At 68.8% G+C, this 49,678-nt stretch carries 50 protein-coding genes and 1 pseudogene (1 of these 51 running past the window's edge); 32 read left to right on the forward strand and 19 right to left on the reverse strand.

Annotated elements, in window-relative coordinates:
• The 6 genes from K3888_RS14570 to K3888_RS14595 all read left to right on the forward strand — a co-directional run.
• A protein-coding gene (locus K3888_RS14570; protein ID WP_230931001.1) for an OB-fold nucleic acid binding domain-containing protein crosses the window boundary here: on the forward strand, positions 1–145 show its 3' portion. It extends 869 nt beyond the left edge of the window; 145 of the gene's 1,014 nt are visible here — the last part of the coding sequence; its start codon lies off the left edge, out of view; the stop codon is at positions 143–145.
• A 10-nt stretch (positions 146–155) separates the two neighbouring features.
• Positions 156–1,220, forward strand: coding sequence for a thiolase family protein (locus K3888_RS14575; RefSeq protein ID WP_230931002.1), 1,065 nt, complete (start codon positions 156–158; stop codon positions 1,218–1,220).
• On the forward strand, positions 1,217–2,398 hold the full coding sequence (locus K3888_RS14580) for a thiolase family protein (protein ID WP_230931003.1): 1,182 nt from the start codon (positions 1,217–1,219) through the stop codon (positions 2,396–2,398). Before K3888_RS14575 ends, K3888_RS14580 begins: the two co-directional genes overlap by 4 nt.
• Complete coding sequence (locus tag K3888_RS14585) at positions 2,398–2,916, forward strand: nuclear transport factor 2 family protein (RefSeq protein ID WP_230931004.1); 519 nt, start codon at positions 2,398–2,400, stop codon at positions 2,914–2,916. Before K3888_RS14580 ends, K3888_RS14585 begins: the two co-directional genes overlap by 1 nt.
• Position 2,917: 1 nt before the next feature.
• Positions 2,918–3,823: a TIGR03619 family F420-dependent LLM class oxidoreductase gene (locus K3888_RS14590; protein WP_230931005.1), complete on the forward strand. Its 906-nt coding sequence runs from the start codon at positions 2,918–2,920 to the stop codon at positions 3,821–3,823.
• A 247-nt stretch (positions 3,824–4,070) separates the two neighbouring features.
• Positions 4,071–5,018: a hypothetical protein gene (locus K3888_RS14595; RefSeq protein ID WP_230931006.1), complete on the forward strand. Its 948-nt coding sequence runs from the start codon at positions 4,071–4,073 to the stop codon at positions 5,016–5,018.
• A gap of 241 nt (positions 5,019–5,259) precedes the next feature.
• On the opposite strand, the gene K3888_RS14600 is transcribed toward K3888_RS14595, so the two are convergent.
• Together K3888_RS14600 and K3888_RS14605 are read right to left on the reverse strand one after the other, a co-directional pair.
• Positions 5,260–6,294 carry an alpha/beta hydrolase gene (locus K3888_RS14600; RefSeq protein WP_230931007.1) on the reverse strand — a complete coding sequence of 345 codons (1,035 nt, stop codon included), beginning with the start codon at positions 6,292–6,294 and terminating at the stop codon, positions 5,260–5,262.
• Between the two features lie 127 nt (positions 6,295–6,421).
• Positions 6,422–7,666 carry a cytochrome P450 gene (locus K3888_RS14605; RefSeq protein WP_230931008.1) on the reverse strand — a complete coding sequence of 415 codons (1,245 nt, stop codon included), beginning with the start codon at positions 7,664–7,666 and terminating at the stop codon, positions 6,422–6,424.
• Positions 7,667–7,832: 166 nt separating this feature from the next.
• Between K3888_RS14605 and K3888_RS14610 the strand changes: the two genes are divergently transcribed.
• From K3888_RS14610 to K3888_RS14625, 4 genes are all read left to right on the forward strand, one after another.
• Positions 7,833–8,999 (forward strand): steroid 3-ketoacyl-CoA thiolase, encoded by a 1,167-nt coding sequence (locus K3888_RS14610; protein ID WP_230931009.1) that lies wholly within the window; start codon positions 7,833–7,835, stop codon positions 8,997–8,999.
• Position 9,000: 1 nt separating this feature from the next.
• Positions 9,001–9,588, forward strand: a complete 588-nt coding sequence (locus K3888_RS14615) for a GNAT family N-acetyltransferase (RefSeq protein ID WP_230931010.1) — start codon at positions 9,001–9,003, stop codon at positions 9,586–9,588.
• Positions 9,585–10,082 (forward strand): nitroreductase family deazaflavin-dependent oxidoreductase, encoded by a 498-nt coding sequence (locus K3888_RS14620; RefSeq protein WP_308282003.1) that lies wholly within the window; start codon positions 9,585–9,587, stop codon positions 10,080–10,082. Before K3888_RS14615 ends, K3888_RS14620 begins: the two co-directional genes overlap by 4 nt.
• Before the next feature lie 178 nt (positions 10,083–10,260).
• A complete protein-coding gene (locus K3888_RS14625) occupies positions 10,261–11,601 on the forward strand; it encodes a beta strand repeat-containing protein (protein WP_230931011.1) in 1,341 nt (446 codons plus the stop codon).
• 385 nt (positions 11,602–11,986) lie between these two features.
• Here K3888_RS14625 and K3888_RS14630 read toward each other — a convergent pair whose 3' ends face one another.
• Complete coding sequence (locus tag K3888_RS14630; RefSeq protein WP_230931012.1) at positions 11,987–12,904, reverse strand: SDR family oxidoreductase; 918 nt, start codon at positions 12,902–12,904, stop codon at positions 11,987–11,989.
• Between the two features lie 42 nt (positions 12,905–12,946).
• A complete protein-coding gene (locus K3888_RS14635; protein WP_230931013.1) occupies positions 12,947–13,738 on the reverse strand; it encodes an SDR family oxidoreductase in 792 nt (263 codons plus the stop codon).
• A gap of 78 nt (positions 13,739–13,816) precedes the next feature.
• Here K3888_RS14635 and K3888_RS14640 point away from each other — a divergent pair, with 78 nt between their 5' ends.
• From K3888_RS14640 to K3888_RS14675, 8 genes are all read left to right on the forward strand, one after another.
• Entirely contained in the window at positions 13,817–14,611 is a 795-nt protein-coding gene (locus tag K3888_RS14640; protein WP_230931014.1) for an enoyl-CoA hydratase family protein, read from the forward strand.
• Between the two features lie 68 nt (positions 14,612–14,679).
• Positions 14,680–15,522: a CoA transferase subunit A gene (locus tag K3888_RS14645; protein WP_372459580.1), complete on the forward strand. Its 843-nt coding sequence runs from the start codon at positions 14,680–14,682 to the stop codon at positions 15,520–15,522.
• A 3-nt stretch (positions 15,523–15,525) separates the two neighbouring features.
• Positions 15,526–16,293 carry a CoA-transferase gene (locus tag K3888_RS14650; protein ID WP_230931016.1) on the forward strand — a complete coding sequence of 256 codons (768 nt, stop codon included), beginning with the start codon at positions 15,526–15,528 and terminating at the stop codon, positions 16,291–16,293.
• Positions 16,290–17,411 (forward strand): NAD(P)H-dependent flavin oxidoreductase, encoded by a 1,122-nt coding sequence (locus K3888_RS14655; protein WP_230931017.1) that lies wholly within the window; start codon positions 16,290–16,292, stop codon positions 17,409–17,411. The genes K3888_RS14650 and K3888_RS14655 overlap by 4 nt, the downstream gene beginning before the upstream one ends.
• 260 nt (positions 17,412–17,671) lie before the next feature.
• Positions 17,672–18,322, forward strand: coding sequence for a hypothetical protein (locus tag K3888_RS14660; protein WP_230931018.1), 651 nt, complete (start codon positions 17,672–17,674; stop codon positions 18,320–18,322).
• Between the two features lie 222 nt (positions 18,323–18,544).
• The gene (locus K3888_RS14665) at positions 18,545–19,105 is read left to right on the forward strand and encodes a hypothetical protein (RefSeq protein WP_230931019.1); all 561 of its coding nucleotides are present in this window, start codon (positions 18,545–18,547) and stop codon (positions 19,103–19,105) included.
• 196 nt (positions 19,106–19,301) lie between these two features.
• A complete protein-coding gene (locus tag K3888_RS14670) occupies positions 19,302–19,859 on the forward strand; it encodes a hypothetical protein (protein WP_230931020.1) in 558 nt (185 codons plus the stop codon).
• 195 nt (positions 19,860–20,054) lie between these two features.
• Entirely contained in the window at positions 20,055–20,975 is a 921-nt protein-coding gene (locus tag K3888_RS14675) for a hypothetical protein (protein ID WP_230931021.1), read from the forward strand.
• A gap of 88 nt (positions 20,976–21,063) precedes the next feature.
• Here K3888_RS14675 and K3888_RS14680 read toward each other — a convergent pair whose 3' ends face one another.
• Together K3888_RS14680 and K3888_RS14685 are read right to left on the reverse strand one after the other, a co-directional pair.
• Entirely contained in the window at positions 21,064–22,233 is a 1,170-nt protein-coding gene (locus K3888_RS14680; protein WP_230931022.1) for an acetyl-CoA C-acetyltransferase, read from the reverse strand.
• A gap of 32 nt (positions 22,234–22,265) precedes the next feature.
• Complete coding sequence (locus tag K3888_RS14685) at positions 22,266–22,853, reverse strand: TetR/AcrR family transcriptional regulator (RefSeq protein ID WP_230931023.1); 588 nt, start codon at positions 22,851–22,853, stop codon at positions 22,266–22,268.
• 102 nt (positions 22,854–22,955) lie between these two features.
• Here K3888_RS14685 and K3888_RS14690 point away from each other — a divergent pair, with 102 nt between their 5' ends.
• Positions 22,956–23,780: a hypothetical protein gene (locus K3888_RS14690; protein WP_230931024.1), complete on the forward strand. Its 825-nt coding sequence runs from the start codon at positions 22,956–22,958 to the stop codon at positions 23,778–23,780.
• A 33-nt stretch (positions 23,781–23,813) separates the two neighbouring features.
• Here the strand turns inward: K3888_RS14690 and K3888_RS14695 are convergent, their stop codons facing one another.
• A complete protein-coding gene (locus K3888_RS14695) occupies positions 23,814–24,620 on the reverse strand; it encodes an SDR family oxidoreductase (RefSeq protein ID WP_230931025.1) in 807 nt (268 codons plus the stop codon).
• Positions 24,617–25,849 carry an acyl-CoA dehydrogenase family protein gene (locus K3888_RS14700; RefSeq protein ID WP_230931026.1) on the reverse strand — a complete coding sequence of 411 codons (1,233 nt, stop codon included), beginning with the start codon at positions 25,847–25,849 and terminating at the stop codon, positions 24,617–24,619. Before K3888_RS14700 ends, K3888_RS14695 begins: the two co-directional genes overlap by 4 nt.
• Before the next feature lie 431 nt (positions 25,850–26,280).
• Between K3888_RS14700 and K3888_RS14705 the strand changes: the two genes are divergently transcribed.
• The 7 genes from K3888_RS14705 (at position 26,281) to K3888_RS14735 (ending at position 33,898) form a co-directional block, all read left to right on the forward strand.
• Positions 26,281–27,876, forward strand: a complete 1,596-nt coding sequence (locus K3888_RS14705; protein WP_230931027.1) for a FadD3 family acyl-CoA ligase — start codon at positions 26,281–26,283, stop codon at positions 27,874–27,876.
• Positions 27,873–28,682 carry an SDR family NAD(P)-dependent oxidoreductase gene (locus tag K3888_RS14710; RefSeq protein WP_230931028.1) on the forward strand — a complete coding sequence of 270 codons (810 nt, stop codon included), beginning with the start codon at positions 27,873–27,875 and terminating at the stop codon, positions 28,680–28,682. Before K3888_RS14705 ends, K3888_RS14710 begins: the two co-directional genes overlap by 4 nt.
• Positions 28,683–28,765: 83 nt before the next feature.
• Positions 28,766–29,698 carry an enoyl-CoA hydratase gene (locus K3888_RS14715; protein WP_230931029.1) on the forward strand — a complete coding sequence of 311 codons (933 nt, stop codon included), beginning with the start codon at positions 28,766–28,768 and terminating at the stop codon, positions 29,696–29,698.
• 3 nt (positions 29,699–29,701) lie between these two features.
• A complete protein-coding gene (locus tag K3888_RS14720; RefSeq protein ID WP_230931030.1) occupies positions 29,702–30,871 on the forward strand; it encodes an acyl-CoA dehydrogenase family protein in 1,170 nt (389 codons plus the stop codon).
• 11 nt (positions 30,872–30,882) lie between these two features.
• Positions 30,883–31,875, forward strand: coding sequence for an acyl-CoA dehydrogenase family protein (locus tag K3888_RS14725; RefSeq protein WP_230931031.1), 993 nt, complete (start codon positions 30,883–30,885; stop codon positions 31,873–31,875).
• Positions 31,872–33,053: an acyl-CoA dehydrogenase family protein gene (locus K3888_RS14730; protein WP_230931032.1), complete on the forward strand. Its 1,182-nt coding sequence runs from the start codon at positions 31,872–31,874 to the stop codon at positions 33,051–33,053. The genes K3888_RS14725 and K3888_RS14730 overlap by 4 nt, the downstream gene beginning before the upstream one ends.
• Positions 33,054–33,076: 23 nt before the next feature.
• Entirely contained in the window at positions 33,077–33,898 is an 822-nt protein-coding gene (locus tag K3888_RS14735) for an inositol monophosphatase family protein (RefSeq protein ID WP_230931033.1), read from the forward strand.
• 264 nt (positions 33,899–34,162) lie between these two features.
• Here the strand turns inward: K3888_RS14735 and K3888_RS14740 are convergent, their stop codons facing one another.
• From K3888_RS14740 to hsaA, 5 genes are all read right to left on the reverse strand, one after another.
• On the reverse strand, positions 34,163–35,347 hold the full coding sequence (locus tag K3888_RS14740; protein WP_230931034.1) for a sulfotransferase family protein: 1,185 nt from the start codon (positions 35,345–35,347) through the stop codon (positions 34,163–34,165).
• 12 nt (positions 35,348–35,359) lie between these two features.
• Entirely contained in the window at positions 35,360–36,547 is a 1,188-nt protein-coding gene (locus K3888_RS14745; protein ID WP_230931035.1) for a hypothetical protein, read from the reverse strand.
• 11 nt (positions 36,548–36,558) lie between these two features.
• Entirely contained in the window at positions 36,559–37,143 is a 585-nt protein-coding gene (gene hsaB, locus K3888_RS14750; RefSeq protein ID WP_230931036.1) for a 3-hydroxy-9,10-secoandrosta-1,3,5(10)-triene-9,17-dione monooxygenase reductase subunit, read from the reverse strand.
• A 111-nt stretch (positions 37,144–37,254) separates the two neighbouring features.
• On the reverse strand, positions 37,255–38,157 hold the full coding sequence (hsaC, locus tag K3888_RS14755) for an iron-dependent extradiol dioxygenase HsaC (protein ID WP_230931037.1): 903 nt from the start codon (positions 38,155–38,157) through the stop codon (positions 37,255–37,257).
• A 32-nt stretch (positions 38,158–38,189) separates the two neighbouring features.
• Positions 38,190–39,365: a 3-hydroxy-9,10-secoandrosta-1,3,5(10)-triene-9,17-dione monooxygenase oxygenase subunit gene (hsaA, locus tag K3888_RS14760; RefSeq protein WP_230931038.1), complete on the reverse strand. Its 1,176-nt coding sequence runs from the start codon at positions 39,363–39,365 to the stop codon at positions 38,190–38,192.
• A gap of 186 nt (positions 39,366–39,551) precedes the next feature.
• Between hsaA and K3888_RS14765 the strand changes: the two genes are divergently transcribed.
• The 4 genes from K3888_RS14765 to K3888_RS14780 all read left to right on the forward strand — a co-directional run bounded on the left by K3888_RS14765 (position 39,552) and on the right by K3888_RS14780 (position 42,869).
• Positions 39,552–40,772: a 3-ketosteroid-9-alpha-monooxygenase, oxygenase component gene (locus tag K3888_RS14765; protein ID WP_230931039.1), complete on the forward strand. Its 1,221-nt coding sequence runs from the start codon at positions 39,552–39,554 to the stop codon at positions 40,770–40,772.
• Positions 40,769–41,167 carry a hypothetical protein gene (locus K3888_RS14770; protein WP_230931040.1) on the forward strand — a complete coding sequence of 133 codons (399 nt, stop codon included), beginning with the start codon at positions 40,769–40,771 and terminating at the stop codon, positions 41,165–41,167. Before K3888_RS14765 ends, K3888_RS14770 begins: the two co-directional genes overlap by 4 nt.
• Positions 41,168–41,258: 91 nt before the next feature.
• Positions 41,259–42,320, forward strand: a complete 1,062-nt coding sequence (locus K3888_RS14775) for a ferredoxin--NADP reductase (RefSeq protein ID WP_230931041.1) — start codon at positions 41,259–41,261, stop codon at positions 42,318–42,320.
• A gap of 27 nt (positions 42,321–42,347) precedes the next feature.
• Positions 42,348–42,869 (forward strand): flavodoxin domain-containing protein, encoded by a 522-nt coding sequence (locus tag K3888_RS14780; RefSeq protein ID WP_230931042.1) that lies wholly within the window; start codon positions 42,348–42,350, stop codon positions 42,867–42,869.
• A gap of 92 nt (positions 42,870–42,961) precedes the next feature.
• On the opposite strand, the gene dmpG is transcribed toward K3888_RS14780, so the two are convergent.
• The 3 genes from dmpG to K3888_RS14795 form a co-directional block, all read right to left on the reverse strand.
• Positions 42,962–44,026 (reverse strand): 4-hydroxy-2-oxovalerate aldolase, encoded by a 1,065-nt coding sequence (dmpG, locus tag K3888_RS14785; protein ID WP_230931043.1) that lies wholly within the window; start codon positions 44,024–44,026, stop codon positions 42,962–42,964.
• A 5-nt stretch (positions 44,027–44,031) separates the two neighbouring features.
• Positions 44,032–44,949: an acetaldehyde dehydrogenase (acetylating) gene (locus tag K3888_RS14790; RefSeq protein WP_230931044.1), complete on the reverse strand. Its 918-nt coding sequence runs from the start codon at positions 44,947–44,949 to the stop codon at positions 44,032–44,034.
• Between the two features lie 76 nt (positions 44,950–45,025).
• On the reverse strand, positions 45,026–45,289 hold the full coding sequence (locus tag K3888_RS14795) for a hypothetical protein (RefSeq protein ID WP_308282004.1): 264 nt from the start codon (positions 45,287–45,289) through the stop codon (positions 45,026–45,028).
• Positions 45,290–45,308: 19 nt separating this feature from the next.
• Here K3888_RS14795 and K3888_RS14800 point away from each other — a divergent pair.
• Positions 45,309–45,716, forward strand: a pseudogene (locus tag K3888_RS14800) (recombinase family protein); the annotation flags it as partial.
• 178 nt (positions 45,717–45,894) lie between these two features.
• The gene (locus K3888_RS14805) at positions 45,895–46,734 is read left to right on the forward strand and encodes a recombinase family protein (protein ID WP_230931045.1); all 840 of its coding nucleotides are present in this window, start codon (positions 45,895–45,897) and stop codon (positions 46,732–46,734) included.
• A 51-nt stretch (positions 46,735–46,785) separates the two neighbouring features.
• On the opposite strand, the gene K3888_RS14810 is transcribed toward K3888_RS14805, so the two are convergent.
• The 3 genes from K3888_RS14810 to K3888_RS14820 all read right to left on the reverse strand — a co-directional run bounded on the left by K3888_RS14810 (position 46,786) and on the right by K3888_RS14820 (position 49,497).
• Positions 46,786–46,929 (reverse strand): hypothetical protein, encoded by a 144-nt coding sequence (locus tag K3888_RS14810; RefSeq protein WP_230931046.1) that lies wholly within the window; start codon positions 46,927–46,929, stop codon positions 46,786–46,788.
• On the reverse strand, positions 46,920–47,693 hold the full coding sequence (locus K3888_RS14815; protein ID WP_230931047.1) for a rolling circle replication-associated protein: 774 nt from the start codon (positions 47,691–47,693) through the stop codon (positions 46,920–46,922). Before K3888_RS14815 ends, K3888_RS14810 begins: the two co-directional genes overlap by 10 nt.
• 364 nt (positions 47,694–48,057) lie before the next feature.
• Entirely contained in the window at positions 48,058–49,497 is a 1,440-nt protein-coding gene (locus K3888_RS14820; protein ID WP_230931048.1) for a P-loop ATPase, Sll1717 family, read from the reverse strand.
• Between the last annotated feature and the right edge of the window lie 181 nt (positions 49,498–49,678).

Below are 49,678 nucleotides of genomic sequence, written 5' to 3' on the forward strand. Positions count from 1 at the left end.
GGCCTCCGAGGTGCGGATCGGGATGCGCGTGCGCGCCGTGTGGACGCCGGAGTCCGAGCGGCCCGCGTCCATGAAGGCCATCACGCACTTCGAGCCCAGCGGTGAGCCCGACACCGATCCGGCCACCGCCGCCACACACCTGTAGAGGACACCTCGTGACCCACACTGCTCCCCGGGACGTGGCCGTCATCGGTTTCGCCCACGCCCGCCATTCCGAGTCCACGTTCGGCACCACCAACGGTGTCGAGATGCTCGCCCCCGTCTTCGCCGAGTGCTACCGGCAGACCGGCCTCGACCGCACCGACATCGAGTTCTGGTGCTCGGGCTCGTCCGACTACCTGGCCGGCCGCGCCTTCTCCTTCATCTCCGCCGTCGACTCGATCGGCGCCGTGCCGCCGATCTCCGAGTCGCACGTCGAGATGGACGCCGCCTGGGCGCTGTTCGAGGCCTACCTCAAGATCGCCGCCGGTCACGCCGACACCGCGCTGGTCTACGGCTTCGGCAAGGCCTCGGCCAGCACCGACCTCGACACCGCGCTCGCGCTGCAGCTCGACCCCTACACCGTGGCCCCGCTGTGGCCGGGCCGCCACCACGTGGCCGCACTACAGGCCCGGTCCGGCATCGACGCCGGACGCTGGTCGGAGGCCGAGATGGCCGCCGTCGCCGCCCGCGCACACGGCCGGGACGCCGCCGGACTGCTGGACGAGCCGTACGTCGCCGACCCGCTACGGCGCCACGACTGCCCGCCCGTCACCGACGGCGCCGGCGCGATCATCCTCGCCTCCGGCGACCGCGCCCGTGAGCTGGTCGACAACCCCGCCTACATCTCGGGGATCGAGCACATCGCCGACTCCGCCGAGTTCGGGGCGCGCGATCTCACCGACTCGCCCTCGACCCGAGCCGCCGCGGCCCGAGCGACGGGCTCGTCGTCGTCGGACCGTCCCGACCTGGGCGGCGTCGGCGTCGCCGAGCTGCACACCCAGTACACGCACCAGGAACTGCTCCTACGCGCGGCGCTGGGCCTGGCCGACGACGTCGCGGTGACCCCGTCGGGCGGCTCGCTGGTCGCCGACCCGCTGTTCTCTGCGGGGCTCGAGCGCATCGGCTACGCCGCCGAGGCCATCTGGTCCGGCCGCACCGAGCGCGCGCTGGCCCACGCGACCAGCGGCCATCTGTTGCAGCAGAACCTCATCTGCCTCCTGGAAGGACGCACCGCATGAGCGCCCACAGCTCCGGCCTGCCCGCCGCCGTGCTCGGCACCGGTCAGACCCACCACGTCTCCCGCCGCACCGACGTCTCCATGGCCGGCCTCTGCCGCGAGGCCATCGACGCCGCCATGCTCGACGCCGGGGTGAGCTGGGACGACATCGACGCGGTGATCGTCGGCAAGGCCCCCGACCTGTTCGAAGGCGTCATGATGCCCGAACTGATGATGGCCGACGCCCTGGGCGCCGTGGGCAAGCCGCTGCTTCGCGTGCACACCGCCGGCTCCGTCGGTGGATCCACCGCGATCGTGGCCGCGTCCCACGTCCAGTCGGGTCGGTACCGCCGGGTGCTGGCCGTGGCGTGGGAGAAGCAGTCCGAGTCCAACGCCATGTGGGCCCTGTCGCTGCCCGTGCCGTTCACCGCGCCGGTCGGCGCCGGCGCTGGCGGCTACTTCGCCCCGCACGTGCGCTCCTACATCCGTGGCACCGGCGCCCCCGAGCACGTGGGCGCCATGGTCGCGGTCAAGGACCGGCTCAACGGCTCCATCAACCCGTACGCGCACCTCAAGCAGCCCGACATCACCGTGGACAAGGTGCTCGAAGGCCAGATGCTGTGGGACCCGATCCGCTTCGACGAGACTTGCCCGTCCTCCGACGGCGCGTGCGCGATCGTGATCGGCGACGCCGACGCCGCCGAGGCCGTGGAATCCGAGGGCCGCCAGGTCGCCTGGATCCACGCCACCGCCCTGCGCACCGAGCCGGGCACCTTCGCCGGGCGCGACTACGCCAACCCTCAGGCCAGCCGCGACGCCGCGGCCGCACTGTGGGCCGAGGCCGGGATCACCAACCCGGCCGAGGAGATCGACGCCGCCGAGATCTACGTCCCGTTCTCGTGGTTCGAGCCCATGTGGCTGGAGAGTCTCGGGTTCGCGGCCCCCGGCGAGGGCTGGCGCATGACCGAGTCCGGCGCCACCGCGCGCGACGGCTCGCTGCCGGTCAACCCGTCCGGCGGCGTCCTGTGCTCCAACCCGATCGGCGCCTCTGGCATGCTGCGGTTCGCCGAGGCGGCCCGCCAGGTGATGAATCGCGCCGACGAGCACCAGATCCCCGACGCCCGGAAGGCCCTCGGGCACGCCTACGGTGGGGGTTCGCAGTACTTCTCGATGTGGGTCGTGGGAACGGAGCGAAAGTGATGAGCAATCCCTACCTGGACGAGTCCGGCCAGTACCGGCCACTCGAGTTGAGCGCGGCCGCCCTGGCGAGCCCCGCCTACGCCGCCGCCCGCCGATCGTGGGCCGCGACCAATGCCGGTGACCGTGACGCCTGGATCGCCGGCTGGTCGCCCGAGGGATGCATCGAAGACCCCGTGGGCCCGTCGATGTTCGATTCCGAGGGCGTCGGCCACCGCGGTACCGAGCGGCTGCTGGAGTTCTGGGAGAAGGCCGTGGCCACCCCGGACCACATCGAGTTCCGCTTCGACCGCGGGATCGCCGTCGGTGACGAAATACTGTGCATCGGCACCATGCGCACCCATATGGGCGAGAACATCATGGAGATCGACATCGCCGTGGACTACCGCGTCGATTCCGACGGCCGCCTGGTCTCCCTCCGCGCCTTCTGGGAGCAGGACGTCGCCATGGCATCGGGCCTGCGTCCGCTGACCGACGATGACAGGGCGGCCATCGCCGGCGCCCTCCGGAAGGACACCTGACATGGCACGCGTGGTGGACGTCGAGTTCTCCGTCCCCGTCTCCTTCTCCCCCGTCGACCAGTACATCTCGATCGCCCGCGGCGCCGAGGCCGCCGGTTTCGACCGGGTCGTGCTGCCGGATTCGCTGTTCCATCCGCGTCGACAGGACAAGGACTACCCGTACACGCCGGACGGCTCGCGGATGTGGGACGAGAACACGCAGTGGGTCGAGCCGCTGATCGCCTCCGCCGCCATGGGCGGGGCCACCTCGACCATCCGGTTCTCCCCGCAGGTCCTCAAGGTCGGGCCGCGTAACCCGCTGCTGCTGACCCGCCAGGTCGCCTCGGTCGCGCTGCTCACCGGCAACCGGCTCGATCTGGGCGTGGGGATCGGTTGGGATCCCAACGAGTTCGAGTGGTGCGGCGCCCCGTTCAAGGGCCGCGGCAAGCGCACCGACGAGTCTCTGGCCATCATGCGCGAGGCGCTGAAGGGCGAGTGGATGGAGTTCCACGGCGACCACTTCGACTTCGACGAGCTCATCTTCACCCCGGCCCCGTCCGAGCAGGTGCCGTTCTACGTGGGGGGCCACACCGAGATCGCCCTCAAGCGGGCGGCGCGGATCGGCCAGGGCTGGACCAGCGCGATGATGAAGTTCGACGAGATCGCGGCCACCGTCACACGCCTGGGCGAGTTGCTCGAGGCCAGCGGCCGCTCGCTCGCCGACCGCGGCGACGGCAAGCCCTTCGCCATCCAGGTGGTCTGCCTGGACAAGTTCGGCACGCGCGGCTTCACCGAGCTGGCCGAGGCCGGGGTCACGGACATCATCGTGATGCCCTGGATGGTCGAGGGACACGGCTTCGACTGTTCCACCGAGCAGAAGCTCGAGTCCATCGCGAACTTCGGCGCGAAGTACGGCCTGACCGGCTAACAGTTCCCCGGTTGCAAGACATCACCCCGCAGCTGCAAGACATCTAGTGCGATTACTGAGCTGTTTCTCGCACCGCTGGTCTTGCAGCTGCGGGGTGATGTCTTGCAACCGCGGGGTTGTTGTGGGCGGTACCGGCTTGGGAGCGCGGGATATGGCGACCCGCAGCTCCTGTGGATAGTCGTCGACTCCATCCACAGTGGCCGCTTTCTGCCTGTTCCGAGACGTCGCCGCCATTCACGATTGCCTCATGGCACGCACTCGCTGGGGCGGAGACACCCGCCCACCCGTCCCGGTCCCCGCATCATTGGCGGATGCGGTGTCGACCGGCAAACCGTTCGCAGGCGCCGATGCTCTGGCCGCCGGGCTCGTCACCCGCTACGCACTCCGTGCCAAATTCCACGCAATCTTCCCCGGTGTCTACGTCGCGAAGGGCGAACCGCTGACCAACTGGGACATCATCCGCGCAGTCGGCATGTGGGCTCCGTCGGACGCGATCATCGGAGGCTGGGCTGCCGCCTACCTTCACGGCGAGACGTCGTACTCCGGGGAAAGGGTCCGTGGCGGAATCGATGTGTTCACTGCAGCCGAACCGCGGCCTCCGCGCGGGATCCGGAAACGCTCACTTCGCCGCCCGGTGCCGAGCGAGGACATCTGCGAGATCGGTGGGCTACGCGTCACCGCCCCTGCTCGCACAGCCGTGGACACGGCCAGATGGATCCGCGGAGGCGACCTGCGCATCTGCGTGATCGATTCGCTCTGCTTCACCACCGGCACTTCTCTGGTCGCCGTCGCCGCGGCCGCGGGACGCATGCATGGCCTGCATGGCGCATCGACCGTCGCAAGACTCCTGGACGCATGCGATGCCGGTGCGCAGTCACCGCAGGAGACATTGCTGCGACTCCGCATCGAACGGTCGCCGCTCCCCCGGCCGACTTCTCAACTCGAGATCTTTGAGCCCACAGGTGAGCGGATCACGATCGCCGACCTCGCCTACGCCTCGGACAAGGTCGCCATCTTCTACGACGGCAGGCACCACGGTGACGAGGACCAGTGGCGGCGGGACCTACGCATCACCGCCAGGCTGACCGATCTCGGGTGGCAGGTCGTGCGGATCGTCAAGGACATGAAGCCTGACGAGGCGATGCGCCACATCACGAACGCGTACACCCGCGCTCAGAACCGCCCTCGCACCTGAAACCGCCAATCCCGCAGCGGTTGCAAGACATCCCCCATCGTTTGCACGACAGCTGGTGCGAAAAGCCGCGTCTGAAACGCAACTGGCGTCGTGCAACCGCGTACTCGTGTCTTGCAACCGCGGCGAGGGGCCGCTTGGCGGAGGCGAGGGCGGCCTAGCGATGGCAAAGGGCGGCCTGGCGGCGAGGGCGGCCCAGCGGTGGCAAAAGGCGCTGGCGATGGCGAGGTGGCGGCCTCGACGATTACACCGGGATGTTCGCTCCGATGTCGTCGAGGCAGGCAAGGATCTCGCGGTGGGTGTCCTCGGTGGCCTCGAGATGCATGAGGTGTCCGGCCCGCGGCACGCTGCGGACCTGGCGGACGTCGTCGTGATAACGGTCGAGCTTCTTCAGCGGCTCGCGGCCGTGGAATCCCTCGAGGTCGGGGTCGTGCTCCGAGTAGACGAAGTAGTACGGCACGGGGTTGGTCTGGCGCTCGAACTCCTTCCGGGCGTACCAGGACACGTCCATCGCGCGGTACCACTGCAGCGGACCGGCGAACCCGGTGCGGACGTACTCGGTCTCGTAGCGGTCCAGCTCCTCCGCGGTGAGCCAGCGCCACGGCAGCTCCGGCGCCTCGGGCAGCGCATCGAGGTAGGTCGAGCCCGACGGGTGCTGCCACACATCGAGGTAGTGGTAGTCGGCGGACAGGGCCCAGAACACGCGGGCGAGGAAGTCGCGCTCGTGGCCCTCGAGATCGGCCTCGGCGACGCCCGGCTGTGCAAAGTAGTGCAGGTGCAGGAAGTGCTTCTCGGCAATCATCGCCGAGCCCTCCAGAGGCGAGACCGACCCGGCGGTACCCATGAAGGGGTTCTCCATACCGATCACCGCGCGCACCCGCCCCGGCTCCAGGTGGCAGGCGTCGTAGACCACGCCCGCGCCGAAGTCGAAGCCCACCAGCACGACCTTTTCCGACTCCGGGAGTGCATCGTCGAGTACCGCGATCAGGTCGTCGACCACCTCGCGCGGCGCGTAGTCCTCGACATTCGTGGGCGCGTCGGAGCCGCCCATCCCCCTCAGATCCGGCGCGATGACCCGCCACCCGGCGTCCACGAGGACGGGGATCATGCGGTGCCACGTGAACCAGAAGTGAGGGAAACCGTGAACCAGTGCGACGGTGCCCGGGCGCTGGTCTGCGGACGCGCTCGGTTCGGCGACCACGAAATGGATGCCCACGCCGTCGCGGTCGATGTGGCGGTGCTCGAGGAAGGACGGGTCGTCGATTCGGGGGTCGATCATGGTGTCACCCTGCCTGGTTCTGTCGGGGATTCGGCGCGATTGTCGAAGGAGACGCCGACGGCCCCGGCGCTCCGCCCGGGTGGGCGGTGCGCCGGGGCCGTCACCGTGCGTGCTGTGGGTTAGTCGATCAGGCCCGGACCGGGCACTTGAAGTCGACCTTCCAGTCCTGGATGGCGTTGAGCCAGCCCGAACGCAGGCGGGTCGCGTCGCCCATCGAGGTGATGTCGGGCATGTGGTCCGCGATCGCGTTGAAGATCAGCTCGATCTGCAGCTTCGCCAGGTTGGCGCCGATGCAGTAGTGCGGGCCGTTCCCGCCGAACGTCAGGTGCGGGTTCGGGTCGCGCAGGATGTTGAAGCTGAACGGGTCCTCGAACACCTCCTCGTCGAAGTTCGCCGAGCCGTACATGATCGCGGCACGGTCGCCCTTCTTCATGGTCACGCCGCCGATCTCGACATCCTCGGTGGCGGTGCGCTGGAACGAGGAGATCGGCGAGGCCCAGCGGAGGATCTCGTCGTAGGTGGTCTCCGGGCGCTCGGCCTTGAACAGCTCCCACTGGTCCGGGTTCTCCAGGAACGCGATCATGCCGTGGGTTGTCGCGTTACGGGTGGTCTCGTTGCCGGCCACCGCGAGCAGCACCACGAACCAGCCGAACTCGTCCGCGGTGAGCTGCTCGCCGTCGACGTCGGCCTGGACCAGCTTGGTCACCAGGTCGTCCCGCGGGTCGACCTCGCGCTTGGCGGCCAACTCCATGGCGTAGCCGAGGATCTCGGCGTTGGCGGCGTTGGACTCGTCCGCCAGCTCCGGGATGTCGTAGCTGGTCATCTTGTTGGACCACTCAAAGATCTGGTGGCGGTCCTCCTGCGGGATACCGATGAGCTCGGCGATGGCCTGCAGCGGGAGCTCGGAGGCCACCTCGGTGATGAAGTCTCCCCCGCCCTTGGCGGCAGCGGTCTCCACGATGCTCCGCGCCTTCTCGGCCAGGTTCTCACGCATCTTCTCGATGTTCCGCGGGGTGAACCCCTTCGAGATGATGCGGCGGTACTTCTTGTGCTCGTCGCCGTCCTGGTTGATGAACAGGAAGCGCGTCATCTCGACGATCTCGCGCTCGGTCCCGGGCGCGAAGCGCGGGATAGCGGTGTTCTCCCAGGTGGAGAAGACCTCGTTGGTGCGCCGGGAGATCTCCTTGACGTCCGCGTGCTTGGTGACGACCCAGTAGCCGTCGTCGTCGTACCCGTCCGCACCCGGCTCGTTGGCGCACCACCAGATCGGCTCGGTCTGCCGCAGGTGCATCCACTCCGGATGCGGAAGGCGCTTCTGGTAGAGCTCCGGGTCGGTGAAGTCGAACCCCTCGGGAATGGTGACTGGCTGCACTGGCACTCCTTGGCCGCGTCGGTTTGCGTCAGGTGTTCACTCCCACAACCCGGATACTGCGAACCCCTCGCCCGGGCTGTAATCTAGAACACGTTCCACGCACCATACTAGAACACGTTCAGTTCCGGCCAGGTCTACCTCCGGCCGGATTCCCGGAAGGAAAACCATGGGAAATCCCGTCATCGTCGAGGCCGTACGTACCCCGATCGGCAAGGCACGCGGCGCGCTGTCGGGCCTCCACCCCGCGCACCTGCTGGGCGCCTCCCAGAAGGAGGTCATCCGCCGCGCAGGCATCGACGCCGCCCTGGTCGAGCAGGTCGTCGGCGGCTGCGTGACCCAGGCCGGCGCACAGGGCAACAACGTCACCCGCGGCGCCTGGCTCGCCTCCGGCCTGCCCTGGCAGACCGCGTGCACGACCATCGACTGCCAGTGCTCGTCCGCGCAGCAGGCCAACCACTTCATCGCCAACCTCATCCACGCGGGCGCAATGGACGTCGGCATCGCCTGTGGCGTCGAGTCGATGAGCTGGATCGCGCTCCGCGCGGCCGTCGGGAACGGTGAGAACGGCATGCCCCGCCCCGATGACTGGAGCATCGACCTCCCCGACCAGTTCACGGCTGCCGACCGGATCGCCGAGCGTCGCGGACTCAGCCGCGCCGACCTCGAGGAGCTGGGCGTCCGGTCCCAGGCCAATGCGAAGCGCGCGTGGGACGAAGGCCGATTCGATCGCGAGACCTTCGCCGTCGACGCCCCTGAGCGCCTCAAGGACGGCACCTACACCGGCGAGACGGTGACCGTCACCCGCGACCAGGGCCTGCGGGAGACCACCGCCGAGGCGCTCGCCGGCCTCAAGCCGGTCCTCGAGGGCGGCATGCACACCGCCGGCACCTCGAGCCAGATGTCCGACGGCTCGGCCGCGGTCCTGCTCATGGACGAGGACGTCGCGAAGGCGCACGGCCTCAAGCCCCGCGCGCGCATCGTCCACCAGGCGCTGGTGGGTGGCGAGCCCGAGTACCACCTCGACGGCCCGGTCCAGGCCACGCAGCGCGTCCTCGACCGCTCCGGTATGTCGATCTCCGACTTCGATCTCTTCGAATGCAACGAGGCGTTCGCCTCGGTCCTCCTAAGCTGGGCGCAGGTGCACGGGCCCGACATGGACAAGGTCAACGTCAACGGGGGCGCCATCGCGATCGGCCACCCCGTCGGCAGCACCGGGTCGCGGCTCATCACCACCGCCCTGCACGAGCTCGAGCGCACGGACGGCGAGCGCGCGCTCATCACGATGTGCGCGGGAGGCGCCCAGGCCTCGGCCAGCATCATCGAGAGGATCTGACATGAGCAGCAACGTCATCGAGGCGGCCGCGGGACGTCGGCAGGAGATCTTTGCCGCCATCTCGTCCGCCACCGGCACGGACGACGCGGTCAAGGCCGTGTCCCACCTCCTGGCGGTCTCGGCGGACGAGGCGCGCGAGGTCCTGCGCGCCCCACTCGAGTCGTTCGTCGGCGCGACCACCGAGCAGCCGGAAGCCTCGAGTCCGTCGAGCTTCGCCCTGCACCCGTTCCGCGACTCGGACGAGCACAATGCGCTGTACAAGGCGCGCTCGACCGACGCCTCGTCGGCGACGGGCGGCACGTGGGACGAGAGCCGCACGGAGCAGGAGCGCCGCGAGGGCCTGAAGCGGATCGACTCGGAGTCCGCGATGTGGTTCGTCGCCGTCGACGGCGCGCGGGGCACCCAGGTGGGACTCGTGTTCGGCGAGCAGGTCAACGACGGCGACGTTGACGTTGCGATCTGGATCCACCCGGAAGAGCGGAAGAAGGGCTACGGCCTGCTGTCGCTCAAGGAGAGCCGCCGTGAGCTCGCGGCGTTCTTCCCCGGCAAGCACGTGATCGTCCGCGCGCCGATGGCCGGCGGCAAGTGACGGATCAGCAGCCCGAGACCGGCACCGACGACCCGCGGCGTGGCGCGCCGTGGGTCGTCGGCGTGATCAAGGTGATGTCGCGGGCCAACACGTGGCTGTACCAGCGCACGGGCGGCCGGATCGGTGGGACCTGGCGTGTGGGATCGGCGCTGCGGGCGCCGGTACCGGTGTGTTTGGTGACGACGACGGGCCGTAAATCCGGCGAACCACGCACGGTCCCGTTGCTGCACCTCCCGGACGGCGACAGCGTCCTGTTGGTCGCGTCGCAGGGCGGGCTGCCCTCTCATCCGCAGTGGTACCGCAACGTCCTGGTGGACCCGGCCGTCACCGTTCAGGTGGGTCGCCGGGTCAGATCGATGACGGCGAGGGAGGCCTCTCCGGCCGAGCGGGCGGAGTTGTGGCCTCGGCTCGTCGAGCGTTACGCGGATTTCGCTGAGTATCAGGCAAACACCAGCCGCGTCATACCCGTGGTGATCTGCGAACCCGCGCGCTAGCCGAGCGCTCGCCGAATGGCTGATTTGCGATATCGCCCACGTCAACAGTGATGTACAGCGTGAACACTGATTGCTCCGACCATCTCGCGTGGCGGCATTGACAAAAGTTCATATTCAGGGGATTCTCATGTCTCAAAGGGCACATTGGTGCCGCGATTCGCCGAGAGGATCCACTTTTATGAAGAAGATGACCAGGGCCGCCGCGGCCGCCGCCACGGCGGCCCTCGCGATGTCCGGCGCCACGGGAGTCGCTAATGCCCAGCTCTTGCCGGGCATCGAACTGCCCGGCTCGTCTGACGGACTCATCCCAGGCTCGAGCGAAGGCCTTATCCCCGGTTCTGCCGACGTGATCCCCTCCGGTTCGACCGAAGGCATCGGCGCCGGTTCCGAAGCCCTCGGCGGCTCCGCGGATATCAGTGGTTCTGCAGACACGATCGCTGACGGAATCGCCGGGTCTGTCGGGGGCGGATCCCTATCCGGGATTCTCACCAACGCCGCTGGCTCGGTCAATGACATCACCGGGTCAGTGACGGGCGCTAGCGACTCCGTCGGTGGCTCCACGGGCGACTTCACCGAAGCCCTCACCGGTTCCATCGACAACACCGGCTCCGCTACCGCGATCACCGGGGCCATCGCGGATGCCATCGGCACCGGCGGTTCGCTCTCAGGAGTCCTCGGCGCCATCTCCGGTTCCGTCACCACCGGCGGCTCGGCGGGCGACATCACTCAGGCCCTCGGTGGCTCCCTGACCGACATCGGCGGGGGCATCACCGGCTCGCTCGGTTCGTCCGGTGACATCACAGACCCCGTTGGTGGCTCGCTCGGAGACATCGGCGGCGCGATCTCCGGCTCGATCGAGGGCGGCGGCTCTCTCGAAGCCATCACCAATGAGACTGCTGGCTCAATCGGCGATGCCTCGGGGTCTCTCACCGACCCGACCACCGGCGTCCTCGGTTCTCTCACCGGCGGCCTGATCACGCAGAACATTTCGGGTTCTATCGGCATGGTCTCGAATTCGGTCGCCGGCCCGGACACCGGCCTGCTCGGCTCGCTAACCGGTAACGGTGGCTCGACCGGCCAGAGCTCGGACGCGATCACCACGATCGCCAGCGACAGCGCTAATACGGTTGTCGGTTCTTCTCGGGACCTGACCGCGGTCAACGGTTCGCTTACCGCGTTCACCGGGTCGCTCGAGAACGGCTCCCTGAACGGCACCGCCTCCGCCGACAACGGCTCGCTGCGAGCCACGGCGTCGACGAACGCCGGCTCCGACGTCGCCTTCGATGCCTCGATGGAATCGGTTACCAGTGTCGAGACGAGCGTCGGCGGCGGCCTGCTGCCGATCCTGTCGCTGGGCGGCGCTGTTGCCCTCGGCGGCGCGGCTGTCGGTGCCGTCGCCGGCGCCAATGTCCAGCTTCCGCCGCTGCCGGGCTTCCCGCTGTGCGATCTGCCGCAGGCGCAGATCGACCAGCTCGCCGGCCTCGGCTCGGTCGACGCCCAGAACTGCCCGCGCCCCTGACCTGATCCGGTCGGCCGGTAACTGACGGAGCCCCGCACCTCGAAAGGTGCGGGGCTCCGTCTTGTTCGCTCACGGTGTGCCTTCATGACCTCCGCACGCCGCGCGCACCAGTAGCAACTGGTAGGCGCCGGCGCAGCGCGCGGCCCCAACCAGATCCACGCCGCTCGCCCAACGCCACCCGAACCCCGGTTGCAAGACAGCGCTCACCACCTGCACGACGTCAGATGCGTTTCCAGACCGGATTTCCGACCAATCTGTCGTGCAAGCGGACGGCGATGTCTTGCAACCGCGCGAGGCGGGCCGGGTGTCCGGGCCGGAGCTCGGACTGGGCACGAACGTCAGCGGGCCAGGCCTGGCGGGCCCGGCACTGGGGCCCGGCGTCAGATCAGCGGGCGCCGTAGACCGGGACCGGCGTCGGGGACTCGGACAGCAGACGCGGGACCACGGAGCCGAGCTCGGCCGGATCCCACTTGGCGCCCTTGTCCTCGGAGGCGGCACGCTGCCAGCCGTCGCACACGGTGACCTTGCCACCCTCGACCTCGAAGACGCGGCCGGAGACGTCGCCGGACTCCTCGGAGCCCAGCCACACGACCAGCGGGGAGACGTTGGCCGGGTCCATCACGTCGAACGAACCGTCCTCGGGGGCGGCCATCTGCGCGGCCATGGCGTCACCGGCGGAGGTGGTCATGCGGGTGCGGGCGGACGGGGCGATCGCGTTGGCGGTGACGCCGTAGCCCTTCATCTCGGCCGCGGTCTGGATGGTCAGCAGCGCGATGCCGGCCTTGGCGGTGGCGTAGTTGCCCTGGCCGACCGAGCCGAACAGCCCGGCGCCCGAGGAGGTGTTGATGACGCGCGCGGCCCGCGGGCGCCCGGCCTTGGACTCGGCGCGCCAGTACTCGGCGGCGTGACGCAGCGGCGCGAAGTGGCCCTTGAGGTGCACGCCTGTGACCTTGTCCCACTCCTCCTCGGACATGCCGACGAGCATCTTGTCGCGCAGGAAGCCGGCGTTGTTGACCAGCACGTCGAGCCCGCCGAAGGTGTCGATGGCCTGCTGGACGAGCTCGCGCGCGCCCTCCCACGAGGAGATGTCGTTACCGTTGATCACGGCCTCGCCGCCGGCGGCCTTGATCTCCGCGACGACCTGCTCGGCGGGGTGCTCCCCCACGTCGGTGCCGTCGATGCCGGCGCCGAGGTCGTTCACGACGACCTTCGCCCCCTCGGCGGCGAAGGCCAGCGCGTGCTCACGGCCGATTCCGCGGCCGGCGCCGGTGACGATGACGACGCGTCCGTCGCAGATTCCCATTGATATCTCCTTGGTTGAGGTGAGCTGTGCGGGTGTTCTCGGTCAGTGCTTGTTCTCGGCGGTGGAGGCCGAGAGGAACGCGGGCTTCTCGCCGCCGCCGTGGACCAGCAGCTCGGCGCCGGTGATGTAGGCGGCCAGTGGCGAGGCGAGGAACGCGGCGGCCCGGCCGACGTCGGCGGGCTCGGCCATGCGCCCCATGGGGATGGTGGCGTCGACGGCGGCCACGCCCTCGGCATCGCCGTAGTGCAACTCGGCGAGCTCGGTCTTCACGGGGCCGACGACGACGGAGTTCACGCGCACCGCGGGAGCCCATTCGACGGCCAGCGACTGGGTGAGCGAGTCGATGCCGGCCTTCGCGGCGCCGTAGGAGGCAGTGCCGGGAGAGGGGCGGTGGCCGGAGACGGACGAGATGTTGACGATCACGCCGCCGATCTGGCCGTCGGGCCCGTCGGCGGTCATCGCCCGGTGTGCTTCCTGCGCGACGGTCAGCGCGGACAGCAGGTTGAGCGCGACGATCTTGGCGTGGAAGTTCGCGCTGGCGTCGGCGGCCAGCGCGAACGGGGCGCCGCCGGCGTTGTTGACCACCACGTCGAGGCGGCCGTGTTTGGCGACGATCGCGTCGATCATCGCGCGGACCGCGTCGGGGTCGCGGAGGTCGGCCGGGTGGAACTCGAGGTCCGCGACATCGGAGCCCTCGTCGGCGGGTCGCCGGGCGCAGGTGACGACGACGGCGCCGGCATCTCTGAATACCCGACTGATGCCGGCGCCGACGCCTCGGACGCCTCCGGTGACGAGGACTACCTTCCCCGCCAGACCAAGATCGATGTTCGTCATGCGTGCTAGCCTACCAAGCAAGCGTTTGGTTAGTCACCGGACCGTCTCAGGCGGCGGTGGCGTGCGAAGGGAGCACCAATGGGCATCAGCGTCGACAAGGGCGCAGACGGCATCGCGACCGTCACCGTCGACTATCCCCCCGTCAACGCCATCCCGTCCGCGGGCTGGTTCGAACTCGGCGAGCAGATCCTGGCCGCCGGCCGGGACCCCGAGGTCCACGTCGTAATCCTGCGTGCCGAGGGCCGCGGGTTCAACGCCGGCGTCGACATCAAGGAGATGCAGGACTTCGAGGGCTTCGACCACCTGCTGGCCGCCAACCGCGGCTGCTACGTGGCCTTCAACGCCGTCTACGAGTGCGCGGTCCCCGTGATCGCCGTCGTGAACGGTTTCTGCGTGGGCGGCGGCATCGGGCTCGTCGGCAACGCGGACTGCATCATCGCCTCCGACGACGCAGTGTTCGGGCTTCCCGAGGTGGACCGTGGCGCCCTCGGCGCGGCCACCCACCTCGCGCGCATGGTGCCGCCGCACATGATGCGCACGCTGTACTTCACCTCCCGCAACGTCACCGCCCAGCAGTTGCACAACTGGGGAACGGTGTACGAGGTGGTCCCCCGCGACCAGCTCGACGCCGCGGCCCGCGAGCTGGCGGAGGCGATCGCCGCCAAGGACACCCGCGTGATCCGGGCGGCCAAGGAGGCCATCAACCACATCGACCCGGTCGACGTGAAGTCCTCGTACCGCATGGAGCAGGGCTTCACCTTCGAACTCAACCTCGCCGGCGTGGCCGATGAGCACCGGGACGAGTTCGTCAAGAGCGGTACGAACCTGGATAAACGAGTCAAGCAATCCGAGAGGACGGGCGAGAACAAGTGACGACGACCCCCACCCCGCGCGACAAGCGCACGAGCCTCGACGAGGCCGTCGCACGCCTCGAGAGCGGTATGACCATCGGTATCGGCGGCTGGGGCTCGCGGCGCAAGCCGATGGCCCTGGTCCGCGCGATCCTCCGCCGCGAGGATCTCACCGACCTGACCGTCATCACCTACGGTGGCCCGGACCTCGGCTTGCTCTGCTCGGCGGGCAAGGTCTCGAAGGCGTACTACGGCTTCGTCACCCTGGACTCGGCGCCGTTCTACGACCCGTGGTTCGCCAAGCGCCGCACCGAGGGCTCGATCATCTCCCGCGAGATGGACGAGGGCATGGTCCGCGCCGGCCTCACCGCCGCCGCGCAACGCCTGCCGTTCCTGCCCACGCGCGCCGGCCTGGGCTCGGACGTCTTCCGCTTCTGGGGTGACGAGCTCAAGACCGTCGACTCCCCGTACGACTTCGAGGGCAAGACCGAGACCCTGGTCGCGATGCCCGCGCTGCGCATGGACGCCGCGCTCATCCACCTGGACAAGGCCGACAAGCACGGCAACGCCGCGTTCACCGGAGCCGACGGCTACTTCGACGACCTGTACGCCATGGCCGCCGACACGGTCCTGCTCGAGACCGACGAGATCGTCGACTCGGCGGATGCGCTGATGAACGAGGTCGGCCCGCAGCGCATGTTGATCAGCCGCATGTTCGTCGACACCGTCTCCGAGGCCCCGAACGGCGCGCACTTCACGTTCGCCGGCGGCTACGGCCGCGACGAGGCGTTCCAGAAGCACTACGCGGCCGCCGCCAAGGACGAGCAGTCCTGGGCCGCGTTCACCGAAGAGTTCCTGTCCGGCGACGAGGCCGCGTACCAGGAGGCCGTAACCAAGTTCGCCGCCAAGGTCGCGGCCGAGAAGGAGGGCTGACACGTGAGCGAGAACATCACGCGCGCCGAGTACTGCGCGATCGCCTGCGCCGAGATCTTCGCCGGCGCCGGGGAGATCTTCGCCTCCCCCATGACCCCGATGGCCACCCTGGGCGCCCGCCTCGCGCGGATGACCACCGAGCCGGACCTGCTCATCACCGATGGCGAGTACCGCTTCCTCGGCCAGACCCCGCCGCTGGGCAAGCTCATCGACTTCGAGGGCTACATCCCGTTCCCGCGCGTCTTCGACGTGCTGCAGGCCGGTACCCGCCACGTGGTGATGGGCGCCAACCAGATCGACAAGTACGGCAACCAGAACCTGTCGGCATTCGGCGACGACGTCCAGAAGCCGACGCGCCAGATGTTCGGCCTGCGAGGCGCGCCGGGCAACACGATCGCCCACGCCACCAGCTACTGGGTGGGCAAACACAGCACCCGCGTCTTCGCCGAGAAGGTCGACATCGTGTGCGGCATCGGCTACGACCGCTACACCGAGGGCGACCCGGCCTTCCGCTTCCACCACATCCCGAAGGTCGTCACCAACCTCGGTGTGTTCGACTTCGGCGGCCCCGGCCGCACGATGCGCGCCGTCACCCTGCACCCGGGTGTCACGGCCGAGGAGGTCGCGCAGAACACGGGCTTCGAGGTTGCCGGTCTGGCCGAGGCGGGCGTCACGCGCGACCCGTCCGCGGAGGAGCTGCGTCTGATCCGCGAGGTGATCGACCCGCGCGGCTTCCGTAACCGTGAGGTCCCCGCGGAGGAGAAGAAGTGAGCGACGACGACGCCGCCACTGGCACCTCCGCCACCGCTCGCGCCGCCACACTGTCGACGGACTTCACCCGTCTCGTCGGCGTGGAGTACCCGATCGTCCAGACGGGCATGGGTTGGGTCTCCGGTCCCGAGCTAACGGCCGCCACCGCCAACGCCGGCGGCCTGGGCATCATCGCGTCCGCGACCATGACGTACTCGGAGCTCGAGGCCGCCATCATCCGGACCAAGGAACTCACCTCCAAGCCCTTCGGTGTCAACCTCCGGGCCGATGCCGAGGACGCCGCCGAGCGCTGCGAGTTGATGATCCGCCACGGGGTGAAGGTGGCGTCGTTCGCGCTCGCACCGAAGCCCGAGCTGATCGCCCGTTTGAAGGAGAACGGCCTCGTCGTCGTCCCCTCGATCGGGGCGGCGAAGCACGCCGTGAAGGTCGCGTCCTGGGGCGCGGACGCGGTGATCGTGCAGGGCGGTGAGGGCGGTGGTCACACCGGCCAGGTCGCCACCACGCTGCTCCTCCCCAGCGTCATCGACGCCCTGGGCGGGGCCGGCAACACGTCGATCCCCGTGGTGGCGGGCGGCGGCTTCTTCGACGGCCGCGGCCTGGTCGCGGCGCTGTCCTACGGCGCCGCGGGCGTCGCGATGGGCACGCGCTTCCTGCTGACCAGCGACTCGCAGGTGCCGAACGCGGTCAAGCAGCAGTACCTCGAGCGGGGCCTGCAGGACACGGTCGTCTCGACCCGCGTCGACGGGATGCCGCACCGCGTGCTGCGCACCGGGCTGGTCAACGCGCTCGAGTCCGGCAGCCCTGTCAAGGGCATGGTCGCGGCCGTGCAGAACGCCAACAAGTTCAAGGCCATGACCGGCATGAAGTGGCAGCAGCTGGCCAAGGACGGCCTCAACATGAAGAAGTCGTCCGAGCGCACGTGGCAGCAGATCGTCATGGCCGCCAACACACCGATGCTGCTCAAGGCCGGCCTGGTCGAGGGCAACACCGAGGCCGGTGTGCTGGCCTCCGGGCAGGTGGTCGGCATGATCGAGGACCTGCCCAGCTGTGACGAGCTCATCCAGCGCATCATGACGCAGGCGCACGGCCGCCTGGGCGCGCTGCGCGAGCTGGGCTGAGCCGGCCAGGCGCACCACTCCGCGTCCCGGAACCTCCGCGTCCAGGACCTACGCGCCCGGATCGCGCGCTAACGACGAGGGTGCGCGCCCAGAATGGACCATTCTGGGCGCGCACCCTTCTGTCTTGTCGACCTCGGCCCTGACCGGCGCACGGAGATAAAGCGTATTGCGAGTTATTCATCGAATCCTCAGTTAACGTGAGCACAGCCTTATCGCCAGCGGCGGGGACCGTCTCGCCTGCCACTCCCCGGAGGACCCCCTTGACTGTCACCCGTACCTTCGCCCGTTCGGCCGCCGTGCTCGGCGCCGCCACCGCCCTCACCGTCGCCGGAGCAGGCGCCGCAATGGCCACGACCTCTGAGAACACCGTCGACGGCAACGACGTCAGCGTGACGTTCGAGCTCGATGGCGGATTGCTCGACGGGGACGCCTGCGGTGCCGCTCTCATTCCGCCCACCGCGATCGCCGGGCTGGCCGGGACCATAGGCGAGATCGCCAACGGCAACCCCGCGACCGCGATCCCTGCGATCTTCTCGGCCCTCGACGCCACGGACGGGGTCATCGCGCTGAAGGACGGGATTTCTCCCGTGGTCGCGCTGGCTCCAGTCTTGAACCCGTCGGGCACCGTCTCCGCCGAGGACGTTCCCTCCAACCTGTACATGCTCGTCACCATCTGCGGGTCCGACCTTCTCGACGAGGATTTCGCACCCAACATCGAGCCCATGCTCGTGGGCAACCCCCTCGACGCGCTCAACACGATGAGCTCAGACGGCATCCTTGAGACCGGCTCGGCCCTCCTCCAGGGCGACGACGATAGCGGCCTGGGCGGCATCCTGTCGTCTGCCATCGGCGGCGGCGAGGGGGGCGACCTCCTCGGAACCTTGTCGTCCGCTACGGACGACGCCGAGTAACTCTTCCTTGCACGTCGATCACGCCCAGCCGGTCGGACCGGCTGGGCGTCGTCGTATCCACAGGTACTTGGCGCGCAGCCGGCCACCCCCGTCGAGTCTTCTTGGCCGCGAACCCTTTTCAGGAGGCTGAGAGTCCAGTTAAGATTGATCAGCGAACGAGCGCTGGCCAGATCTGGCCTTCATTCGCGCATCTCCTCCCCTCATCTCCGATCGGAGCCCTTCATGTCGAAGTCCCGTACCGCCCTTCGTAGCCTCGGCGTCCTCGCCGCCGCGTCCGGACTCGCCTTCGCCGGCGCCGGCGTCGCCTCGGCAACCACCTTCGACCACGATGTCGACGCCAACACCGTCTCCGCCACCTTCACCCTTGAGGACGGTCAGCTTGGAGACACCTGCGGCGCTGCCCTCATCCCGCCGAACGCACTGGCCGAGATTCTCTCCAAGCTCGGGGGCGGCGACCTCGGGAACGCGTTCGAGACGATCGACGCGATCCAGGGCGTGACCGTCTTGAAGAACGGCAACGCGGCCGCGGTCCGCCTCGGCGAGGACGCCACGACCCGCACCGTGACGGCGACAGACGTGCCCAGCGGCGCGTACATGCTGGTCTCCGTCTGCCTGTCCGACCTGTCCGAGCCGGGCACCGACCTCGTCACGGTCGGCAACCCGCTCGACATCATCAGCGGGCTGAGCTCGGACGGCCTGCTCGACACCGCGTCCTCGCTCCTGCAGGGCGGCGACGAGAGCGGCCTCGGCGCCATCCTGTCCTCCGCAGTCGGCGGCGAGTGACGGCCAGACCCACTGCTCTCCAACTGAGACTGAGACGCCCGGTCCGCTTCTGCGGGCCGGGCGTTGTCGTGTGGGTCGAGAAAGGCGATCGGTCAATTTGCCGATACGGAGCCTCCGCTGATGTAACACTTACAGTCCGCTGAGCGACTCAGTGAGGGAGACCACTGTTTTCAAGGCACCCTTTAAGGAGCTTCCCATGACCAACCTGAAGAAGGCAGCCGCGGGCTTCGCTGTCGCCGCCACCGCCGCCGCGGGCATTTCGGTCGCCGGCGCCGGCGCCGCCAACGCCGCGACGCCGTTCGTCCACATCGCGGGCAACACGGTGAACGTGCACGTCACCGCCCCGCTGCCCAACCAGACCTGCATGGGCATGCTCGTCCCGCCGTACGCTGCGGCCGACATCGCCGGCGCCGCCGTCGCCGGGGGCGGCAACCTCATGCCCATCATCGCGGCACTCGGCAACAACCCCGACGTAATCGCTCTCAACGGCCCCGGGATCCCCGGGATCTTCCAGCTTCCGATGACGATCCCCGGCCAGGACGGCTGGCTGTCCGCCCAGAACGTGCCCTCGAACATCTACGCGCTCGCCGTGATCTGCATGGGCCATGCCGGCCCGATGGAGCCCCACCTGTTCCCGGCCGTGGTCGGCAACCCGATGGAGGCCTTCGCCGGCAGCGCCTCCGGCAGCACCGGCATCGGCGGCCCCGCCGCACCCACCGACAACGGCACCGGATCGAGCAGCTCCGGCTCCTGATCGATCCTCTCGTCAGCACGCTGACGCGCTGAACCCCGCGAGCCCCGCACCCCCTGCCGAGGTGCGGGGCTCGCGTCGTCGTTCCGAGTCCCCGATCCGGCAACTCGCAGCGTGCTCCCCGAACAGCCATTCATGCCACGACGACCACGGTTATGCGTATCTTCACGAGGCAAGGGCCAAGCCTCGGGAGAACAGATGCGCACAGTCAGAAGAATCACTTACCTGTCGGCGTCAGTGGCCATCGTGGTCGGCATGGCTCTCGCCGGAAGCGGCGCAGCACTCGCCGCGGACATATCCCTTCCGGCGGTGGAGGACAACCGGGTATCCGTCCGAATCGAGAACCCGATTCCGGGCAAGCTCGGCTGGCCCCCTGTACTCGGCCAGTCCTGTGCTGGCGCACTCGTCCCGCTGTATGCCATCCCCGATGTCGCCCGAGATGTCATCCCGCTGCTCGACGGAGACATCACGAACATCATCGCCGCCCTCGGCGACCTGAATGACCAGGTGACCATCCTGCTCCTGGCCAATACTCTCTCCCCAGTCACGCTCCCGGGAGTCGCGGGCACCCTGGAAGTAGAACACGTACGGGACGATTTCTATGCCGCCCCCGTGGTCTGCGTAGGCGGCAGGGACGACGCACCGATGGAGATCAACCTCTTCCTCACCCAGGTCGGCAACCCGCTGGGGGCGTTCGAGGGCAGCGTCACCGGAAGCGTCGGAAGCTCCGGTAGCGCCGAGGGCAGCAGCATCGGCCTCGGGAGCGCCGAGCTAGGCGTGGGCTCGGCGGACGGGATGATCGAACTGGGCAGCGCCTCGGGATCAGACCAGGGCAGCACCGTCGACATCGGGTTCCACGGCAGCATCGCCGACGTCACGAGCGGAAGCCTCGGCGTGAACGCCGATGCAGGCAGCTCGGGAAGCGAGGCCGCTGCAGGGTCGGGTCAAGGCATCATCGACGGCGCCAGCACCGGAGCGCTCGACACCAGCAGCGTGACCGGCAGTGCCGAGCTCCCCGAGGGCTCGAGCAACGGCAGCAGCATCGACGTCGGCAGCATCATCCCGCTGGCCGACGGCCTCAGTGACAGTGTCGGCGACATGAGCTTCCCCGGCTCCTGACAGGTGGGCCTCGAACGCGCGAGACGCGAGAGCCCCGCGCCAGAAATCCGGCGCGGGGCTCAGGGCTGGGCTCAGAAGGCCCTGTAGATCAGCGGTCGAGGCGCTCGATGATCGTCACGTTGGCAGTACCGCCGCCCTCACACATGGTCTGCAGGCCGTAACGGCCGCCGGTGCGCTCGAGTTCGTTCAGCAGGGTGGCGAACAGCTTGGCACCCGTGGCGCCGAGGGGATGGCCCAGGGCGATGCCGCCGCCGTTGGGGTTGACGCGGGCCGGGTCGGCACCGGTCTCCTTGATCCACGCGAGCACGACGGGGGCGAACGCCTCGTTGATCTCCACCACGTCGATGTCGTCGATCGTCAGGCCGGTCTTGGCCAGCGCATGCTTGGTGGCCGGGATGGGCGCGGACAGCATCATCACCGGATCGTCGCCGCGGACGGTCATGTGGTGGATGCGGGCGCGCGGGGTGAGTCCGTACTTCTCGACGGCCTCGGCGGAGGCCAGCAGGCCGGCGGAGGCGCCGTCGCAGATCTGCGACGCGACGGCCGCGGTGAGCGAACCCCCCTCGGCGAGCACGGGCAGCGAGGCCATCTTCTCGAGCGTCGTCTCGCGGGTGGTCTCGTCGGCCTCGAGGCCGGCCATCGGCACGTACTCGGATCCGAAGCGGCCCTCGGCGATCGCGGCACGCGCGCGGTTGTGGGACTGCAGCGCCCACTCCTCCATCTCGCGGCGGGAGATGTCCCACTTGTCGGCCATCATCTGGGCGCCGTTGAACTGCGAGATCTCCTGCGTGCCGAAGCGCTCGGTCCAGCCGGTGGAGCCGGAGAACGGGTCGTCGAAGCCGTACTCGCGGCCGGCGAGCATGGCCGAGGAGATGGGCAGGGCGCTCATGTTCTGGACGCCACCGAACAGGATCACGTCCTGGGTGCCGGACATGATGGCTTGGGCGCCGAAGTGGATGGCCTGCTGGCTGGAGCCACACTGGCGGTCGACGGTGGTGCCGGGGACACCGAGCGGCATGCCGGCGGCGAGCCAGGACGAACGGGCGATGTTGCCGGCCTGCGGGCCGATGGTGTCGACACAGCCGAAGATCACGTCGTCGACGACCTCCGGGTCGATGCCGGTGCGCTCGACGACGGCCTTGATCACGTGGGCACCGAGGTCGGCGGGGTGCTGTGCGGCCAGGCTGCCGCCGCGCTTGCCCACCGGCGTCCGGACGGCGTCGATCACGTAGGCCTCGCGGCCGGTCACTTCTGTCATGGCTGGTGTCTCCTCGGTGGTGCTGGGGCTCTTCAGTTGACGGCGAGTCCGTCGAGCACGATGTTCAGGTACTGGTTGGCGATCGCGCCGTGGTCGTCGTCCCCCTCGGGGCGGTACCACCGCACCGCGACCCAGACGGTGTCGCGCAGGAAGCGGTAGGTCAGGCGCACGTCGAGGTCGTCGCGGAAGTCGCCGGATTCCATGCCGCGTCGCAGCACCCCGGTCCACATCTCGCGGAACTCGGTGTTGCGCTCGCCCAGGTAGTCGAACCGCGCGTTGCCGCGCAGGTGCTTGACCTCGTCCTGGTAGATCGCCACTTCGTCGCGGTGCTCGTGGATGGCCTCGAACGACGCCTCCACCAGCGCCTCCAGCGTCTCGCGCGGGCCCAGTCCGGACGCCGAGTCCACGATGCGCCGGTAGTCGCCGAACAGCGCGTCGAGGAAGCCGCGGAGGATCTCGTCGACGATGGCTTCCTTGGACTTGAAGTGGTGGTAGAGGCTGCCCGAGAGGATGCCGGCGGCGTCGGCGATGTCGCGCACGGTCGTCGCGCGCAGGCCGCGTTCCGCGAAGAGTCCGGCCGCGATCGACAGGAGCTCGTCGCGTCTGTTCGTGGCGGTCATACCGGACACAATACCAACCAAGCACTTGTTTGGGCAGTTGACCGCGCCTGACGCGCCACCGCCACCGCCCGCCGGGCGGCCGCCCTGCTTAGACTCTGCTCCATGACTTCCTCCGCCACCACCCTGCCCCGCCGGCGGGGCCGCCGCCTCCTCGCCGCGTCCGCAGCGCTCGGCCTGGCCCTGGGCCTGTCCGCCTGCACGATCGGGGAGGTCGACGACGACACCGCGGCCACCGACACCTCCGCCACCCAGCAGAGCTCGGCCACCGAGTCGGCCGAGCCCACGGAGTCGACGAAGGCGGAAGCGGATTCCCAGGCCGCCCCCGCCACGGCGCTCGACCAGCTGATCCTCACCGCGGCGGACGCTCCCGACCTGGGTTTGCAGCCGGTGTCCCCGGAGGAGATCGCCGGCGGGATGGACATGATCGGCGGCCTCACGGAGGGGCTGAAGGTCGAGCCGCCGCACTGCGCGGAGTTCAGCCAGGACACCCTGATGGCGCAGTCCGAGCCGGGGACGATGGCCATCCAGGCCGGGCAGAAGGACGACATCGCCTACGCGGTGGCCGTCACCACGGTGATCGACGGCCTGCCCGATCGCGCCGCGGCGATCGAGGACTGCCCGGTCATGACCGTCAGCTTCCCGCTCGGCGAAGGCGGCCAGGATCTGGTCACCGAGACCGCCAACACGGTGCTGGACGTGGAGGCCCCCGCCGGGGTCGAGAACTTCGTCGCAGTCCAGCAGGACAGCTCGATGGACATGATGGGCCAGAACGTCACCAGCGGGAATCTCATCGTCACCGGCACGGTCCGCGGGATCGGTGTGTCCGTCACCGCGACCATCCCCGCCAGCGAGGTCTCGCCGGAGGCCCAGGCCACGGCGATGGACACGTTCGTCAAGCAGGCGGAGAAGGTCCGCGCCGCGGACTGATCGCCCCTGCCGCGACGCGGAGTCCCGCGGAGGTCAGGCGCGCTGCGAAGAGATCGAGACGACCTCGCCGGTGAGGTAGGTGGTGTAGTCGCTGGCGAGCATCGCGATGGTCGCGGCGACCTCCCACACGTCGGCGGCGCGGCCGAAGGCCTCCTTCGAGGCCAGCTCGTCGAGCAGATCCGAGGAGGCGGACTTCTCGAGGAACTTGTGCCGGGCGATCGACGGCGCCACGGCGTTGATCCGCACCCCGTAGTCCGCCCCCTCGATGGCCGAGCACCGGGTCAGCGCCATGACGCCGGCCTTGGCGGCGGCGTAGTGGGCCTGCGCCCGCTGCGCGCGCCAGCCGAGCACGGAGGCGTTGTTGACGATCACGCCGTTATGCGGCACGTCGCGGAAGTAGCGCAGCGCGGCGCGGGTCGCGCGGAACGTGCCGTTCAGCGTGATGTCCAGGACGCGGTCCCAGTCCTCGTCGGTCATGTCGACGAGCTCGGCCTCGCCGCCGAACCCGGCGTTGTTGATCAGCACGTCGATCCGGCCGAGCTTCTCCGCGGCGCCGGTGATGAGCGCGTCCACGTCGGAGGTGGACTGCACGTTGCAGGTGATCGCCTCGAACTGCTGGCCCGGGAACTCGGCGGCCAGCGCGTCGCGGGCCTCGTTCATGCGCCGCTCGTGGAAGTCGGAGACCAGCACGTCGGCGCCCTCGAGCGCGGCGCGGCGGGCGGACGAGAAGCCGATGCCGGTACCGGCCGCGGCGGTCACCACGACCTTCTTACCCTTGAGCAGGCCGTGGCCCGGGGTTTCCTCGGGAACGACGGCGAGGGGGGACTTCTGCTCGGTCATGACGGCCTGGCCTCTCGGGGTAGTCCGAGCACGCGCTCGGAGATGATGTTGAGCTGGATCTCGTTGGATCCGCCGTAGATGGTGTCGGAGCGGGTGAACAGGAACAGCCGCTGCCACAGCGCCAGCTCCACGTTCTCGGGGTCACGCAGGTCGTTGGGTGCACCCTCGGACGTCTCGGTGGGCCCGGTGAGCGACTCCGCACCCTGGACGAGCATCGCGAGCTCGCCGAGGTCGCGGTGCCAGTTGGCCCACAGCAGCTTGGCCGCCGAGGCGGTGCCGCCGGTGGGGTCGCGGTCGGCCAGCGTGCGCAGGGCGTGGGCGCGGATGACCTTCAGGCCGATCCAGGCGCGGGTGATGCGCTCGCGCACTGCCGGGTCCTGCGCGCTGCCGTTCGCGTGCGCCATCCGGGTGATCTCGTCGAGCTCGCGGGCGAACCCGACCTGCTGGCCGAGCGTGGACACCCCGCGCTCGAACTCGAGCAGCGTCATGGCGACCTTCCAGCCCTCGCCGCGCTCCCCCACGATCATCGACGCGTCGGTGACCGCGTCGTCGAAGAACACCTCGTTGAACTCGGAGGTGCCGGTGAGCTGCTGGATGGGACGGATCTCGACGCCCGGCTGGTCGAGCGGCACCAGCAGGAAACTCAGTCCCTTGTGGCGGCTCGTGCCCTCCTCGGTCCGGGCCACGACGAACGCCCACTGGCTCAGGTGCGCGAGCGAGGTCCACACCTTCTGGCCGTCGATGTGCCATTTGCCGTCCTCGCCCAGCCGGGCGGTGGTGGCGACGTTGGCCAGGTCGGAGCCGGCGCCCGGCTCGGAGTAGCCCTGGGCCCACAGCTCGGCGATGTCGACGATCTTCGGCAGGAAGCGGTCCTTCTGCTCCTGCGTACCGTGCGCGATGAGTGTCGGTCCGAGCAGCGTCTCGCCCAGGTGGGACACGCGCGCCGGGGCGTCGGCCTTGGCGTACTCCTCGTGGAAGCGCACCTGCTGACTCAGGCTCGCGCCGCGGCCGCCGTACTCGACCGGCCAGCCGACACAGGTCCAGCCCGCGGCGGCCATGTGTCGCTCCCAGGCCAGTCGCTGGGGGAAGAACTCGTGCTCGCTGCCCGGCCCGCCGACGCCCTTGATCTCGGCGAATTCGCCGACGAGGTTGGCGTCCAGCCAGGCGCGGAACTGGCCGGCGAACTCGTCGTCGGACATCTCCGACGCAGGCCTGGTGTTCTCGGTCATGCCGACACACTACCAAGCACTTGCTTGGTTGCGCATCGGGCCGCCCAACCCGGCAGTCGCGACACTCTCCCCGTCCGCCGCATGCCGCTCACGGACCGCCGGACGCACCCACCACCCGGCTGCAAGACACGCCTCCCCACTCGCAAGACCTCCGGTGCGATTCCGGGGCCAGATCCCGCCCCGATTGCCTTGCAGACGCGAGCACATGTCTTGCAACCGGGGCCGGGTGGGCAGCGAGGCGACATTCGGCGAGCGGGACCGACGGTAGCGGCGAGGCTGCGGAACAGCGGGACGGCGAGGCGACGGGACGGCGAGGCGGCGAGGCGGCGAGGCGGCGGAACGACAGACACAGTCGCCCACGGTCCCGGCACCACCAAGCATTTGCTTGGTAGGGTTGCCTCCGCCACACCCGCAGCCCTGAGGAGCCCGCGATGACCGCACCAGCCGACCGCCAGCCCGTGGACACCACCCCCGCCGCGCTGCGACGAGCAGCGACCCTGTGGGCGGACCGCGAGGCGATCATCGACGTCCAACCCGGCCAGGACACCCGCTGGACCTGGGCCGAACTCCTCGACGAGGTCCGCCACTTCGCCGCCGGCCTGCTCGACCGCGGGGTCGAGGCCGGCGACCGGGTCGTCATCTGGGCACCCAACACGCACCACTGGGTGGTGGCCGCACTCGGCGCGCAGTACGTCGGCGCCACCGTAGTGCCGGCAAACACCCGCTACACCGGCAGCGAGACGCTCGAGCTGATCCAGCGCACGGGCGCGGTCGCCGCGGTCGTGGCCGGGGCCTTCCTCGGCGCCGAGCGGATCGCGGACCTCACGGCCGCGGCCGGCGGCTCGTTGGCCCAGTCAACGCAGCTGAAGACCGTGGTGCGGGTCCCCCTCGACGGTGGCGACACGGTGACCACCGACGGGGCGGGCGTGGACGTCGTCGACTACTCCGACCTCCGAGCCCGCGCCACCGACGAACTCCTCGCCCACGCCGACGTCCGCGCCGACGCGGTGACGGGCGACGACGTGGCCGACATCCTCTTCACGTCCGGCACGACCGGCAAGAGCAAGGGCGTCGTGGCGCTACACCGGCAGACCGTCGCCGGAGCCCACGCGTGGGGCAGCAACGGCGAGCTCACCGAGACCGACCGCTACCTCATCGTCAACCCGTTCTTCCACAGCTTCGGCTACAAGGCCGGCTTCCTGGTGTGCGTGCTGTTCGGCGCGCCGATTATGCCACTGGCCGTGTACTCCACCGCCGAGACGCTGCGACTGATTCAGGACGAGCGCGCCACCGTCCTACCCGGCGCGCCGACGATCTTCCAGACCCTCCTCGACGAGCCGACGCGCGGCCAGTACGACCTGTCGTCGCTGCGGCTGGCCGTGACCGGCGCCGCCGTGGTGCCGGTCGTGCTGGTCGAGCGGATGCAGTGCGACCTGGGCCTGGAGACCGTCATCACCGCCTACGGGCAGACCGAGACGATGGGCTTCATCACCACCTGCCGCCCCACCGACGACGCCGTCACCGTGGCCACCACCTGCGGCCGCGCGTACCCCGGCATGGAGATCCGCATCGGCGAGAAGGGCGAGATCCTCACCCGCGGCCCCATGGTCATGCAGGGCTACCTCGACGACCCCGAGAACACGGCCACAACGCTCGACGCCGACGGCTGGCTCCACACCGGCGACGTGGGCGAGATCGACGCCGACGGCAACCTGCGCATCACCGACCGGCTCAAGGACATGTACATCACCGGCGGCTTCAACGTGTACCCCGCCGAGATCGAGCAGACGCTCGCGCGCCTGGACGGCGTGGTGGAGTCCGCGGTGATCGGCGTGCCGGACGAGCGGATGGGCGAGGTCGGCAAGGCGTTCGTCGTGCGCCGCGAGGGCTCGGAGCTCACCGAGCAGGACGTGATGGACTTCGCCGCCGAGCACCTGGCGAACTTCAAGCGTCCGCGGACGGTGGAGTTCCTCGACGCGTTCCCGCGCAACCCCTCCGGCAAGATCCTCAAGACGGACCTGCGATGAGCAGCGCAGCAGATGCGGACGTCCCCACCGTCGGCGCCGTGGTGGTGACCGGCGCCTCGGGCGGGATCGGGGCCGCCGTCGCGCGCCGCCTGGCCGCCGAGTTCCCGGGCGCGCCGATGGTGCTGGGGTACCGCTCGACCGAGCCGGTCGACCTGGCGCGCGAGCTGGGCGGGGACGGGCGCACCGTGGAGTGCGAACGACTCGCGGTCCTCAACGACCCCGACGACGACAACGACGACGCAGACGCCGCGCTCGCGGCCACGGTCGACCGGATCGGCACCCGCTTCGGCGGCATCCGCGTCCTCGCCCACTGCGCCGGCCCGCACGTGCCCATGGTCCACCTGTCGCGCGTATCGCCGGCCGGGTTCCGGCGCCAGCTGGACGAGGACGCCGCCGGGTTCTTCGCACTGGTGCACCCGGCGCTGGCGCATCTTCGTGCGGTGGCGGGCAACGTCGTCGTCGTCACCACCGCCGCCACCACCCGCTACCCGGTACGCGACGGGCTGTCGGCCGGCCCCAAGGGCGCGGTCGAGCAGCTCGTGCGCGGCCTCGCGGCCGAGGAGGGGCGGTACGGGGTGCGCCTGAACTGCGTGGGGCCGGGGATGCTGACCGACGGCATGGCGTCGCGACTGATCGCCTCGGGCGACCTCGACGAGCGGGCGCTGGAGATCACGCGCGGCAACATCCCGCTGCGGCGGTTCGGCTCGGCCGACGACATAGCGGAGGCCGTGGCGTTCCTCGCCTCCGACCGGGCCGGGTTCATCTCGGGCCAGAAGCTCGACGTCGACGGCGGCTACGGCGTCTGACGCGAGCCGTCTGAATCGGGCCCGCACGCGAAGTCCGGTACAGTACCAACCAAGCACTTGCTAGGTAAGGAGAGTCCCAGCTCATGACCGACGCATCCATCCCCCCGGTCCTCGAGGTAGACGACCTCGGCCCGGACACGCAGCCCGTGGCGTATGAGGTCACCGACGGCACCGCGTACGTCACCCTCAACCGGCCGGACTTCCGCAACGCGCAGAACTCGGTCATGACGTACTCGCTGGACAACGCGTTCATCAAGGCGGTCGAGGACCCGGACGTGCGCGTGATCGTCCTGCGCGCGAACGGCAAGCACTTCTCGGCCGGCCACGACATCGGCACGACCGAGCGCGACCACCACGTGCAGTACACCAACCGCGCCTCGATCTGGTGGGACCACACCACCCGCGGCGGCGGCGACCGGCGGCTCGCGCGCGAGACCGAGGTCTACGTGCAGATGTGCCGCCGCTGGCGCGAGATCCCCAAGCCGATGATCGCCCAGGTGCACGGCGCGTGCATCGCCGGCGGACTCATGCTGGCGTGGGTCTGCGACTTCATCGTGGCCTCCGACGACGCGTTCTTCTCCGACCCGGTGGTGAAGATGGGCATTCCGGGCGTCGAGTACTTCGCGCACGCCTTCGTGCTGGGGCCGCGGCGCGCCAAGGAGATCCTCTACACCGGTCGCAGGTTCGGCGCCGCCGAGGCGCTGGACTGGGGGATGCTCAACCACGTCGTGCCGCGCGACGAACTGCAGGCGAAGGTCGACGAGATCGCCGGTGAGATCAAGGGCATGCCGCCGTTCGGGCTGACGCTGGCCAAGAAGGTCATCAACTCGAATGAGGACCAGATGGGGCTGCAGACCTCGCTGGACACCGCGTTCGGGTGGCACATGTTCTCCCACTCGGCCAACGCCGAGCCGGACGACACCGACTCGTTCTCCGCCTCCCTCGGCGGTATGGACGCCCGCTCGATGCGCGACAGCGCCAACAAGGGCAACACCGACACGAACAAGGAGAGCTGAGGCGTGGACCTGGATCTGGACGCCGCGACCGAGGAGTTCCGCCTCGAGGTCCGGCAGTGGCTGGCCGAGAACGTGCCTGCCGAGCCCCTTCCCCACATGGACACCGCCGAGGGCTTCGAGGCCCACCGCGCGTGGGAGGCGAAGATGGCCGACGCCCGCATGTCGGTCGTGTCCTGGCCCGCCGAGTACGGCGGGCGCGACTGCGGCCTGGTCAACTGGGTGGTGTTCGAGGAGGAGTACTTCCGCGCCGGCGCGCCGCTGCGCGTGAGCCAGAACGGCATCTTCCTGCTGGCCCCGACGCTGTTCGACCACGCCTCCCCCGAGCAGCTCGAGCGGATCATGCCGCGCATGGCCCGCGCCGACGACATCTGGGCGCAGGCCTGGTCCGAGCCGGAGGCCGGGTCCGACCTGGCCTCGCTGCGCTCGACCGCCAAGCGCGTCGACGGCGGCTGGGTCCTGAACGGCCAGAAGGTGTGGTCGACCCGCGCCTCTTTCGCCGACAAGGGCTTCGGCCTGTTCCGTACCGACCCGGACGAGCCGCGCCACAAGGGCCTGACCTACTTCATGTTCGACCTGCGGGCCGACGGCGTCACCGTGCGCCCGATCGACCAGCTGGACGGACTGCCCGGCTTCGCCGAGTTGTTCCTCGAGGACGTGTTCGTCCCCGATGACCCGTCGGACCCGGCCTCCTCCGGCGTGATCGGCGAGGTCAACCAGGGCTGGAAGGTGGCCATGTCCACCGCCAACAACGAGCGCGGCCTGTCGCTGCGCTCGCCCGGGCGGTTCCTGGCCACCACGGACCGGCTGCTGGAGCTGTGGTCCAGCGCCGAGTCCGAGCTGGACGAGCGCAACCGTGGCGCGCTGGCGGACCGCGTGGTCGACGCCTGGATCGGCTCCCGCGCCTACGAGCTGAGCACCTGGAACACGGTCACCAAGCTCACCGGCGGGGCCAACCTGGGCTTCGAGTCCTCCATCAACAAGGTCTTCTGGTCGAAGTGGGACATCGCCACCCACGAGACGGCGCTGGACATCCAGGGCACCGCGGGCGAGCTCGCCGGTGAGCAGTGGATGGACGGCTACCTGTTCGCCCTCTCCGGGCCCATCTACGCGGGCACCAACGAGGTCCAGAAGAACATCATCGCCGAGCGCCTTCTCGGCCTTCCGCGCGGATAACGGGGGACACCATGGATTTCGCACTCGATCCCGACATCACCGACTTCGCCGCGAGCATCGACTCTCTGCTGGCCAAGTCCGACATGCCGTCGGTCATCCGCGCCTGGGCCGACGGTGACACCGCGCCCGGCACCGCCGTGTGGGGCCGCGTCGCCGAGACCGGTGCCGCCGCGCTTCTCGTGCCCGAGGAGGCCGGCGGGGCTGGCGCTACGGCCGTAGAGGCCGTCACGGCGCTCGAGGTCCTGGGCCGCCACGCGGTGCCCGGCCCGGTCGTGGAGTCGGTCATGGTCGCGCCGCGCATCGCCGCCGCGCTCGGCGGCGACTCCGAGTTCGGCGACGTCGCCGGCGAGCTCGCCACTGGCACGCTCGCCTCGGTGGCCGCGCCGGGGGTCTCCCCGTTCGCACCCGACACCCACGCCGCGCAGTACCTGTGGGTTGTCGACGACGACGAGGTCTTCACCGGCACCGCCGACGAGTCCCGCCGGTCGGTCGACCGGGCCCGCACCATCACCACCCCGACCCGCGGCGGCCGGGTGGCCGCCCACAGCACGGTCGACCTGATCAACCACGGCGCGATCGGCACCGCCGCCCAGCTCATGGGACTGGGCCAGGCGATGCTCACCATGAGCGTCGACTACGCAAAGCAGCGCAAGCAGTACGGCAAGCTCATCGGCGAGTACCAGGGGCTCAAGCACCAGCTCGCCGACGTGGCCATCGCGCTGGAGATGGCGCGGCCGCTGCTGTGGGCGGGCGCCCTGGCGATCGCCGAGAATCCGGGCGATCCGGAGGCCGCCGTCCGCGACGTCTCCGCCGCCCGCGTGGCCGTGGCCGACGCCGCCTACCTGTCGGCCCGCACCGCCCTGCAGGTCCACGGCGCGATCGGATACACCCTCGAGCACGACCTGGGGCTGTGGCTGACCAAGACCCGCGCCCTGCAGACCGCGTGGGGCACGCAGAGCTACCACCGCGGCCGCGTGCTCGACTCGCTGGAGGCCGCGCGATGACCGCGTCTGCCACCTCCTCCGCGGACTCAGTCCCGGCCGCCTCCCCCGGCGTCGACACCGACGAACAGGCCGCCCTGCGCCAGTCGGTGGCCTCGCTGCTGGAGAAGAAGTCCGACTCGGAGGCCGTCCGTGCGGCGATGAACTCCGAGGACGGCTACGACCCGGCACTGTGGTCGACGCTGGTCGAGCAGATCGGCGCCGCCGCGCTGTCGATCCCCGAGGAGTTCGACGGCGCCGGCGCCACCTGGGTCGAGACGCACCTGGTGTGCGAGGAGCTCGGCCGGCGGCTCACCCCGTCGCCGATGCTCGGCTCGGCCGTACTGTCCGCGCAGGCCGTGATCGCCGCGGGCGACACCGAGGCCTGCGCCCGCCTGCTGCCCGGCATCGCCGCCGGTGAGCAGGTCGCGCTGTGCTGGGCCGGCGCGGGTGGCTGGGCCACCCCCGGTGTGCGCGCCGATTCCCCCGCCAGCGCGGACTCCGTGTCACTAACCGGCACCGCCCACCATGTGCTCGGCGCGGACACCGCGTCGACGCTGCTGGTCGTGGCCGTCACCGGCGACACCGTGGGCCTGTTCGAGCTGCCCGCCTCCGCCGACGGCGTGACCATCACGCGCGTGCCGGTCATGGACCCCACCCGCACCCTGTCGCGCGTGGAGTTCAACTCCGCCTCGGCGACCCCGGTCACCACCCGCGACAGCTTCCTGTCGCGCCTGCGGGCGGCGGGATGGGCCGCGATCTCGGCCGAGCAGGTCGGTGCCGCCCGTGCCGCGTTGGACGCGACCGTGCAGTACACGCAGGAGCGCAAGCAGTTCGGCCGCGTGATCGGCTCGTTCCAGGCGCTCAAGCACCGCATGGCGGAGATGTACGTCCGCGTCGAGACGGCCCGCTCGCTGTCCTACTCGGCCGCCGCGCTGGTCGCGCAGGCGCAGGAGCTCGCGGACGGCCCGGAGGCCGACGCCGCCGCCTACGCCGCGGAGATCGAGGCGGCCGCCGCCAAGGTCTACTGCTCGGAGGCGCTGCAGTGGATCACCGGTGAGTCGATCCAGCTCCACGGCGGCGTGGGGATCACGTGGGAGTACGACACCCACCTGTTCTTCAAGCGAGCGCACGGCACCGCGCAGTTGCTCGGTCAGCCCCACGAGCTCCTCTCGGCACTGGAGGTCGCCGCGGGGCTCTAGACCGGGCCTCTAGAATCTGCCCCATGAGCCCCTTCCCCGAGCACGGACGGACCAACGACCAACGACTCGCCGAGGACCTGGCAGCTCAGGCCGGGCGTCTGCTCACCGACCTCCGGGTCTCCAGGGTCGCGCCGGAGGATCTGGGCGCGTTCGCCGAGGGCGAGGCGCAGGCCGTCATGGTCGACCGGCTGGCCGTCGCCCGGCCCGATGACGTGGTGTTCGGGGAATGGGATCCGGAGTCGCGCGCCCGGCTCGAGGCCGACAGGGTCTGGTTCCTCGACCCCCTCGACGGGGTGCGTTCGTACGTCACTCAGGGCCGCCCCGACTGGGCCGTGCAGGTGGCGCTGTGGGAGAAGGACCCCGAGGGCGTCGGCGGCATCACCGCGTGTGCGATCGCCATGCCCGCCTACGGCCGGGTCCTCACCGGGCGGGGCGCCACCACCTACCAGCCGATGTCGATCATCCGTGGCCCCCGGCCCGGGCCGTTGGTCCCGCCCCGCGCGGACGATCGGCTCCGCATCGCCGTGTCCGAGGCCGAGCCGCCGGCGTTCGCCGAGGAGCTGGCCGCCGAGCTCGACGCCACGCTCACCCACCTCGGTTCCGGCGGCGGCAAGACCGCGACAGTGGTCGAGGACGAGTGCGATGCCTTCATCCACACCAGCGGCCACCATCAGTGGGACTCCGCCGCGACCTACGGCGTGGTGACGCAGCGCGGTCTGCACGCGAGCCACCTCGACGGGACGGACCTGCAGTACAACGTCGACGAGATCGAGTTCCCGGACCTGCTCGTGTGCAAGCCCGCGGTGGCCGAGCGGATCGTCAGCGCCGTGGCGACGTATCTCTAGCGCCGCCGCAGCACCCACCGGCACAGCTTCGCGCGCACCCGGTACCGCCCCGAGGCTGAGGCACCGCCCACCGCGGTTGCAAGACATCGATCGCCGGAAGCAAGACACCCGGTGCGCTTCTACTACGATTCCTCACAACACGTGTCGTGCAACCCGAGGGGCGTGTCTTGCAACCGCCTGCTGGGGGCCGAGACGGGGCGGACTGCGCGGCGGAGCGGGCGTAAGGGACGGCGCGGGCGGGGCGCACGGGGCGGGCGTGAGGGATCAGGTGTCGAGGCCGCGGTAGCCGGCGAAGCGCTCGGCGATCTGCTCTTCGCTCAGCCCGTAGTCGGCGAGCGTGTACGTGTGCGCGGGCGCCCGATCGCCGGACAGGCTCCTGGCGTTCTCCGCCTCCACGGCCGCACGCACATCGTCGTCGAGCGTCTCCCCGGCGGCCGCGTAGACGCGCTCGACCACGCCGGCGGGGTCGCCCACCAGCTCACGGTGCTCCACGTCGACGAACGTCGCCCTCGACGCCGGGTCAGCCTCGTGCCGGGCCCGCACGGCATCGAAGGTCTCGACGCCCCGCGCCCACATCTCCAGCTGGGACTCGCCGATGTACTCGGGCGTGAAGCGCGTCGACCAGTCGGCAGCGGTGCGGTGCGCGAGCGAGCACATCGAGGCCATCGACTTCCGCGGATCCCGATGCGTCTGCACCACCACGGCGTCCGGATACACCTCGAGCAGCGCGTCGAGCGTGAACAGGTGGCTGGGGTTCTTGAGCACCCATCGGCGCCCTGGGTCATTGGCCCCGATCAGCTGCAGGTTGCGCTTGTGCCGCCGGTACGCGGGCGCCCAGTCGGCCCCCTGGAGCCAGCTCGAGTAGCCGTCGAGCCGGGCGAGGCACTCGTACGATGCCGACGTCACCGACTGGCGGAGCAGCTGCCAGCACTCCTCGAGGTCGTCGGCGGAGATGTAGTGCACACCGCCGTAGTCGGGATTCTCGGACATGAACCCGGCGTACAGGTCGCGCAGCCCGACGTAGGCGGGGTCGTCCTCCCAGCTCTCGCGCGGCGGCCGCGGCTGCGGAACCTCCGTGAGCCACAGTTCGAGCCCCTGGTTGGCGGGGTCGGCACCGAGGAGCCGGTGCAGCGCCGTGGTGCCGGTGCGGGGCAGCCCGGTGACGACGACGGGCCGCTCGATCTCCACCCCCACCTGCTTCGGGGCGGCCGCGAACCCGGCGTTCGCCATGAGCCTGGCGGTCAGTGCGCTCTTGAGGACCGAGCGCCAGTACTTGCTGCCCGCGGGGGTCAGGCCAGCGTCGGTGTGCAGGGAGTCGAGCAGGACACCCAGGGCCTCGCGGTGGGCGTCGGTGCCGTCCCCGAAATCCTCCAGTCCAACGGCGCGCGAGGCGCTGGCGTGCAGGTCCTCGACGGTCCCCACATGGACCCGGTCGGCGTCGTCACTCATGACAGGCCGCTCCTACGAAAGTCCGCGGCGTGCGAACGCCTGCTGCCGCGCGGCGATCCGCTCGCGCCATTGCTCGAGGCTCACCCGTTGCCCGACATACCCCGGCACCTCGTCGGCCAGGGAGTCGAAGGGCACGACCTTCAGCGTCGGGCCCAGTTCCGGGGTGATGGGGCCATCGACCCGCTGCCACCGGAACTGCATGATGCCCTCACGGTGGCCGAGCAGCTCGAGCCAGTTGGCCAGGCCCGGATCCTGCTCGGAGAGCACCAGGTGGATCATGCCGTCAGAGTCCACGTGCGCCTGGTCGGCGGTGAGGCTGGTCTGGTGGTGGACGTAGTCGAGCGAGGCGTACCACATGCTGCCCAGCTGGAAGCCCTGGTAGGGCACCCCGGCGACGGGCGCCGAGATCACCATGGCCTCATCCGGAGAGAGCTCGAAGATCCCCGCCGACGAGTACTGCGTGGTGAGACCGCCGGGCGTGCTGCGGGGCGTGTACAGCGTGTTGCGCTCCTGGTCCCCGAAGAACCAGCCCGGGAACGCCAGCCAGGTCTGCAGCCGACCGATCAGCGCCTCGGCCAGCTTGGCGTAGAACTTCTCCTGGCCGGCGACGGTGGCGGGTCCGGGTGCGGTGCCCGCTGCATCGACACGACGGAGCGTGGCCGAGCCGGCCTCCTCCACCGCCCAGTCCGAGAACACCTCGCGGACGGCGATCATCGACGAACCGGGGTGGAGCACCACGTAGCCGGGGTCGCCCTTGTCGTCGTCGTTTCTCGCCGGTCCCATCCGGAAGGAGTACCGGCCGTCGGCGTCGATCTTCAGGGCGCGGTCGTCGAACGCCGCGTGCGACGCGGCGCGCTCGTCCGCCGAGTAGTTTCCCGCCATGACCTGGAACGACAGGTCCGCCGTGGTACCGCGCCGGCCCTCGACGACGTACTCGGCGTCGTCGGTGAGGTTGGCGTAGAAGTACAGCGTGTCCGGGTTGTCCAGGCCCATCTTGGTGTAGGGGCCCGTCGCCTCGAACAGCTGCGGGTGCGTGCGGCCCCGGTGCTGACCTCCCTCGATCACCCCACGGAGGGTGCCGAGCAGGTACTCGAGGCCCTCGGCCACGTCGGCCTCGGTGCGCACGTGCGGCGCCTGCCTGATGATCTCCTCCGCCTCGGCCAGTGCGGCGGCGAGCGGCCCGGTCGCGTTCCCTGTCATGGCCGCTTTCCTCACAGCCAGGTGTAGGAATCGGCGGAGGTGATGAAGTTGGCCAACTCCTCCTGCTCGGGCGTGGGATCAATGACGTCCTCCTCGATGCTGAGGTAGGCGCCGCGGTAGAACAGCAGCGGCCGGATGTCGCGCTTCGTGGGGCCGAGATCGTGGACGCGGCCGAGGACGATCCAGTGGTCGCCGCCGTCGAGGACCTGGTCGATCTCGCAGTCCAACCACGCCATGACGCCCTTGATCACCGGCGAACCGAGCGGGCTCGGCTCCCAGTCGATCTCGGCGAACTTGTCGTCACCACGACGGCCGAACGTCGAGGAGACGTCTTCCTGCTCCTCGGAGAGGATGTTGACCGCGAACCGGCCGGCCTTCTCGATGCCCTTCCACGACCCGGAGGTCTTCATGGGGCAGAACAGGACGAGCGGCGGCTCCAGCGACAGCGCGGAGAACGACTGGCAGGCGAAGCCCACCGGGGCGCCCTCGTCCACCGCGGTGATCACTGTGATGCCGGTGCAGAACTGGCCGAGCGCGTCGCGCAGCTCCCGACTCGAGAAATTCTGGCCCTCGGGGCGGTCTTCGGTGCTGCTCATCGGGTCGGTCCTCCCATGGACGTTGTTCGGGGCGAGCGGGCGGCGCGGCTACGGCCGGGCCCACACCCGCGCCGCCGTCGGGCGATACGGATGTGGGCCCAGCCTAGGCGTCTACTTGAAGCCGACGGAGAAGTCGTGGCCCCAGAGGCTCACGGCTGTGGACTCGCGGGCCACCCACTTCTCGTCATCGGTGACCTGCATGCCCTCGCAGCCGTACTCGCAGTCGAAGCCACCGGGCGTCTTCATGTAGAAGCTCATCATCTTGTCGTTGACGTGCCGACCGAGCGACGCCGACATCCGGACCTGCTTACGCTGCGCCCGGTCCAGGGCCAGCCCCACGTCGTCCGCCGAGGACACCTCGACCATCAGGTGGATGATCCCGGTGGGGTTGGGGAACGGCGTGAACGCCAGCGAGTGGTGGCGCGGGTTGCACCCGAGGAAGCGCAGCCACGCAGGCTCACCGTCGGCCGGGCGGCCCACGATCTCCGGCGGCAGACTCATCGAGTCACGCAGCGAGAAACCGAGCACGTCGCGGTAGAACTCCAGTGCCGCGACCTCGTCCGGGGTGGACAGGACGATGTGACCCGCACCCTGGTCGCCGGTCACGAACTCGTGACCGTACGGCGTCGGGATGCGACGGTGCTGCAGCGCGATCGTGTGGTAGATCTCCAGCGTGAACCCGGCCGGGTCCTGGCAGGTGATCAGGCCACGGACCTTGCGGTCGCGCTTGACCTCCTCCGGCGCCTCCTCCCACGGGACGCCGGCGGCGTCGAGGCGGGACTTGACGTCCTCGAACTCGCCCTCGTTCGTGCACTCCCAGCCCACCTGGCCGAGCTTGTCCTCCTCGCCCGGGACGATGATCCACCGATGCGGATGGTCGTCCATACGGAAGTAGAGCGCGTCCGGGTCATCACCGGAACCCACCACGAAGCCCAGCACCTTGGTGCCGTACTCGCGCCAGGCGTCCATGTCCGTGGCGAACACCCGGACATAACCGAAATTGCTGATTGCCATCTTCTGCCAGTCCCTTCGATCCGTCGTACGGATCAGACCATCGAGTCCGTGACCTTCTCGCCGAACTCATTCTGCCCGTACATGATGTACGCCTTCGTCGCCTCGTTGGCGGCGTGGACGCGGCCGGCGTTGGCGTCACGCCAGAAACGCTGGATCGGCGAGGTGTCCTGCAGGGCGCGGGCGCCGGAGTTCTGGAACAGCAGGCCGATCGCGTCGATCGAGCGCTGGGTGGCGCGGACCTGGTCGCGGCGGGCGCGCGTGCGGATGTCCATGCCCGGAAAGTCGCCGGCCGTGATGAGGTCCTGCTCCTCGCGCACGTTGCGCATGAGCTGCAGCCACGCGGCGTCGATGTCGCCGGCGGCCTCGGCGAGGCGGACCTTGGCGAACGGGTCGTCCTTGACGGCGGTACCGAACGCGGCGCGAACGCGGTCACGCTGGTGCTCGCGGTGCACCTCGTAGCAGCCGAACGCCATGCCCACGATGGGCGTGGAGATGGTGGTGGGATGGATGGTGCCCCACGGCATCTTGTAGATCGGGTTGGTGTTGACCTCGAGGCCGGGGCTCTTGGTGGCGGCCATCAGACCGAATGAGAGCACGCGGTGCTCCGGGATGATCGCGTCCTTGACGAGGATGTCGTTGGAGCCGGTGCCCTTGAGGCCGGCGACGTGCCAGACGTCGACGATCTCGTACTGCGACTTCTCGACCAGGAAGGTGCAGAAGTCGACCATCTTGTCGTTCTCGTCGAGAACCGGGCCACCGACGAACACCCAGTCGGCGTGCTCACAGCCGGAGGACCAGGACCACTTGCCGTTGAGGACCAGGCCGTCGGCGGTCTTCTTGGCCGCACCCATGGGAGCGTAGGAGGACGAGATACGCACGGTCGGGTCCTCGCCCCAGACCTCCTCCTGCGCCTTCTGCGGGAACAGGGCCAGGTGCCAGTTGTGGATCCCGAGGATGCTCGCGCACCACCCGGTCGACGGGCAGGCCGTCGCGATGGTCATCGCCGCGGTGTAGAAGGTCTCCATGTCGGCCTCGTAACCACCCCACTGCGCGGGCTGGCAGAGCTTGAAGAAACCGGCCTCGTCCAGCTCGGCGATGTTCTGCGGGTGGACCTTACGCAGGTCCTCCGTCTCCTGGGCGCGCTCGGCGAAACCGGGTAGCAGGGCCTTGATCCGGTCGATGACCTCGTGATTGGCGTACTCGCTCATGTGATCCCTCTCTGGCATGTGTGCGGCGTGTGATCTAGACTAGAACACGTTCCAGTTTTGCACCAGACACCACCCTCCCGCCCCCGGGACTGGCACGGTGTGCCAGCACCGACGGGATTGGTTGTGGCCCCTCACACGATTCTATAACCTGTTCTCATCAGGCTCATGCCATCAGGAGGCTTCATCATGACCACACCTACCAAGGCCCCCGGCGCCATCCGTGAGATCGACACCGGCGAGGTGCGCGATCGCTACGCGCGCGGCTGGCACTGCATCGGGACCGTCAAGGAGTTCTCCGACGGCAAGCCGCACTCCATCCACGCATTCGGCACCAAGCTGGTCGTGTGGGCCAACGATGACGGCATCAACGTCCTCGACGGCTACTGCCGCCACCTCGGGGGCGACCTCTCGGACGGCGAGATCAAGGACGGCAACATCGCCTGCCCGTTCCACGACTGGCGTTGGGGCGGCGACGGCAAGTGCAAGGGCATCCCCTACGCCAAGCGTGTCCCGCTGCGCGCCAAGACCCGCGCCTGGACCACCATGACGCAGAACGGCCTCGTCTTCGTGTGGCACGACCACGAGGGCAACCCGCCCCGCGAGGAGGACGCGATCCCCTACCTCGACGAGTACGACACGGGCGAGTGGACCGACTGGGTGTGGAACCGCCTGGAGATCGAGGGCTCCAACTGCATGGAGATCGTCGACAACGTCGTGGACATGGCCCACTTCTTCTACATCCACTACGCCTTCCCGACCTACTTCAAGAACGTCTTCGAGGGCCAGACCGCCACCCAGTACCTCAACACCAAGGGCCGGCCGGACCACGACCCCTCGGGGGGCAAGTACGGCGACACCCTGCTCGAGTCGGTGGCCGCGTACTACGGGCCCGCGTTCATGATCAACCCGCTCAAGCAGCAGTACGGCGACTTCGAGTCCGAGGTCATTCTGATCAACTGCCACTACCCCGTCGACCAGAACTCGTTCGTGCTCATGTACGGGCTGATGGTCAAGAAGCCGGCCGGGTTCGACGACGAGACCTCCACCAAGATGGCCACCAAGATCGCCACGTTCTTCGGCGACGGTTTCCTCCAGGACGTCCGCATCTGGCAGCGCAAGTCGTCCATCGCCAATCCGCTGCTCTGCGAGGAGGACGGCCCCGTCTACCAGCTGCGCCGCTGGTACGAGCAGTTCTACGTGGACCGCGACAAGGTCGAGCCCGAGATGCAGGAGCGCTTCGAGTTCGAGGTCGACACCACGGCCGCCAACCAGTACTGGGAGAAGGAGGTCGCCGAGAACATGCGTAAGCAGCAGGCCGGTGAGGCCGAGGTCTCCGACGAGCAGACCCAGTACACCGGCATGGCCGAGGTCGCCGGTGAGGCGAAGGCGTCCAAGGCCGACAAGTGACGTTCAAGCAGAACGACTCGCGGCGCGCGCCCACCTGGGACGAGACCGACCCGGCGCGCGCCGCGCAGCTCCACGCCGACACCAGCCTGGACCGGGAGACGTACACGCGCGCCGGCTTCCAACCTGTCGATTGTCGGAGTTGCGGCACCCGCGCATTCGTCCGCAAGAACAGTGACAAGCACACGTCCATCCAGTGGCGAGACGGCAGCGACCAGCAGTGCCCCGTGCTCTCCGAGTGGCGCTCCGGCGGGGAGATCCCCGAGGGCGAGGACACCTGTCCCCGGATGCTCGCGAGCATTCACTACGCCTACTCCGAGGGCCTGATCACCCTCGCCGAGGGAGTCGACCCGGTCGACGCCGAGCACATGGTCAACCCGTTCTACGCCCCTGAGTGACCGACCGACCAGTATTCCGCGGAGCGGCCGCACTACCGCTCCGCGGAATCGTCGTCGCCGGGCCTCTATATCCACCCGATAGGCTTTCCCCATGACCGAAACCCCACAGCTGGGCTCCTTCGTTCGCGAACTCAGGATCGCGGAGGTGATCGAGGAGACCACGGACGCCAAGTCCATCGTCTTCGACGTCCCCGCTGGTTCGGAGGCGGACTTCCGGTACACGCCGGGCCAGTTCCTCACCCTGCGCATCCCGAGCGACCAGACCGGATCCGTGGCCCGCTGCTACTCGCTGTCGAGCTCGCCCACCGAGGACTCGCAGCTCAAGGTGACGGTCAAGCGGACGGTCGACGGCTACGGCTCGAACTGGCTGTGCGACAACGCCGCAGCCGGCATGGACATGCACGTCCTGGCCCCGTCCGGCATCTTCACCCCCAAGAATCTCGACCAGGACTTCATCCTGCTGGCGGCCGGCTCGGGCATCACCCCGGTCATGTCCATCCTCCGGTCCGCGATCGCGCAGGGCACCGGCCACATCGTCATGGTGTACGCCAACCGCGACGAGAGCTCGGTGATCTTCAAGGACGAGCTGCAGAGGCTCCAGCGGGAGCACCCGGACCGTCTCACGGTGGTCCACTGGCTCGAGTCGGTCTCCGGCATCCCCACCGCCGAGATGATCGGCAACGTCCTGCAGCCGGTGGCCGCCAAGCGCCACTCCTACATCTGCGGACCGGCCCCGTTCATGGAGACCGTCAAGGACGGCCTGCGCCGCTCGGGCGCCGACATGCACCTCATCCACACCGAGGTGTTCTCCTCGATCGAGGGCGACCCGTTCGCCGAGATCGTCATCGACGACACCCCGCCCGAAGACGGCGCCGGGCCCGCCACCGCGATCGTGGAACTCGACGACGAGATCCACGAGGTCGACTGGCCGCGCAACACTCCGCTCCTGGACGTACTTCTCGCCAAGGGCATCAAGGCGCCGTTCTCGTGCCGCAAGGGCGAGTGCTCGGCATGTGCCTGCATCCTCAAGTCGGGCGAGGTCGAGATGATCCACAACGGCATCCTCGACCCCGAGGAGGTCGACGAGGGCTACGTCCTCAGCTGCCAACTGCTGCCCAAGACCGACCGCGTCGAGGTCTCCTACTCCGACTGACCCCGGTGGGGTGACAGACTCAGGTGCGTGAGTCGCCCCGCCATCGTCTACACCTCCAAGTACGGCTCCACTCGTCAGTACGCCCTTGCGCTCGCCGAGCGCCTGGGCACACCGGCGGTGGAGCTGTCCTCGTTCGACGCCTCCCACCGGCCGGACCCGTTGATCGTCCTCGCGCCCGTGTACGCGACGCGCATCATGGGTCGGAGACGGCTCATCCGGGCGATCCGGTCGGCTCCGGGACGCGTGGCTCTCGTCGTCGTCGCCCTCTCCCCCGCCCGTGACCCGGGGCGCGGCGACCTCGCCGCGAAACTCGTCGCCGCGTCCCACCGCGTCGTCACGACCTTCCACCTGCGCGGCGACCTCGACCCGGCGCGTCTCACCTGGCCAGACCGCGTGTTGATGGCCGCGCTGCGCCGATCGCTGCGCCGCACCCCTGACGCGCCCGCCGCGCGGATGCTGCTGCCGGCGCGACGCCTCGAGCAGGTCGACGAGACCACCCTCGATCCCGTCGTGGCCTGGGCCTCCGGCCCGGCTGCGGTCGATCCGTGACCGCATACAGCCGCGCCCCCCGGAATCAGCAGCCCGGACATATCCGGCGAGGCTGACTCTGAGGGGCGCGGCTGGGCGCTGCGGAGCGCGGATCAGGCGTTCGCCTGCTCCTTCTGGATCTCCAGCGCGATGTCGATGAGCTGATCCTCCTGGCCACCGACGAGGCGACGCTCGCCGGCGCGGATGAGGATCTCGGACGACGGCACACCGTAGCGCTGCGCATGCCCCTCGGCGTGCTTGAGGAACGACGAGTAGCAGCCGGCGTAACCGAGCATCATGGCCTGGCGATCGACGACGCACTCGGTCGGCATGAGCGGGCGTACCACGTCCTCGGCGGCGTCGGCGATCTTGAAGAAGTCGACGCCGGTGGTGATTCCGAGCTTGTCGCAGACGCCGACCAGAGCCTCGACGGGCGTGTTGCCGGCGCCAGCGCCGAATCGGCGGGTCGAACCGTCGATCTGCTGGGCACCCGCACGGATCGCCATGATCGAGTTGCCCACGCCCACGTCGAGGTTCTCGTGGCCGTGGAAGCCGACCTGGGCGTCGTCACCGAGCTCGGCGACGAGCGCCGCGACGCGGTCGGAGACCTGGTCCATCACGAGCGCGCCGGCCGAGTCGACGATGTAGACGCACTGGCAGCCCGCATCGGCCATGATGCGCGCCTGCTTGGCCAGCACCTCGGGCGGCTGGGTGTGGCTCATCATGAGGAAGCCGACGGTCTCGAGGCCGAGCTCGCGGGCGTAGCCGAAGTGCTGGATGGAGACGTCGGCCTCAGTGCAGTGGGTGGCGACGCGGCAGATGGAACCGCCGTTGTCGCGCGCGGCGAGGATGTCGTCCTTGATTCCCAGGCCGGGCAGTGTGAGGAACGCGATCTTGGCCTGCTTGGCGGTCTCGGCCGCGGCCTTGATGAGCTCCTGGTCGTACGACTTGGCGAAGCCGTAGTTGAACGACGCGCCGCCGAGCCCGTCACCGTGGGTGACCTCGATGACGGGGACTCCCGCGCCGTCGAGGGCGCCGACGACGTTGCGGACGTCCTCGACCGAGAACTGGTGCCGCTTGTGGTGCGAGCCGTCCCGCAGCGAGGAGTCGGTGATGCGGATGTCGAGCTCGGAGCTGTACGCCCGTGCGTCGGCGTTGTAGGGGTTGGTCTTGTCCATGGTTGTCACACTCCGAGCTTCGTCTTGGCGATCTCTTCGCCCACCTTCGCGGCGGCGGCGGTCATGATGTCGAGGTTCCCGGCGTACGGCGGGAGGAAGTCGCCGGCCCCCTCGACCTCGGCGAAGATCGCCACGCGTGCCATGCCGCCGGTGATCTCGGTGGGCGGGTCGAACTGCGGCTCCTGGAGAAGTCGGTAGCCGGGAACGTACTCCTGGATCTCCTTCTCGCGCTTACGGATGGCGGTGGTGATGAGGTCGTGGTCGGCGTCCTCGGGGATCGAGCAGAAGATCGTGTCTCGCATGATCATGGGCGGCTCGGCCGGGTTGAGGATGATGATCGCCTTGCCGCGCTTGGCGCCGCCGACCTGCTCGATGGCCATCTTGGTGGTCTCGGTGAACTCGTCGATGTTGGCGCGGGTGCCGGGGCCGGCCGACTCCGAGGAGACGGAGGCGACGATCTCGGCGTATTCGACCGGCACGACCGAGGAGACCGCGTGGACCATCGGGATGGTGGCCTGGCCGCCGCAGGTGACCATGTTGGTGTTGGGGGCGTCGAGGTGCTCGCGCAGGTTGGCCGGCGGGATCACCATCGGGCCGACCGCCGCGGGAGTGAGGTCGACCGCGACGATGCCGGCGGCCTCGTACTTGGGCGCGTACTCCTTGTGCACATAGGCGCTGGTGGCCTCGAACAACAGGTCGGGCTTCTCGCCGCCGGCCTCGATCGAGGCGAGCAGCTCATCGGCACCGCCGGACATGCAGGTGAGGCCGTGCTCGGCGGCGCGCTTCATCCCCTCGGACTCGGCGTCGATGCCGATCATCCACCTGGGCTCGATGTACTCGCTGCGCTCGAGCTTGTACATGAGGTCGGTACCGATGTTGCCGGACCCCACGATCGCGGCTGTGAGCTTCTTCTTCTCCGTCATGACAGCAGTCTCGCCCGCGCGGAACCCGCGCCACAAACGAGTGTGCCGTTCAGTAGAACACCAGAGAACTGACGCTTCAGGCGGGTCGGTGGCGTCTGTCGGTGCCGGGTGGGTTGGTGAGGTATCCGTCGGGTGAGAAGAGTCTGTCGGCCAGGATGATGTCGACTTGTTCCTGGATGCCTTCGCGTGCCCGGGCCAGTGGGCCTTTGGGTCTGGTTCGGTGTTGGTGTCCGGTGTCGGTGGTGATGATCAGCTCGCCCAGGGGCCCGGGCCGGTAGGAGTTGGTGCCGAAGGTCTTCTCGCGGTGGTGTTTGCGGCACAGGCACACCAGGTTTCTCATCGCCCGTTAATCTGCCCACATGACAAAGGGGCCCCAGCGTGTGGCGATCTATGCACGGATCAGCAGCGATACCGAGGGCAAGGGCGCGGGTGTGAACCGGCAGCTCCAGGACTGCCACGAGCTGGCCCAGCAGCTGGGCTGGGGTGTGGCGGGCGAGTACATCGACAACGATGTGTCTGCATACTCCGGCCGCAGGCGGCCGGAGTACGAGCGACTACTCACCGATATCGCCGACGGTGCTGTGGACGGGTTGTTGGTGTGGCACCAGGATCGGCTACATCGTCGCCCTGTGGAGTTGGAGCAGTTCTTCCAAGTGATCGACGCCGCGGGGATCGCCACCCATGTGCGTACGGTGACGGGCAACTCGGACTTCGGTACCGGGGACGGGATCTTCACCGCCCGCATCGTAGGCGCGGTGGCAGCGAAGGAATCCGCTGACAAGAGTCGCCGTGTGGCGCGGAAGGCCCAGGAGCGGGCCGCCGCGGGCATCCCGCAGAAGTCTGGCCGCCGCCCCTTTTGGCTACGAGGCGGATCACCTCACTGTCTGCGAGGACGAAGCGGCGATCTACCGGCAGGTGGTCGTCCGGTTCCTGGCTGGGGAATCGGTGAGGTCGCTGACGGTGTGGCTGAACGAGACGCAGGTGCCCACGGTCACCGGGGGCACGTGGCACACCTCGACCGTGAGGAACATCCTCAAGAGCCCGAGGTATGCCGGTCTGATCACTCACCGTGGGCAGGTGGTCGGCCCGGGCGTGTGGGAGGCGATCATCAGCGAGAATGATCACCGTCGGCTGTTGTCCAGGTTCGAGCTGGCTAAGACAAGTGGACGCCGCGCTCCTCAGCGTTACCTGCTGTCGGCACTGTTGAAGTGTGGCAAGTGTGGCAACGGCCTGTACTCCAGCGTGCGCCACGACACCAGGCGCGGCACGGTCTCACGCCGCTATGTCTGCATGGCAGGACCCGATCACGGCGGCTGCGGCAAGTTGACGGTGGTCGCCGACCCATTGGAGCGATTGATCGCCGATGCGGTGCTGTTCAGGCTCGACACCCCCGAGTTGGCCGACCACCTCGCTGGCCGGTCGAACGCAGACGAGCGGATCAAGGAACTGGCCCAGGTGGTCGAGCGCGCCCAGGCGCAGCTAGACGAGTTGTCGCTGGCGTACGGCAACGGGGAGATCATTATGCGGGAGTGGCAGTTGGCCCGGCAGGCACCCGAGTCGCGGTTGGCGCGCGCGCAGCGGCAGATCGCCGCCGCCTCCGGAAACAGTGCTCTGTCGGGGCTGGTGGGTAGCGGCAGCGAGCTGGCAAAGGCGTGGAGCGGGTTGAACCTGTCGCGGCAGGTAGCGATCGTGCGGGCACTGGTCGAACATGTCGTGATCGCGCCTGTGACGAGGCGTTCCCGGGAGTTTGACCCGTCCCGCGTGAGCGTCGTGTGGCGGAACTGACGGAGGCCGGGCCGGCGGGGTGCGGCTGCCGGGCTTCGCTCGGGCTTGCCGCTACCCTCCGGCCTTGACCCCGAGCAGTACGCCCACCTGCCGGATCGCGGAGGGATGGGTGACCTTCACGGGCACTCCTTGTTCCTGACACGATGCCGTGACCCATGCGGCCAGTTCCTCGCGTGTGAAGTTGCTCAGTCCCATGCGAACCACACCGCCGGCGGTCCCTGCCAATCAGCAGTCTCGTCAGAGGACCAGGACTCAGCCGGCGCGCGCCCCATCTTCTCCACCGCCAGGCCGAGAACCTCAACCGGGGACCTCCCGGATAATCGTATGGCGGGAGGCTGGAATCCCTGAGCGACCTCGTACCGGTGGAGCCGCATCGAGCGAGACAACTCATCCTCACCGAAGGACTTCGTCACGTACTTCGACAGATACCCTGCCGCTACCCGGGCCTCGGTCAGGGAGGTCGAACCGACCGGCAAATCGGATAGACGTTTGATGTGGACGAACCCGTGAGGCCACGCAGTCTGGATGTGATGGCGGGCCGTGTACTGGCCGATCGCAAAGTGCGCGTGCATCCCGTGGTCGGTTTTGTGCCATTCCGGCACCCACACGTACGGGAACGCCCCACGGCCCGTTGACGTGCGTAAAGCACGGAAGAACTGGCCGATGTGAGTGCGCAACGCAGCTGGGTCGTGGCAGCCCTGCCCACGGTAGGTGAGCGTGCCCAGACGGTTCAAGCGATGCACGGTGCAGTAGCGGCGCACCTTACCGCGAGCACGTCGGGCAGCCTCGGCCCGGGACCGTTCGGGATCGGCTGCGGGAGTGCCCGGTATCCAGCTCGAACGCTTCGGCCTGTACGACGGGACGAAGGATCCTCCCGCTTCACCGTCGGTTGGGTACAGGGTGAGCCACCATCCGGCATCAGGACGAGCCAAGACAGCCAACGGATTGGCAGACGACATTGAGAGCGGAGTCCTTCATACGATCTGAACCCGCGTCAATGTCGTTTAGTGTCCCGGTCGGCATACCGGGTCCTGCCGCTCAGCCTCAAGGAATCAGATTCGTGTGGGTCGCACGGGCGACCCGGCGGGGGAGACACGTCCCAGGGCTGAGACCAGAACGGCTACCGCACACGATCATGCCCCGCGGCCCTACCCGGCGCAAGGTTTCGACGAGAAACACGCCGCCTTCGCCGGTGAACGCTCGTGCACAGGCCCCGAGTTTCGTTGCTAATTCGAGTTTCGTTGCTAATTCAAGTGAAGGAGCGCCCTGCGCGCCAGACGAGGCACACGACCCGGTGCGGCGCCGAGCGCCTCGGCCGAAAGCCTAGTCGCGCCACTTCCGGTTCCAGGCTCTCGTCAACGCGTCATGGAGCATGAACTGGTAGCGGACTGTAAAGCCGCCTCCAGAGATCCTTCGAAACACGAAGTCCGTGTATCCGTTGTGGTGGATCCCGATCCCGCCAGTCTCGAACATCTGGCGAAGCAGTTGCTTGATCTCGGGAGGCTCTAGATCGCCCTTCAGCTCTGAGACGAGGTATTCGAAGTCGAAGAGACGACTGGGGGCGACCCGGAGAGCGTCCTTGAAGCTTGCAAGTTGCCGGGCGCTTGCTGCCGGAAGGATCCCGGCCAGATTGTCAAAGATCTCTCCGACGAAATACTCCTGCGTGTAAGCCTCTACCGACCTCTTGGCATTCTCGCCCGGCACCGCCTTGTTCCCCTTGTACCCACGCTGCAAGTACGCCATGAGCGCGACAACATCTCTTGGAAGGAGGCGAGTGTTCTCCAGTAGGTAGGTCGGCAGGTCTGTGTGAGGGCCGATCTGAATCGGGGCCGAGAGGTACTGGGTGACGATGTTCTTAACCTCCGGGCGGCGGACGGCAGCCTTCTTCGTCAGCAGATGCCAGAGGCGGTTCTCTCTTCCGATGCCGTGGGCGTGCCAGTCAAGGTAGACAGAGTGCGGCTTCAGTTTGTTCATCTCGGGGCCAGGGAGAACATCGAAGATGTCGGATCGCATGGCCACGACGAGGCACACCGGGAGGCCGCAGCCGCGCAACTCCCGGTTCAAGACGTGGAGTGCCTGCATGAGCCCCGCTAGGGACGTCCATTCGTCGTTGGCTTCGAAGAAGAACGTATCGAGCCCGTCGAGCGCGATCACATGGTGATGATCCGTCTGAGTGGTCGCAATCTGACGCCGAATATACGCGCTGACCTCAAGTGGCGTAACCGACGCTGCATCGTCCTCGAACTCAGCAGAGAAGACCTTGATGTCGAACTTGATCTTGGCCTTGGCCCACCGCGAAACCTTGCCCAGCCAGTCGTCCGAAAGCAGACCCGACTGCACGAGTCCCTTGTGCATATCCTGGAATTCCTTGGGTGCTCGTAGTGACTCATCCGCTGCGAGCGACTCGACGATACGAAGGAGCAGGAGGAACTCCCATGCGGATTGCGCCCGGGATGCACCGGCGGTCTGGCCGGTATCGATATTCGCAACATCGTTCACCGGGAACCCGCTCAACGGCCAACTCGTGAAGAAGCGGTCGTACCGGTCCTGCCAGCGAAGACGAAGATGCTCGAGAACGGCAGACTTCCCAGAGCCTTTCGGCCCAAGCAACAGCCACACCTGCTGCGCTTCGATCCCGTAGGCGGCCTCGCGGTAGTCATAGAAGCCTTCTACAAGAAGCTCTGGCGTTTCGACCGCCTCCTGTGACGCATCGAGCTGTCCGAAATGCAACTCATGAAAGGGCGGCAGTGAAGGCGCGTTCATGGCCCTGAGAGTAGCGGTCCCGGGAGTGGGTGAATTACCAACTTGTCAGGTTCCACTCCAGGGTCGGCCCGCCCAACTCCGGGGTGGCCCGGTCGAACGCGATCTGAACCGCCCCAGGTTTCCCGCCGCCTCCTTTTGAGTCGAGGAGGATGGCTGTATGCCGAAGAAGATCGATCCCGCG

The sequence above is a fragment of the Dietzia aurantiaca genome, from assembly GCF_021033825.1.
Lineage (GTDB): Bacteria > Actinomycetota > Actinomycetes > Mycobacteriales > Mycobacteriaceae > Dietzia > Dietzia aurantiaca.

What these genes read in the sequence shown, in the direction of transcription:
- K3888_RS14580 (WP_230931003.1), top strand. Translation starts at nt 1,217, where the DNA reads ATGAGCGCCCACAGCTCCGGCCTGCCCGCCGCCGTGCTCGGCACCGGT.
- K3888_RS14585 (WP_230931004.1), top strand. Translation starts at nt 2,398, where the DNA reads ATGAGCAATCCCTACCTGGACGAGTCCGGCCAGTACCGGCCACTCGAG.
- K3888_RS14590 (WP_230931005.1), top strand. Translation starts at nt 2,918, where the DNA reads ATGGCACGCGTGGTGGACGTCGAGTTCTCCGTCCCCGTCTCCTTCTCC.
- K3888_RS14595 (WP_230931006.1), top strand. Translation starts at nt 4,071, where the DNA reads ATGGCACGCACTCGCTGGGGCGGAGACACCCGCCCACCCGTCCCGGTC.
- K3888_RS14600 (WP_230931007.1), bottom strand. Translation starts at nt 6,294, where the DNA reads ATGATCGACCCCCGAATCGACGACCCGTCCTTCCTCGAGCACCGCCAC.
- K3888_RS14610 (WP_230931009.1), top strand. Translation starts at nt 7,833, where the DNA reads ATGGGAAATCCCGTCATCGTCGAGGCCGTACGTACCCCGATCGGCAAG.
- K3888_RS14615 (WP_230931010.1), top strand. Translation starts at nt 9,001, where the DNA reads ATGAGCAGCAACGTCATCGAGGCGGCCGCGGGACGTCGGCAGGAGATC.
- K3888_RS14625 (WP_230931011.1), top strand. Translation starts at nt 10,261, where the DNA reads ATGAAGAAGATGACCAGGGCCGCCGCGGCCGCCGCCACGGCGGCCCTC.
- K3888_RS14630 (WP_230931012.1), bottom strand. Translation starts at nt 12,904, where the DNA reads ATGGGAATCTGCGACGGACGCGTCGTCATCGTCACCGGCGCCGGCCGC.
- K3888_RS14635 (WP_230931013.1), bottom strand. Translation starts at nt 13,738, where the DNA reads ATGACGAACATCGATCTTGGTCTGGCGGGGAAGGTAGTCCTCGTCACC.
- K3888_RS14640 (WP_230931014.1), top strand. Translation starts at nt 13,817, where the DNA reads ATGGGCATCAGCGTCGACAAGGGCGCAGACGGCATCGCGACCGTCACC.
- K3888_RS14645 (WP_372459580.1), top strand. Translation starts at nt 14,680, where the DNA reads ATGACCATCGGTATCGGCGGCTGGGGCTCGCGGCGCAAGCCGATGGCC.
- K3888_RS14665 (WP_230931019.1), top strand. Translation starts at nt 18,545, where the DNA reads ATGTCGAAGTCCCGTACCGCCCTTCGTAGCCTCGGCGTCCTCGCCGCC.
- K3888_RS14670 (WP_230931020.1), top strand. Translation starts at nt 19,302, where the DNA reads ATGACCAACCTGAAGAAGGCAGCCGCGGGCTTCGCTGTCGCCGCCACC.
- K3888_RS14675 (WP_230931021.1), top strand. Translation starts at nt 20,055, where the DNA reads ATGCGCACAGTCAGAAGAATCACTTACCTGTCGGCGTCAGTGGCCATC.
- K3888_RS14680 (WP_230931022.1), bottom strand. Translation starts at nt 22,233, where the DNA reads ATGACAGAAGTGACCGGCCGCGAGGCCTACGTGATCGACGCCGTCCGG.
- K3888_RS14685 (WP_230931023.1), bottom strand. Translation starts at nt 22,853, where the DNA reads ATGACCGCCACGAACAGACGCGACGAGCTCCTGTCGATCGCGGCCGGA.
- K3888_RS14690 (WP_230931024.1), top strand. Translation starts at nt 22,956, where the DNA reads ATGACTTCCTCCGCCACCACCCTGCCCCGCCGGCGGGGCCGCCGCCTC.
- K3888_RS14695 (WP_230931025.1), bottom strand. Translation starts at nt 24,620, where the DNA reads ATGACCGAGCAGAAGTCCCCCCTCGCCGTCGTTCCCGAGGAAACCCCG.
- K3888_RS14700 (WP_230931026.1), bottom strand. Translation starts at nt 25,849, where the DNA reads ATGACCGAGAACACCAGGCCTGCGTCGGAGATGTCCGACGACGAGTTC.
- K3888_RS14705 (WP_230931027.1), top strand. Translation starts at nt 26,281, where the DNA reads ATGACCGCACCAGCCGACCGCCAGCCCGTGGACACCACCCCCGCCGCG.
- K3888_RS14710 (WP_230931028.1), top strand. Translation starts at nt 27,873, where the DNA reads ATGAGCAGCGCAGCAGATGCGGACGTCCCCACCGTCGGCGCCGTGGTG.
- K3888_RS14715 (WP_230931029.1), top strand. Translation starts at nt 28,766, where the DNA reads ATGACCGACGCATCCATCCCCCCGGTCCTCGAGGTAGACGACCTCGGC.
- K3888_RS14725 (WP_230931031.1), top strand. Translation starts at nt 30,883, where the DNA reads ATGGATTTCGCACTCGATCCCGACATCACCGACTTCGCCGCGAGCATC.
- K3888_RS14730 (WP_230931032.1), top strand. Translation starts at nt 31,872, where the DNA reads ATGACCGCGTCTGCCACCTCCTCCGCGGACTCAGTCCCGGCCGCCTCC.
- K3888_RS14735 (WP_230931033.1), top strand. Translation starts at nt 33,077, where the DNA reads ATGAGCCCCTTCCCCGAGCACGGACGGACCAACGACCAACGACTCGCC.
- K3888_RS14740 (WP_230931034.1), bottom strand. Translation starts at nt 35,347, where the DNA reads ATGAGTGACGACGCCGACCGGGTCCATGTGGGGACCGTCGAGGACCTG.
- K3888_RS14745 (WP_230931035.1), bottom strand. Translation starts at nt 36,547, where the DNA reads ATGACAGGGAACGCGACCGGGCCGCTCGCCGCCGCACTGGCCGAGGCG.
- hsaB (WP_230931036.1), bottom strand. Translation starts at nt 37,143, where the DNA reads ATGAGCAGCACCGAAGACCGCCCCGAGGGCCAGAATTTCTCGAGTCGG.
- hsaC (WP_230931037.1), bottom strand. Translation starts at nt 38,157, where the DNA reads ATGGCAATCAGCAATTTCGGTTATGTCCGGGTGTTCGCCACGGACATG.
- hsaA (WP_230931038.1), bottom strand. Translation starts at nt 39,365, where the DNA reads ATGAGCGAGTACGCCAATCACGAGGTCATCGACCGGATCAAGGCCCTG.
- K3888_RS14765 (WP_230931039.1), top strand. Translation starts at nt 39,552, where the DNA reads ATGACCACACCTACCAAGGCCCCCGGCGCCATCCGTGAGATCGACACC.
- K3888_RS14775 (WP_230931041.1), top strand. Translation starts at nt 41,259, where the DNA reads ATGACCGAAACCCCACAGCTGGGCTCCTTCGTTCGCGAACTCAGGATC.
- dmpG (WP_230931043.1), bottom strand. Translation starts at nt 44,026, where the DNA reads ATGGACAAGACCAACCCCTACAACGCCGACGCACGGGCGTACAGCTCC.
- K3888_RS14790 (WP_230931044.1), bottom strand. Translation starts at nt 44,949, where the DNA reads ATGACGGAGAAGAAGAAGCTCACAGCCGCGATCGTGGGGTCCGGCAAC.
- K3888_RS14795 (WP_308282004.1), bottom strand. Translation starts at nt 45,289, where the DNA reads ATGAGAAACCTGGTGTGCCTGTGCCGCAAACACCACCGCGAGAAGACC.
- K3888_RS14810 (WP_230931046.1), bottom strand. Translation starts at nt 46,929, where the DNA reads ATGGGACTGAGCAACTTCACACGCGAGGAACTGGCCGCATGGGTCACG.
- K3888_RS14815 (WP_230931047.1), bottom strand. Translation starts at nt 47,693, where the DNA reads ATGTCGTCTGCCAATCCGTTGGCTGTCTTGGCTCGTCCTGATGCCGGA.
- K3888_RS14820 (WP_230931048.1), bottom strand. Translation starts at nt 49,497, where the DNA reads ATGAACGCGCCTTCACTGCCGCCCTTTCATGAGTTGCATTTCGGACAG.